The organism is Streptomyces sp. DS1-CR2, assembly GCF_055760475.1.
Genome location: NZ_CM147085.1, coordinates 1,516,311 through 1,572,731 on the forward strand (window position 1 = coordinate 1,516,311; position 56,421 = coordinate 1,572,731).

Annotated in this window: 53 protein-coding genes and 1 pseudogene (1 of these 54 cut by a window edge); 29 read left to right on the top strand and 25 right to left on the bottom strand. The window is 69.8% G+C overall.

Annotated elements, in window-relative coordinates:
* Nucleotides 1-379: 379 nt before the first annotated feature.
* Entirely contained in the window at nt 380-1,639 is a 1,260-nt protein-coding gene (locus ACY0PA_RS07590; RefSeq protein WP_473083939.1) for an RNA-guided endonuclease InsQ/TnpB family protein, read from the bottom strand.
* Nucleotides 1,636-2,064, bottom strand: a complete 429-nt coding sequence (tnpA, locus tag ACY0PA_RS07595) for an IS200/IS605 family transposase (RefSeq protein WP_473086262.1) — start codon at nt 2,062-2,064, stop codon at nt 1,636-1,638. The genes ACY0PA_RS07590 and tnpA overlap by 4 nt, the downstream gene beginning before the upstream one ends.
* A 230-nt stretch (nt 2,065-2,294) precedes the next feature.
* Here tnpA and ACY0PA_RS07600 point away from each other — a divergent pair, with 230 nt between their 5' ends.
* Together ACY0PA_RS07600 and ACY0PA_RS07605 are read left to right on the top strand one after the other, a co-directional pair.
* On the top strand, nt 2,295-3,179 hold the full coding sequence (locus ACY0PA_RS07600) for an LLM class F420-dependent oxidoreductase (protein WP_473083940.1): 885 nt from the start codon (nt 2,295-2,297) through the stop codon (nt 3,177-3,179).
* 246 nt (nt 3,180-3,425) lie between these two features.
* The gene (locus ACY0PA_RS07605; protein ID WP_473086263.1) at nt 3,426-3,920 is read left to right on the top strand and encodes a dihydrofolate reductase family protein; all 495 of its coding nucleotides are present in this window, start codon (nt 3,426-3,428) and stop codon (nt 3,918-3,920) included.
* Nucleotides 3,921-3,997: 77 nt separating this feature from the next.
* Here ACY0PA_RS07605 and ACY0PA_RS07610 read toward each other — a convergent pair whose 3' ends face one another.
* Complete coding sequence (locus ACY0PA_RS07610; RefSeq protein WP_473083941.1) at nt 3,998-6,220, bottom strand: NADP-dependent isocitrate dehydrogenase; 2,223 nt, start codon at nt 6,218-6,220, stop codon at nt 3,998-4,000.
* A gap of 220 nt (nt 6,221-6,440) precedes the next feature.
* Here ACY0PA_RS07610 and ACY0PA_RS07615 point away from each other — a divergent pair, with 220 nt between their 5' ends.
* From ACY0PA_RS07615 to ACY0PA_RS07630, 4 genes are all read left to right on the top strand, one after another.
* Nucleotides 6,441-6,923, top strand: a complete 483-nt coding sequence (locus tag ACY0PA_RS07615) for an Lrp/AsnC family transcriptional regulator (RefSeq protein ID WP_473083942.1) — start codon at nt 6,441-6,443, stop codon at nt 6,921-6,923.
* A gap of 25 nt (nt 6,924-6,948) precedes the next feature.
* On the top strand, nt 6,949-7,647 hold the full coding sequence (locus ACY0PA_RS07620; protein WP_473083943.1) for an HAD family hydrolase: 699 nt from the start codon (nt 6,949-6,951) through the stop codon (nt 7,645-7,647).
* Nucleotides 7,648-7,716: 69 nt separating this feature from the next.
* On the top strand, nt 7,717-8,340 hold the full coding sequence (locus ACY0PA_RS07625) for a helix-turn-helix transcriptional regulator (protein WP_329576145.1): 624 nt from the start codon (nt 7,717-7,719) through the stop codon (nt 8,338-8,340).
* 90 nt (nt 8,341-8,430) lie between these two features.
* The gene (locus ACY0PA_RS07630; RefSeq protein WP_473083944.1) at nt 8,431-9,408 is read left to right on the top strand and encodes a threo-3-hydroxy-L-aspartate ammonia-lyase; all 978 of its coding nucleotides are present in this window, start codon (nt 8,431-8,433) and stop codon (nt 9,406-9,408) included.
* Between the two features lie 76 nt (nt 9,409-9,484).
* Here ACY0PA_RS07630 and ACY0PA_RS07635 read toward each other — a convergent pair whose 3' ends face one another.
* Nucleotides 9,485-10,129, bottom strand: coding sequence for a hypothetical protein (locus ACY0PA_RS07635; RefSeq protein WP_473083945.1), 645 nt, complete (start codon nt 10,127-10,129; stop codon nt 9,485-9,487).
* Nucleotides 10,130-10,165: 36 nt separating this feature from the next.
* Entirely contained in the window at nt 10,166-11,257 is a 1,092-nt protein-coding gene (locus ACY0PA_RS07640; RefSeq protein WP_473083946.1) for a baeRF3 domain-containing protein, read from the bottom strand.
* A gap of 184 nt (nt 11,258-11,441) precedes the next feature.
* Here ACY0PA_RS07640 and ACY0PA_RS07645 point away from each other — a divergent pair, with 184 nt between their 5' ends.
* Together ACY0PA_RS07645 and ACY0PA_RS07650 are read left to right on the top strand one after the other, a co-directional pair.
* On the top strand, nt 11,442-12,902 hold the full coding sequence (locus ACY0PA_RS07645; protein WP_473083947.1) for a basic amino acid/polyamine antiporter: 1,461 nt from the start codon (nt 11,442-11,444) through the stop codon (nt 12,900-12,902).
* Nucleotides 12,903-12,940: 38 nt separating this feature from the next.
* Nucleotides 12,941-14,203 (top strand): arginine deiminase, encoded by a 1,263-nt coding sequence (locus ACY0PA_RS07650; protein ID WP_473083948.1) that lies wholly within the window; start codon nt 12,941-12,943, stop codon nt 14,201-14,203.
* 38 nt (nt 14,204-14,241) lie between these two features.
* Here the strand turns inward: ACY0PA_RS07650 and ACY0PA_RS07655 are convergent, their stop codons facing one another.
* On the bottom strand, nt 14,242-14,655 hold the full coding sequence (locus tag ACY0PA_RS07655) for a Zn-ribbon domain-containing OB-fold protein (protein WP_473083949.1): 414 nt from the start codon (nt 14,653-14,655) through the stop codon (nt 14,242-14,244).
* Nucleotides 14,656-14,788: 133 nt separating this feature from the next.
* The gene (locus ACY0PA_RS07660) at nt 14,789-15,493 is read right to left on the bottom strand and encodes a TetR family transcriptional regulator (protein WP_473083950.1); all 705 of its coding nucleotides are present in this window, start codon (nt 15,491-15,493) and stop codon (nt 14,789-14,791) included.
* 109 nt (nt 15,494-15,602) lie between these two features.
* On the opposite strand from ACY0PA_RS07660, the gene ACY0PA_RS07665 reads away from it, so the two are divergent.
* Complete coding sequence (locus tag ACY0PA_RS07665; protein WP_473083879.1) at nt 15,603-16,388, top strand: electron transfer flavoprotein subunit beta/FixA family protein; 786 nt, start codon at nt 15,603-15,605, stop codon at nt 16,386-16,388.
* Nucleotides 16,389-16,449: 61 nt separating this feature from the next.
* Nucleotides 16,450-17,412 (top strand): electron transfer flavoprotein subunit alpha/FixB family protein, encoded by a 963-nt coding sequence (locus ACY0PA_RS07670; protein WP_473083951.1) that lies wholly within the window; start codon nt 16,450-16,452, stop codon nt 17,410-17,412.
* 68 nt (nt 17,413-17,480) lie between these two features.
* On the opposite strand, the gene ACY0PA_RS07675 is transcribed toward ACY0PA_RS07670, so the two are convergent.
* From ACY0PA_RS07675 to ACY0PA_RS07700, 6 genes are all read right to left on the bottom strand, one after another.
* Complete coding sequence (locus ACY0PA_RS07675; RefSeq protein WP_473083952.1) at nt 17,481-19,028, bottom strand: DEAD/DEAH box helicase; 1,548 nt, start codon at nt 19,026-19,028, stop codon at nt 17,481-17,483.
* Nucleotides 19,029-19,358: 330 nt separating this feature from the next.
* A complete protein-coding gene (locus ACY0PA_RS07680; RefSeq protein WP_100598391.1) occupies nt 19,359-19,562 on the bottom strand; it encodes a cold-shock protein in 204 nt (67 codons plus the stop codon).
* Nucleotides 19,563-19,977: 415 nt separating this feature from the next.
* Nucleotides 19,978-21,132: an XdhC family protein gene (locus tag ACY0PA_RS07685; RefSeq protein ID WP_473083953.1), complete on the bottom strand. Its 1,155-nt coding sequence runs from the start codon at nt 21,130-21,132 to the stop codon at nt 19,978-19,980.
* Nucleotides 21,125-23,263: a xanthine dehydrogenase family protein molybdopterin-binding subunit gene (locus ACY0PA_RS07690; protein WP_473083954.1), complete on the bottom strand. Its 2,139-nt coding sequence runs from the start codon at nt 23,261-23,263 to the stop codon at nt 21,125-21,127. Before ACY0PA_RS07690 ends, ACY0PA_RS07685 begins: the two co-directional genes overlap by 8 nt.
* On the bottom strand, nt 23,260-24,252 hold the full coding sequence (locus ACY0PA_RS07695) for an FAD binding domain-containing protein (protein ID WP_473083955.1): 993 nt from the start codon (nt 24,250-24,252) through the stop codon (nt 23,260-23,262). The genes ACY0PA_RS07690 and ACY0PA_RS07695 overlap by 4 nt, the downstream gene beginning before the upstream one ends.
* Nucleotides 24,249-24,788: a (2Fe-2S)-binding protein gene (locus ACY0PA_RS07700; protein ID WP_473083956.1), complete on the bottom strand. Its 540-nt coding sequence runs from the start codon at nt 24,786-24,788 to the stop codon at nt 24,249-24,251. The genes ACY0PA_RS07695 and ACY0PA_RS07700 overlap by 4 nt, the downstream gene beginning before the upstream one ends.
* Nucleotides 24,789-25,050: 262 nt before the next feature.
* On the opposite strand from ACY0PA_RS07700, the gene ACY0PA_RS07705 reads away from it, so the two are divergent.
* Complete coding sequence (locus tag ACY0PA_RS07705; protein WP_473083957.1) at nt 25,051-25,629, top strand: TetR/AcrR family transcriptional regulator; 579 nt, start codon at nt 25,051-25,053, stop codon at nt 25,627-25,629.
* 38 nt (nt 25,630-25,667) lie between these two features.
* Here the strand turns inward: ACY0PA_RS07705 and ACY0PA_RS07710 are convergent, their stop codons facing one another.
* The 4 genes from ACY0PA_RS07710 to ACY0PA_RS07725 form a co-directional block, all read right to left on the bottom strand.
* The gene (locus ACY0PA_RS07710) at nt 25,668-26,120 is read right to left on the bottom strand and encodes an STAS domain-containing protein (protein ID WP_473083958.1); all 453 of its coding nucleotides are present in this window, start codon (nt 26,118-26,120) and stop codon (nt 25,668-25,670) included.
* A 279-nt stretch (nt 26,121-26,399) separates the two neighbouring features.
* Complete coding sequence (locus tag ACY0PA_RS07715) at nt 26,400-27,050, bottom strand: DUF305 domain-containing protein (protein ID WP_473083959.1); 651 nt, start codon at nt 27,048-27,050, stop codon at nt 26,400-26,402.
* Between the two features lie 85 nt (nt 27,051-27,135).
* On the bottom strand, nt 27,136-27,597 hold the full coding sequence (locus tag ACY0PA_RS07720) for a DUF6153 family protein (protein WP_473083960.1): 462 nt from the start codon (nt 27,595-27,597) through the stop codon (nt 27,136-27,138).
* A 137-nt stretch (nt 27,598-27,734) separates the two neighbouring features.
* Complete coding sequence (locus ACY0PA_RS07725; RefSeq protein WP_473083961.1) at nt 27,735-28,292, bottom strand: NAD(P)H-dependent oxidoreductase; 558 nt, start codon at nt 28,290-28,292, stop codon at nt 27,735-27,737.
* A 125-nt stretch (nt 28,293-28,417) separates the two neighbouring features.
* Between ACY0PA_RS07725 and ACY0PA_RS07730 the strand changes: the two genes are divergently transcribed.
* Complete coding sequence (locus ACY0PA_RS07730) at nt 28,418-29,071, top strand: TetR/AcrR family transcriptional regulator (RefSeq protein ID WP_473083962.1); 654 nt, start codon at nt 28,418-28,420, stop codon at nt 29,069-29,071.
* Between the two features lie 54 nt (nt 29,072-29,125).
* On the opposite strand, the gene ACY0PA_RS07735 is transcribed toward ACY0PA_RS07730, so the two are convergent.
* Nucleotides 29,126-29,341 (bottom strand): hypothetical protein, encoded by a 216-nt coding sequence (locus ACY0PA_RS07735; protein WP_473083963.1) that lies wholly within the window; start codon nt 29,339-29,341, stop codon nt 29,126-29,128.
* A 487-nt stretch (nt 29,342-29,828) separates the two neighbouring features.
* On the opposite strand from ACY0PA_RS07735, the gene ACY0PA_RS07740 reads away from it, so the two are divergent.
* From ACY0PA_RS07740 to ACY0PA_RS07760, 5 genes are all read left to right on the top strand, one after another.
* On the top strand, nt 29,829-30,995 hold the full coding sequence (locus tag ACY0PA_RS07740) for an NADH:flavin oxidoreductase (protein ID WP_473083964.1): 1,167 nt from the start codon (nt 29,829-29,831) through the stop codon (nt 30,993-30,995).
* Nucleotides 30,996-31,247: 252 nt separating this feature from the next.
* Entirely contained in the window at nt 31,248-31,844 is a 597-nt protein-coding gene (locus tag ACY0PA_RS07745) for a hypothetical protein (protein ID WP_473083965.1), read from the top strand.
* Complete coding sequence (locus ACY0PA_RS07750) at nt 31,841-32,524, top strand: hypothetical protein (protein WP_473083966.1); 684 nt, start codon at nt 31,841-31,843, stop codon at nt 32,522-32,524. Before ACY0PA_RS07745 ends, ACY0PA_RS07750 begins: the two co-directional genes overlap by 4 nt.
* A complete protein-coding gene (locus ACY0PA_RS07755) occupies nt 32,524-37,287 on the top strand; it encodes a putative T7SS-secreted protein (protein ID WP_473083967.1) in 4,764 nt (1,587 codons plus the stop codon). The genes ACY0PA_RS07750 and ACY0PA_RS07755 overlap by 1 nt, the downstream gene beginning before the upstream one ends.
* Nucleotides 37,288-37,302: 15 nt before the next feature.
* Nucleotides 37,303-37,743: a hypothetical protein gene (locus ACY0PA_RS07760; RefSeq protein WP_473083968.1), complete on the top strand. Its 441-nt coding sequence runs from the start codon at nt 37,303-37,305 to the stop codon at nt 37,741-37,743.
* Between the two features lie 206 nt (nt 37,744-37,949).
* Here the strand turns inward: ACY0PA_RS07760 and ACY0PA_RS07765 are convergent, their stop codons facing one another.
* Nucleotides 37,950-38,726 carry a GntR family transcriptional regulator gene (locus tag ACY0PA_RS07765; RefSeq protein ID WP_473083969.1) on the bottom strand — a complete coding sequence of 259 codons (777 nt, stop codon included), beginning with the start codon at nt 38,724-38,726 and terminating at the stop codon, nt 37,950-37,952.
* 202 nt (nt 38,727-38,928) lie between these two features.
* Here ACY0PA_RS07765 and ACY0PA_RS07770 point away from each other — a divergent pair, with 202 nt between their 5' ends.
* The 6 genes from ACY0PA_RS07770 (at nt 38,929) to ACY0PA_RS07795 (ending at nt 44,965) form a co-directional block, all read left to right on the top strand.
* Nucleotides 38,929-40,284 (top strand): MFS transporter, encoded by a 1,356-nt coding sequence (locus ACY0PA_RS07770; protein ID WP_473083970.1) that lies wholly within the window; start codon nt 38,929-38,931, stop codon nt 40,282-40,284.
* Between the two features lie 36 nt (nt 40,285-40,320).
* Nucleotides 40,321-41,409 (top strand): alcohol dehydrogenase catalytic domain-containing protein, encoded by a 1,089-nt coding sequence (locus ACY0PA_RS07775; RefSeq protein WP_473083971.1) that lies wholly within the window; start codon nt 40,321-40,323, stop codon nt 41,407-41,409.
* Nucleotides 41,410-41,411: 2 nt separating this feature from the next.
* Complete coding sequence (locus ACY0PA_RS07780) at nt 41,412-42,911, top strand: mannitol dehydrogenase family protein (protein ID WP_473083972.1); 1,500 nt, start codon at nt 41,412-41,414, stop codon at nt 42,909-42,911.
* 82 nt (nt 42,912-42,993) lie between these two features.
* Nucleotides 42,994-44,208 (top strand): D-mannonate dehydratase ManD, encoded by a 1,215-nt coding sequence (gene manD / locus ACY0PA_RS07785; RefSeq protein ID WP_473083973.1) that lies wholly within the window; start codon nt 42,994-42,996, stop codon nt 44,206-44,208.
* Nucleotides 44,209-44,234: 26 nt separating this feature from the next.
* Nucleotides 44,235-44,630, top strand: coding sequence for a choice-of-anchor P family protein (locus ACY0PA_RS07790; protein WP_473083974.1), 396 nt, complete (start codon nt 44,235-44,237; stop codon nt 44,628-44,630).
* Complete coding sequence (locus ACY0PA_RS07795; protein ID WP_473083975.1) at nt 44,627-44,965, top strand: hypothetical protein; 339 nt, start codon at nt 44,627-44,629, stop codon at nt 44,963-44,965. Before ACY0PA_RS07790 ends, ACY0PA_RS07795 begins: the two co-directional genes overlap by 4 nt.
* Nucleotides 44,966-45,236: 271 nt before the next feature.
* On the opposite strand, the pseudogene ACY0PA_RS07800 reads toward ACY0PA_RS07795, so the two are convergent.
* Nucleotides 45,237-45,458: pseudogene (locus tag ACY0PA_RS07800) on the bottom strand (cupin domain-containing protein); the annotation flags it as partial.
* On the opposite strand from ACY0PA_RS07800, the gene ACY0PA_RS07805 reads away from it, so the two are divergent.
* Nucleotides 45,457-46,149, top strand: a complete 693-nt coding sequence (locus tag ACY0PA_RS07805) for a hypothetical protein (protein ID WP_473083976.1) — start codon at nt 45,457-45,459, stop codon at nt 46,147-46,149. The pseudogene ACY0PA_RS07800 and the gene ACY0PA_RS07805 overlap by 2 nt on opposite strands.
* Nucleotides 46,150-46,292: 143 nt before the next feature.
* On the opposite strand, the gene ACY0PA_RS07810 is transcribed toward ACY0PA_RS07805, so the two are convergent.
* The 3 genes from ACY0PA_RS07810 to ACY0PA_RS07820 form a co-directional block, all read right to left on the bottom strand.
* The gene (locus tag ACY0PA_RS07810; protein ID WP_473083977.1) at nt 46,293-46,550 is read right to left on the bottom strand and encodes a hypothetical protein; all 258 of its coding nucleotides are present in this window, start codon (nt 46,548-46,550) and stop codon (nt 46,293-46,295) included.
* A 789-nt stretch (nt 46,551-47,339) separates the two neighbouring features.
* Nucleotides 47,340-48,458: a fatty acid desaturase family protein gene (locus ACY0PA_RS07815; RefSeq protein ID WP_473083978.1), complete on the bottom strand. Its 1,119-nt coding sequence runs from the start codon at nt 48,456-48,458 to the stop codon at nt 47,340-47,342.
* Between the two features lie 7 nt (nt 48,459-48,465).
* A complete protein-coding gene (locus ACY0PA_RS07820; RefSeq protein WP_473083979.1) occupies nt 48,466-49,521 on the bottom strand; it encodes a ferredoxin reductase in 1,056 nt (351 codons plus the stop codon).
* A gap of 86 nt (nt 49,522-49,607) precedes the next feature.
* Between ACY0PA_RS07820 and ACY0PA_RS07825 the strand changes: the two genes are divergently transcribed.
* Together ACY0PA_RS07825 and ACY0PA_RS07830 are read left to right on the top strand one after the other, a co-directional pair.
* On the top strand, nt 49,608-50,747 hold the full coding sequence (locus ACY0PA_RS07825; protein ID WP_473083980.1) for a PucR-like N-terminal domain-containing protein: 1,140 nt from the start codon (nt 49,608-49,610) through the stop codon (nt 50,745-50,747).
* Between the two features lie 585 nt (nt 50,748-51,332).
* Complete coding sequence (locus ACY0PA_RS07830) at nt 51,333-51,671, top strand: thioredoxin family protein (protein WP_473083981.1); 339 nt, start codon at nt 51,333-51,335, stop codon at nt 51,669-51,671.
* Between the two features lie 1,028 nt (nt 51,672-52,699).
* Here the strand turns inward: ACY0PA_RS07830 and ACY0PA_RS07835 are convergent.
* On the bottom strand, nt 52,700-53,230 hold the full coding sequence (locus ACY0PA_RS07835) for a hypothetical protein (RefSeq protein WP_473083982.1): 531 nt from the start codon (nt 53,228-53,230) through the stop codon (nt 52,700-52,702).
* Nucleotides 53,231-54,037: 807 nt separating this feature from the next.
* Entirely contained in the window at nt 54,038-54,460 is a 423-nt protein-coding gene (locus ACY0PA_RS07840) for a YjbQ family protein (protein WP_473083983.1), read from the bottom strand.
* A gap of 122 nt (nt 54,461-54,582) precedes the next feature.
* Here ACY0PA_RS07840 and ACY0PA_RS07845 point away from each other — a divergent pair, with 122 nt between their 5' ends.
* The 3 genes from ACY0PA_RS07845 to ACY0PA_RS07855 all read left to right on the top strand — a co-directional run.
* The gene (locus ACY0PA_RS07845; protein ID WP_350495123.1) at nt 54,583-54,666 is read left to right on the top strand and encodes a putative leader peptide; all 84 of its coding nucleotides are present in this window, start codon (nt 54,583-54,585) and stop codon (nt 54,664-54,666) included.
* A gap of 147 nt (nt 54,667-54,813) precedes the next feature.
* Nucleotides 54,814-55,740: an ABC transporter permease gene (locus tag ACY0PA_RS07850; RefSeq protein ID WP_473083984.1), complete on the top strand. Its 927-nt coding sequence runs from the start codon at nt 54,814-54,816 to the stop codon at nt 55,738-55,740.
* A protein-coding gene (locus tag ACY0PA_RS07855) for an ABC transporter ATP-binding protein (RefSeq protein WP_473083985.1) crosses the window boundary here: on the top strand, nt 55,713-56,421 show its 5' portion. The gene runs 71 nt beyond the window's last position; the window shows 709 of its 780 coding nt (coding positions 1-709); it begins with the start codon at nt 55,713-55,715; the stop codon falls past the right edge of the window. The genes ACY0PA_RS07850 and ACY0PA_RS07855 overlap by 28 nt, the downstream gene beginning before the upstream one ends.

Genomic DNA, 56,421 nt, shown 5'->3' on the forward strand with positions numbered 1-56,421 from the left:
CACCTCTACAAGATCCAATTCCGCAACGCCGCTGGGAAGCAGACCGTCGAGTCCGGGGTTCGAGACCGATGTCGCGGCGATCACACGCTTGACAGATATCTACAACGCGAAGAGAGCCGCCCCCAGCCGCGCGAGCAAGGCGGTTCGTGTTCCGAAGTACGGGGCAATGCGGTTCGAGGAGTATGTGAAGGAGTGGCGGTAGAGCCAGCGTCATCTGGAGGGCTCCTCGCTGCGGCATCTGGACTCGCTGCTGGAGCACCACATCCTCCCGGCGCTGGGGAGCCGGCGGATGGAGGCGTTCGACCACAAGGTCGTGGACGGGTTCATCAAGACGGTGACTCCACCCACGACTAAAGTCGCGGGCTTCCTGCGTCGGTGGCTAAGCCTCCGCGCAGAGGGCCAGCCCGGCCCTGTGCTCGACGTTCAGTGCGCCCACGATGTCGGCGTTCTCTACGAACCCGCACTTGACGCACTCGAACTTCGCTTGGGTGACGCGGTTCTCCTTGGCGACGTGCCCGCATCCTCCGGCGGAGGGTGGGCAGGTGCGGGAGGTGTTGCGGGCGTCCACCGGGATCACTCGGCGACCGGCACTCTCAGCCTTGTTCGCCAGGATTGCGAGGAACAGCCCCCAACTCGCGTCGAGGATGCTCTTGTTCAGTCCGGCCTTCGCGGCGGCACCGTTCGGGAGGAACACACCGTCCTGGTCTGGGTCGGGCTTGGGTGCGGGCGTCTTGGTCATGCCCGCCGTGTTCAGCGCCTCGTGCCCGATCACATCGTTGTCACGGACCAGGTCGAGGGCGCGCTTGTGGTGGTGGTCGAGACGCTGCCGCCGGATCTTCGCGTGGATCTTCGCCACCCGCCGGGCGGCGGCCCGGTGCTTCTTCGTGCGGCGGCCGGTCTTCTTCGGGAAGGTTTCCAGGACGCGTTGAGCGGCTGCCAGCTCATCGGCGGACGCCCGCAGGAAGCGCGGGTTGGGAACGTGCTCGCCCTGCGACGTGGTCAGGAAGTGGGTGATGCCCATGTCGATACCGACGATCGCCCCGGTGGCCGGGAGCGGTTCGGCGGGGACCTGGTCGCAGGTGATGACCACGTACCACTTATGTCCCTCGCGCTTGACGCTGAGCGTCTTCACCCGGCCCCGTACGGGGCGGTGCTGGTGCACGCGGACATGCCCGACGCCTTGCAGCCGTACGCGGGTCTGGGTGTCGTCAGGGGTGGAATCCCACCGGCAGCCGTCGCCGTCCTTGGGGAACGTGACGGTGTCGAAGTGCCCGACGCCCTTGAAGCGCGGGTACCCGGCCTTCGGTGCCAGGTCCCTCGGCACCCCACGGGCAAGCGCGGCCTTGCGCTGGTGCGCCCGCTTGAAGAACGCGACGAACGCCACGTTCAACCGGCGCAAGGTGGACTGCTGGCTGGAGAACGACCAGCGTCCCTGACGCTCCGGGTCGAACGTGCGGATGTCCTTGAGCTGCGCCGACTGGTCCCCGTACTTGATCTTCGTCTGGGACGAGTGCGCGTAGGCGTCGCGGCGCTCCTGGAGCGCGCCGTTGTAGAGGCAACAGTGGGCGGCGAGCATCGCGCGCAACGACGCTTCCTGACCGGCCGTGGGGCGAAGAAGGAACTTGTACGCCCGTATCACGAGGCGTCCTCCTTCTCCTTCTTCGAGGGGCGCTCCCACTGGGTGTTGATGTATTTCTCCACCGTTGCCGCCGATACCGCGCCGGCCGAGGCTGCGAAGTACGACGACGACCACAGCGTGGGCATCCGCGACTTCAGGTGCGCGAACTCCGAGCGAAGGATGCGGGAGGTGAAGCCCTTGAACTGGTTCGCGACGTACGAGGCCGACGATTTGGGGTCGTGCTTGACGAACAGGTGCACGTGGTCGGGCATCACCTCAAGAGCGATGATCTCCCACCCGCGCTCGTCTGCCTTCTGCCGGATCAGCTCGTCCAGGCGTTCCGCGACCCTGCCGCCGAGGACCGGACGGCGGTACTTCGGGCACCACACCACGTGGAGCCCGAGGTCGTACACGCCGCCGGAGAATCGGCGAACCTTCCTGGTCACAGTCACACGATCAATATACAGGCGCCGCAGGTCTAGTGCGGCAGGAAAGGCGGTTCAGGTGGACAGTGCAGATCCGTGCACACAGTTGAGGTCAGAGCAGGGCTCAGAAGCCATTCCCCACCCCGCTAAAGCGGGGCGTCCCCTGGCTAGGTTCTGATGGAATACAAGATCGCCTACGAAGGTTGCGGCAGACGTCGGACATTGATCCACCTGGTAGCGGGAGACAGCTCATGAGCTTCAGGGACAGCAGCACGCAAGCATCCGCGATCGGCAGGTACGGCCTGTGGAACACCGGGCTGCGCGACCCAGACCCTTCTCGGGCGGCCGAACTCGCCGAAACCGCAGCGGAGTTGGAACAGCTCGGCTACGGCGCGCTCTGGCTCGGCGGCAGCAGCGGCATCGAACACGCCGCCCCGCTGATCGAGGCCACCTCGAAGATCACGGTCGCGACCGGCATCCTCAGCATCTGGCAGCACGAGGCGCAGGAGACCGCCGACCGCTGGGCCGCCCTGGAGGCCGCCCACCCCTGCCGGTTCCTGCTCGGCCTCGGCGTGAGCCACGCGAAGCTCACCGCGCAGTACAAGCGTCCGTTCGCCGCCATGGTCGACTACCTCGACGCGCTGGACGCCGCGGGGATCCCGGCCGACCGCCGCGTGCTGGCCGCGCTCGGCCCGCGCATGCTGGAGCTCTCCCGGGACCGCGCCGCCGGCGCCCACCCGTATCTGGTCACCCCGGAGCACACCGCGCAGGCCCGTGAGGCGCTCGGCCAGGGGCCGCTGCTCGCGCCGGAGTTCACCGTGGTCCTGGAGGCCGACCCGGACCGCGCCCGGGCGACCGCCCGCGAGACGCTTGCGCTCTATCTGCAGCTGGCCAACTACACCAACAGCTGGCTGCGTCTTGGCTTCACCGAGAACGACTTCGCGTACGGCGGCAGCGACCGGCTCGTCGACGCCCTCTTCGGCTGGGGTGACGAGCAGCGGGTGCGCGAGCAGATCGACGCCTTCCTGGACGCGGGCGCGGACCACGTCGCCATCCAGGTGCTGGCCCCGGGCGAGGACCGGGCCGGCCTGCCCCGCGAGCAGTGGCGGCGGCTGGCGGCGGCACTGGAGCTCTGAGGCCAGGGTCGTGAGATCCGCGCGCACAATCCTGTGCCTCCCAGGCCTGCCCCTGTCGCACGCCCAATGCGCCGCGCACCCTCATACGGTTGCGGAATGACCGGCGGCAGTGATCTGCCCGGCCACAACCACCGTGAGAAATGAGTGTGTTGAGATGCGAGACATCATTCTGGGCATGTCGGTCTCTCTCGACGTTACCTCGAGGGACCGGGCCGCGACATCAGCTGGCACCGGGTCGACGAGGAGCTGCACCGGTACTTCAACGCGGAGCTCGCCGAGATGAGCGCCTTCATGGACGGGCGGGTCACCCATGAGCTGATGGTGTCGGTCTGGCCGACCGCCGACGCCGACCCGGACTGCGGCGAGACGATGGCCGAGTTCGGCGGCATCTGGCGGAACATGCCCAAGATCGTGTTCTCCAGGACGCTGGAGAACACCGCGGAGAACACCGACTGGAACACGACGATCGTGCGGGACGTCGTCGTGGAGGACATCCTGGCGCTCAAGGCGCAGCCCGGCGGGGACATGTCACTCGGCGGGGCCGGTCTCGCTGCGACGTTCATGGAGCTCGACCTGGTCGACGAGTTCCGCGTATACGTCCATCCGGTACTGATCGGGGGCGGGAAGCCGCTGTTCCCGGCGGCGGGCCGCGCGGTCGCGCTCCGGCTCATGGAGACCCGGACGTTCGGGAACGGGGTCGTCATGCTGCGCTACCGGCGCGCGGCGGAGGCGGCCTCGTAAGTCACCCGTACCGCGGATACGGGACCGCCCCGGTCGGCTGATGCCGACCGGGGCGGAACACGTCAGACCGGGAGTGCTCAGGCGAGCGACGCGATGGCCTGGTTGAACGTGGCCGACGGGCGCATGATCGCCGCGGCCTTGGTGGCGTCGGGCTGGTAGTAGCCGCCGATGTCGGCCGGGTTGCCCTGGACCGCGATCAGCTCGTCGACGATCGTCTGCTCCTGCTCGCCGAGGGTCTTGGCGAGCGGCGCGAACGCCTCGGCGAGCTGGGCGTCGTCGGTCTGCTTGGCCAGCTCCTGCGCCCAGTACAGGGAGAGGTAGAAGTGGCTGCCGCGGTTGTCGATGCCGCCCAGCTTGCGGCTCGGCGACTTGTCCTCGTTGAGGAAGGTGCCGGTCGCGCGGTCGAGGGTCTCGCCCAGGACCTTGGCGCGGGCGTTGCCCGTGGTGGTCGCGAGGTGCTCGAAGGAGACGGCGAGGGCGAGGAACTCACCGAGGCTGTCCCAGCGCAGGTAGTTCTCCTTGACGAGCTGCTGGACGTGCTTCGGGGCGGAGCCGCCGGCGCCCGTCTCGAACAGACCGCCGCCGTTCATCAGCGGGACGACGGAGAGCATCTTCGCGCTCGTGCCCAGCTCGAGGATCGGGAAGAGGTCGGTCAGGTAGTCGCGCAGCACGTTGCCGGTGACGGAGATGGTGTCCTCGCCGCGGCGGATGCGCTCCAGGGAGAAAGCGGTCGCCTCGACCGGCGACATGATCTCGATCTGCAGACCGTCCGTGTCGTGGTCGGCCAGGTACGTCTTGACCTTCTCGATGAGCGTCGCATCGTGCGCGCGGCCCTCGTCGAGCCAGAACACGGCCGGGTTGCCGGTCGCGCGGGCGCGGGTGACGGCGAGCTTGACCCAGTCCTGGATCGGCAGGTCCTTGGTCTGGCAGGCGCGGAAGATGTCGCCCTCGGCGACCTCCTGCTCCAGGACCACGTTGCCCGCGGCGTCCACGAGGCGGACGGTGCCCGCGGCCTGGATCTCGAAGGTCTTGTCGTGGCTGCCGTACTCCTCGGCCTTCTGCGCCATGAGGCCGACGTTCGGCACCGAGCCCATGGTGGACGGGTCGAAGGCGCCGTTGGCGCGGCAGTCGTCGAGGACGACCTGGTAGACGCCGGAGTAGCTGCTGTCGGGCAGCACCGCGAGGGTGTCGGCCTCCTCGCCGTCCGGGCCCCACATGTGGCCGGAGGTGCGGATCATGGCCGGCATGGACGCGTCGACGATGACGTCGGACGGTACGTGCAGGTTGGTGATGCCCTTGTCGGAGTCGACCATGGCGAGGGCGGGGCCCTCGGCGATCTCGGCCTCGAAGGACGCCTTGATCTCGGCGCCCAGGTGGGGCACGGAGTCCAGGCCCTTGAGGATGGTGCCGAGGCCGTCGTTCGGGGACAGGCCGGCGGCGACGAGCGCCTCGCCGTACTTCGCGAACGTCTTCGGGAAGAAGGCGCGCACGACGTGGCCGAAGATGATCGGGTCGGAGACCTTCATCATCGTGGCCTTGAGGTGCACGGAGAACAGGACGTCCTCGGCCTTGGCCTTGGCGATCTGCGCCGTGAGGAACTCGCGCAGCGCGGCGACGCGCATGACGGAGGCGTCGACGACCTCGCCGGCGAGCACCGGGACGGACTCGCGCAGGACGGTGGTGGTGCCGTCGGCCGCCGCCAGCTCGATGCGCAGGGTGCCGGGCTCGGCGATGACTGCGGACTTCTCGGTGGAGCGGAAGTCGTTGACGCCCATGGTGGCGACGTTGGTCTTCGACTCCGGCGTCCACTTGCCCATGCGGTGGGGGTGCGCCTTGGCGTAGTTCTTGACCGACGCGGGGGCGCGGCGGTCGGAGTTGCCCTCACGCAGGACCGGGTTGACGGCGCTGCCCTTGACCTTGTCGTAACGGGCGCGGACGTCCTTGTCCTCGTCGGTCTGCGGGTCGTCCGGGTAGTCCGGCAGCGCGTAGCCCTGACCCTGCAGCTCGGCGATGGCCGCCTTCAGCTGCGGGATGGAGGCCGAGATGTTCGGCAGCTTGATGATGTTCGCGCCCGGCGTCTTGGCCAGCTCGCCGAGCTCGGCGAGCGCGTCGTCGATGCGCTGGCCCTCCGCGAGGCGCTCCGGGAAGCTGGCGATGATCCGCCCGGCCAGCGAGATGTCGCGGCTCTCCACACGGACGCCGGCGGTCGAGGCGTAGGCCTCGACCACGGGCAGGAACGAATACGTCGCGAGGGCCGGGGCCTCGTCGGTGTGCGTATAGATGATGGTCGAGTCAGTCACCGGGTGCTCCGCTCCACAGTCTGCGTCTCTCGTCTGCAACATTGCTCGACATCAAGATATCTCCTGACCGACCCCCTCTCGACAGGACCCCGCACCGGATCCCGCACCGGATCCTGAGCCGCTCCCCGGGTGCGCTCCACTGGCCCGTACAATCCCGGATCCACTGGACCATTGGTACAGTCGTCCGGCGATCACCGCCCCGCGAAGGAGGCCGCAGCCCATGACCGTGGACGAGTTGGACACCCGCATCCTGCGCCTCCTCCTGGAGCAGCCGCGTACGAGTGTGCGTGAGTACGCCCGCATTCTCGGCGTGGCCCGCGGCACGCTCCAGGCGCGGCTCGACCGGCTGGAGCGCGACGGGGTGATCACCGGCACCGGCCCGGCCCTCTCCCCCGCGGCCCTCGGCCACCCGGTCCTCGCGTTCGTCCACATCGAGGTCACGCAGGGCCATCTCGAAGACGTGGGCGACGCGCTCGCCGGCGTGCCGGAGATCATCGAGGCCTTCTCGATCACCGGCGGAGGAGACCTCCTGACCCGCGTCGCGGCTCGCGACAACGGCCATCTGGAGGACATCATCCAGCAGCTCAACCGGCTGCCCGGCGTGGTCCGCACCCGTACCGAGGTGGCGCTGCGCGAGCGGGTGCCGCACCGGATCCTGCCGCTCGTCGAGGCGATCGGCCGGGCCGCCGCCGAGCGCCGGTGACCGCCGCCTTGGCATCCTGGAGCGCATGAGCACCCTGGGCAGCACCGCGGTCGTCCTCGACCTCGACGGAACCCTCGTGGACAGCGAGCCGAACTACTTCGAGGCGAGCCGGCGCACCCTCGCCGAGCACGGCGTCCCGGACTTCACCTGGCAGGAACACGAGTCGTACGTCGGCATCAGCACCCAGGAGACCATCGAGATCCTGCGCCAGAAGTACGGCATCCAGACCACGCTCGACGCGCTGCTCACGGAGATGAACACCCGCTATCTGGCGCTCGCGCGCGTCGGCACGCCGGTCTATCCGCAGATGCGGAAGCTCGTGGAGCGGCTGCACGACGCGGGGGTCCCGATGGCCGTCGCGTCCGGATCGTCGCCCGAGGCCATCGACGCGATCCTGTCGGGTACGGGCCTGGCCGCACACTTGAGGATCTACGTCTCCGCGGACGAGGTCGCCCACGGCAAGCCCGCGCCCGACGTGTTCCTGGAGGCTGCGCGCAGGCTCGGCACGATGCCCGCGCACTGCACGGTGATGGAGGACGCGATTCCGGGAGCGGCGGCCGCGTATGCCGCCGGGATGCGCTGCATCGCGATCCCGTACGTGGCCGCGCAGGCCGACGATCCCGCGTTCGCCACGGCGGGGCTGCTGTTCCGGGGCGGCCAGCGGGAGTTCACGGCGGAGGCAGCGTACGACTGGCTGGCGAGGACGGCGACTGCGGGCATGTGACCGCCCGTGCGTCGTGGGCGGCACCTGAAGTCTCTGGACGAACAGTCCAGCTCTTTATAAACTGTCAGCATGTCCGAACCCGGTCACACCCATCTCATGGAGCAGCTCCAGCAGGTCGCCAAGGGGCTCGCGGCCACGTTCGCACCGTTCTGCGAGGTCGTCGTGCACGATCTCGACGACCCGGACCACGCGATCGTCGCCATCGAGAACAACCTGTCGGGCCGTTCCGTGGGCGACCCCGCCACCGAACTCGGGCTCGCACGTCTGGCCGACGACGCGTACCCACAGGTCGTGGCGAACTATCCGAACCGGTTCGCCGACGGCCGCCGGGTCAAGAGCACGTCGATCGGCATCAAGGACGAGCGGGGCCACTACGCCGGCGCGCTCTGCCTGAACATCGACATGACCGTCTTCGACGGCATCGGCACCGTGCTCGACCACTTCGGCCGCTCCGACGGCGCCGCCGCCCCCGCCGAGTCCCTCGACCCGGCGAACGGCGACGCCATCCGCGCCCGCATCGACGCGTTCGCCGCCGACCGCGCGACCACTCCGCGCGCCCTGCGGACGACCCAACGCCGGGAACTCGTACGGGAGTTGAAGGCCCAGGGCTTCATGGAAGTACGCCGGTCGGCAGGCATCGTCGCGGACCACCTGGGTGTGTCGAGGGCGACGGTGTACGCGGACGCCAAATAGGCGGATGCCGTATGCCCGAATGCCCAGACGCCCGATACCCGGATGCCCGGATGCCACATGATCAGCTGCCGATTGAGAGGAAGCCCCCCCATGGCCGACCTGACGCCGTCCGACCTGCCGACCTACGAGGACGTCGTGCGCGCGCACGAGCGCGTCGCCCCGCACGCCCACCGCACACCCGTGCTCACCTCGCGCCTCACCGACGCCGAACTCGGCGCCTCGCTCCACTTCAAGTGCGAGAACTTCCAGCGCATGGGCGCCTTCAAGTTCCGCGGCGCGTTCAACGCGCTGTCCAGGTTCTCGCCGGAGCAGCGCCGCGCCGGCGTCGTCGCCTACTCGTCCGGCAACCACGCACAGGCCGTGGCCTTGTCCGCCGCCATCCTGGAAATGCCCGCGACCATCGTCATGCCGCACGACGCCCCCGCGGCCAAGCTGGCCGCCACCAAGGGGTACGGCGCGGAGGTCGTGATGTACGACCGTTACACGGAGAACGTCGAGGAGATCGGGCACCGGGTCGCCGCCGAGCGGGGCCTGACGCTGATCCCGCCGTACGACCACCCGGACGTGATGGCGGGTCAGGGCACCGCGGCCAAGGAACTGTTCGAGGAGGTCGGTGAACTCGACGCGCTGTTCGTGCCGTTGGGCGGCGGCGGGCTGCTCTCCGGGTCGATCCTCGCCGCCCGCGCCCTGTCCCCGGGCTGCGCCGTCTACGGCGTCGAGCCCGAGGCGGGCGACGACGGCAGGCAGTCGCTGCGCGAGGGCCGCATCATCGACATCGACACCCCGCAGACCATCGCGGACGGCGCGCAGACGCGGCACCTGGGCAAGCACACCTTCGCCGTCATCAAGGACGGCGTCGACGACATCCTCACCGCCACGGACGACCAACTGGTCGAGTGCATGCGGATCTTCCACACCCGGATGAAGACCGTCGTCGAGCCGACGGGCTGCCTGGGCTTCGCCGCCGCGCGCGCCCTGGCCGGGCAGCTGCGCGGCCGCCGCGTCGGTGTGATCGTCAGCGGCGGCAACGTCGACGTCGCACGCTTCACCGAGCTGCTCCGGCCCTGAGACGCTTCTCGGTTGCACTGCGCACTCAGCAGCACCGCACCCTCAGCAGCTCTGCGCTCTGAGCAGCACTGCGCTCTCAGTACCTCTGCGCCTTGGTGATCTTCGCGGTCAGCTTCATCTCCGGGGGCTTGCGGCTGATGGCCAGGGGCTGGGCCCGCTCGTCGGGGTCGAGGTTCTCCGCGCCGACGTACCGGGTCTCGACGACCTTGCCGTCGGCGTCCTTGAAGTCGACCTGCACGGCGTAGGACGCCTTCTTGTCGGTGCGGTTGGTGATGTTGACGACGACGGCGAACACGCCGCCCGTCTGGGACCGCGGCTTCCCGGTGAGGGCGACATCGGCCATGGCGTTGCCCTGGCCCTCGACCTTCACGAGTTCGCTGGCGGCCGCGGCGTTGGCCCGTTCCACCTCGGCCGACACGGACGCCTCGAACTCGGAGGCCCGGGCCGACGCGGAGCTCGCCGCCGCCGAGGCCTCCGCCTTCGCGGAGGCGACGGCCGACTCGGCGGCCGACGCCATCGCGGAGGGCGGGGTGCCCGAGAAGGAAGCCGTATTGGGGGGTGTAGGGCGCGGGCTGACGCTCGACGAACTGCCGTTGCCGCTGTCCGTGCTGCACGACACGAGGGCCGCGGCGCTTGTCGTGGCAGCGAGCACGGCCAGGACGGCCGTCATGGACCGCCGACGGCGCGACGCTGGCTTCTTCCCGGAGGGACCGGCACTCATTCAGACGTCTCCTTGCATCTATCCGAAAGCTCTGGCTCAGTAGCGCATGATTCCGACGATTCCCGACTCGTCCGGGAGGGTTCCGTCAGGGACGAAGCGCACCTCGGCGCCCGTCTCCAGGGCCCGTTCGACGATCTCGTCGACGATGTCGTCGTGGGCGTCCAGGTCGCCGGGCTCGGCCGGGACCAGGTGGTCGCCGTCCTGCCGGACGGTGGTGCGGAAATGCTCTTCGACGACCAGTGCACGGACCCGCCCGGCGGCGACGTGCTCCCACACCTCGTCCACGCCCGCGGCGAACTCCTTCCAGTCCCGCGCACGCTCGATGTCCGCCATGGTGGCGGCCACACTCTGCTGCTCCTGAGCGGTGACGGCGGGCCGCACCGCCTCACGCACCGCCTCCGCACCGGCGTTCGCGAGTCCGCCGTGGGCCACGGGGACGGCGTGCTCGGTGGCGGTTCCGACCTCGTTCAGCAGGGTGACGGCCGCCTGCTCACCGGCGACGTACAGCCGCGCGGTGGGAGCGAGGGCTTCGTCGAGCGCCGTGTCGACCTGCCGGAGGAACTGGCGGGTCTGCTCGTCGCGGTAGGTGCTCGGCAGGTCCCCGACGCGCTCCTTGCGCTCGGCGTCAGGGTCGTCGAGGCTCCGGGTCAGCGGGAATCCTGCCGTGTGCTGCTCCACGAGGCGCCGCGCGTCACCCTTCCACAGAGCGGCACGGTCCGCCGAGACCGCGAGGACCCAGTAGGGCTGTTCGGCGCTGTACGCGGCGACGAGGTTGCGGGTCAGATACGTGTCGGCGAGCACGACCCGTTCGGGGACGGTGCGCGGCAGCGACCACACGTGGTGCTCGCCCGGCGAGGCGAAGATCGCCAGACCGTCCTCGGCGTGGTCGAGGTCGATCTCCGCGAGCGCCAGATCCAGCTGCTCGACGACGTCCTGGCGGCGCTCCGGGGTCACCGCGGGATCGGCCTCCAGCTCCTTGGCCGCCTCGGCAAGGAGATTGCGCAGCCGGATGGGGTCCTGCGCATTGTCCGGCTTCCGCCGGTGCGTGGGCACGAGGACCGACACCGCCGGATAGTGCCGGGGCCGGCGCAGCGACGCGAGCACGGCGGGGGTCAGTTCGGGCTGCATGGGGGCGCCTTCCCAAAGGCGTGAGGCTTCACAAGGCTTCCTCGATGCACGATATGCCCGAATTTCCGGTTCGGCGCGCGGCGCTACTCCCCTTGGCGCCCCCAACCCTCAATGGGGCATACCAGACATTTTGCGAATATGGTCGTCCTCTGTCGGTTCCAACGCCCCATGGCCAGAGGAAGACATGACCCAGGCAGAAGGCACCCTTCCCGCCGACCAGCCCGAGCAGTCGCCCACAGCCAAGCTGACCCTTCTCACGCTGACGACGATGGTCGTCGGATCCATGGTCGGCGCCGGCGTCTTCTCCCTGCCGAGCCGCTTCGCGCAGGAGACCGGCGTGGCCGGCGCCCTGATCGCGTGGGCCATCGCAGGCACCGGCATGCTGATGCTCGCCTTCGTCTTCCAGACGCTCGCCGTGCGCAGGCCCGATCTGGACGCCGGCGTGTACGCGTACGCCAAGGCCGGTTTCGGCGAATATCTGGGCTTCTTCTCGGCCTTCGGCTACTGGGCCAGCGCGTGCGTCGGCAATGTGACGTACTGGGTACTGATCATGTCGACCATCGGCGCGATCGCCCCCGCCCTGGGCGCCGGCGACACCGCCCTGGCGATCATCCTGTCCTCGGCAGGGCTGTGGGCGTTCTTCCTCCTGATCCGGCGGGGCGTCAAGGAAGCGGCCACGATCAACCGCGTCGTCACCGTCGCGAAGGTCGTGCCGATCCTCGTCTTCGTCGTGCTGGCCCTGTTCTTCCTCAAGCCGCACGTCTTCGCGGAGAACTTCGGCGGCGCCGACTATGCGGGTTCACTGTTCTCCCAGGTCAAAGGGACGATGCTGGCCACGGTCTTCGTGTTCCTCGGCGTCGAGGGCGCGAGCGTCTACTCCCGCCACGCCAAACGCCGCGAGGACGTCGGCCGCGCGACCGTCCTGGGTTTCCTGAGCGTCTTCGCCGTCTTCGCCTCCGTCACGATCGTGTCGTACGGCATCCTGCCGATGAGCGAGATCGCCGAGCTGCGCCAGCCGTCCATGGCGGGCGTCCTCGAGGAGGCGGTCGGCACCTGGGGCAAGGTGTTCGTCAGCGTCGGCCTGATCATCTCCGTGCTCGGCGCCTATCTCGCGTGGACGCTGATGGCGGCCGAGGTCCTCCTCGTCGCCGCCCGGGACAGTGACATGCCGCATTTTATGGCCCGCACGAACCACGCCGACGTGCCCGTGCCCGCACTGGTGATGACCACGACCCTCTCCCAGGTCGTCCTGGTCATCACCTCGTTCTCGGACGACGCGTTCAACTTCGCGCTCGATCTGACCAGCGCCCTGTCGCTGATCCCGTTCCTGCTGGCCGCCGCGTTCGCCGTGAAGATCGCGCTGCGGCCGGACGAACTGATCGTCGGGGCCCGCGACTCGCGCGGCGAACTCGTCGTGGCGGTCATCGCGACGGTCTACACGGCGTTCCTTCTCTACGCGGCCGGGGTGAAGTTCGTCCTGGTGTCCTTCATCATCTACGCGCCCGCCACCGTCCTCTTCGTGATGGCCCGCCGCGAACAGGGCAGACGCCTGTTCTCCCCCACCGAACTCGTCATCCTCGCGGTGTCCGTGACCGGAGCGGTCCTCGGTGTCATCGCCCTGGCGGCCGGCTGGATCAGCCTCTGACCGGCCCGCGTCGCACCGACTCCCTGGAAAGGCACATCGTGACCAGCAACGACACCACGGCCGAGCCGGCGCTCGGCGTCCACTCCGAGGTCGGCACGCTGCGCAAGGTCCTGGTCTGCGCGCCCGGCCTCGCCCACCGCAGGCTCACCCCGACCAACTCCGACGACCTCCTCTTCGACGACGTGATGTGGGTGGAGAACGCCCAGCGCGACCACGCCGACTTCGTCAACAAGCTGCGCGGGCGCGGCGTCGACGTCGTGGAACTGCACGAGCTCCTGGCCGAGACCATGCTGATCCCCGAGGCGAAGGCCTGGCTCCTGGACCGCAAGATCGTCGCGAACGAGGTCGGTCTCGGCCTCATGGACGACACCCGGGCCTTCCTCGACGAGCTCAGCCCGCACCGTCTCACCGAGTATCTGATCGGCGGGCTTGCCACCACCGACCTGCCCGACGAGTTCCGCTCCGACTACGTCGCCCTGGTCCGCGAGTCGACGGGCGTACGCGAGTACCTCATGCCACCCCTGCCCAACACCCTCTACACCCGCGACACGACGTGCTGGCTGTACGAGGGCGTCACCCTCAACCCGCTGTACTGGCCCGCACGCCACGACGAGACCCTGCTGATGAAGGCGATCTACGCGTTCCACCCCGACTTCATGGGCTCCACCGTGTGGTGGGGAGACCCCGAACGGGACTGGGGCCAGGCCACGTTCGAGGGCGGCGACATCATGCCGGTGGGCAACGGGGTCGTCCTGATGGGCATGAGCGAGCGCACCTCACGGCAGGCGATCACTCAGGTGGCGTCCGCACTCTTCAGGAACGGCGCTGCGGAGCAGGTCATCGTCGCCGGTATGCCGAAGCTGCGCTCCGCCATGCACCTGGACACCGTCTTCACCTTCGCCGACCGCGACATCGTCACGCTCTACCCGGCCATCGTCGACGCCGTCCATACCTTCACGCTGCGCCCCGGCAGCGATCCGTCCGGCCTCCACATCACCGACGAGGGCTCGCGCCCGTTCGCCGACGTCGTGGCGAAGGCGCTCGGCCTCGGCGCACTGCGTGTGATCGAGACGGGCGGCGACGTCTACGCCTCCGAGCGCCAGCAGTGGGACAGCGGCAACAACGCCGTCGCGGTCGAGCCGGGCGTCGTCATCACGTACGACCGCAACACCCAGACGAACACGCTGCTGCGCAAGGCGGGCGTCGAGGTCATCACCATCGTCGGCGCGGAACTCGGCCGCGGCCGAGGCGGCGGACACTGCATGACGTGCCCGCTGATCCGGGACCCCGTCGACTTCTGACCGGCGCCGTCCTGACAGCGGGAACGAAAGCGGCAGGGTCACTGCCAGTCGGTGCGTCCGCCCGTGTCGCACAGCTCGAAGACCACTTCCCCGGCGTCGGGGTCGCTGCCGGCCACGGGGCGCACGCGCGCCCCGATCCACACCAGGTTCGGGGCGGCGCCGACGACGCGGCACCGGAACACGAAGCCTTCGGGGAAGCGGACGAGGGACTCGTTGCGCGCCGTCCCCGTGTACCGGTTCACGACGCTGGACTGCACGACGACGCCAAGACCGTCGCTGTGTTCGGGCTGCAGATCGCTCGACGCGCACACCGGACACAGGAGCCGCCGGAAGGAGGCGGTGCCGCACCAGCGACAGCGCTGGATCGTCAGGCCGGTCCCCTCGTGCCGGGTCGGCGCGGTACGGGACACCTCGTGCCCGATCGGCGCGGTGTGGGTTGCTGTCTCGGACACGGCTCGGCCCCCTGCGCTCGGCTCTGATGCGCCGCACCATCGCGTCGGCGCCTCCGCACCGTATGGCACTGAGTTCCCGACTGTAAAGGTACTGAGTGCCAAATCCAGCCGGATCCGTCCGAGGACCGTGCCCTCAGCCCTGCCCCAAGGCCGACTCGATCCGCTGCACGACCTGCCACATCGGGGCACCCTTCGGGGCGACCATCACAACGACCTCATCCTCGGCGGCGGGCCGCGCCGCGCCGTCGCCCGCGCCACTCCACACAGCGCGCACCATCCCGAGAGCGTGGTCCACGGCCGCGTACGGGTCTCCCTCACCACCCGAACGGAGCCATGTTCGGAGCCCGTTGTTGTGGGCGGCGACGACGGACGCCGCGATCACCTCGGCCCGCAGCGCGCCGTCCCGCTCCCCCTCGAAGCACGCCCGCAGATAGCCCGCGAGGGTGCGCTCGTAGCGCCGCACCACCGACAGTTCGTACGTCCGAAGTCCCGGCACCTCGCGCGTGAGGCGGTAACGCTGCACGGAGAACTCGGGGTTGGCCGCGTACATGCGCAGCACGAGGCGCGCCCCGTCGGCGACGGTGCCCACCGGGTCCCGGCCGTCGGCCTCCTCGAGGAACGCGGTCATGTCGGCGAGGCAGCGCTCGTGATCCGGGAAGACCGCGTCCTCCTTGGACGGGAAGTACCGGAAGAACGACCTGCGCCCGACGCCCGCCCGGGCGACGATGTCGTCGACCGTGGTCTGTTCGAAACCCCGGTCGAGGAAGAGCTGGAATGCCGCCTCGGCGAGCACCTCGCGCATCGGCGCCTTCTTGGCCGGTCTGGTCGCCTCAGTCATGCCGGGAACGTAACACCGAAGCGGCCTGTCTGGCACCACGTACCTTGCCAGAGGGTACTGAGTGCCATAGTGTCGCTTTGAGGAACCACACCAGGGTAGGAGAGCCGGCGTGAGCTTGAGGATCGTTGTCACCGTGAAGTATGTGCCGGATGCGACGGGGGACCGGCATTTCGCTGATGATCTGACGGTGGACCGTGATGATGTGGACGGGCTGCTGTCGGAGCTGGACGAGTACGCGGTCGAGCAGGCGTTGCAGATCGCGGACGAGGCGGACGATGCGGAGATCACCGTGTTGACGGTGGGTCCCGAGGACGCGAAGGACGCGTTGCGCAAGGCGTTGTCGATGGGCGCGGACAAGGCGATCCATGTCGAGGACGACGATCTGCACGGCACGGACATCGTGGGGACGTCGCTGGTGCTGGCGAAGGCGATCGAGAAGGCCGGCTTCGATCTGGTGGTGTCGGGGATGGCGTCGACGGACGGCACGGCGGGTGTGGTGCCGGCGCTGCTGGCGGAGCGCCTGGGTGTGCCGCAGGTGACGCTGCTGTCGCAGGTGTCGGTCGAGGGCGGTGTGGTGACGGGCCGTCGTGACGGTGACACGGCCTCCGAGCAGGTTCAGGCTTCGCTGCCGGCGGTGGTGTCGGTGACCGACCAGTCGGGCGAGGCCAGGTATCCGTCGTTCAAGGGGATCATGGCGGCGAAGAAGAAGCCGGTCACCTCCTGGGACCTCTCGGATCTGGACGTGGAGGCCGACGAGGTGGGTCTGGCGGGTGCGTTCACGGTGGTGGACGCGGCGGCGGAGCGTCCGGCGCGCAGCGCGGGCACGATCGTCAAGGACGAGGGCGAGGGCGGCAAGCAGCTCGCCGAGTTCCTCGCGGGCCAGAAGTTCATCTAGAGCCCGCGCCCGTTGCTGTCCCCCTGTCCTCATCTTTCGCACGCAGGAGAGAAGAAGTCCCATGGCTGAAGTTCTGGTCTACGTCGATCACGTGGACGGTGCCGTCCGCAAGCCCACCCTTGAACTGCTGACCCTGGCCCGCCGCCTGGGTGAGCCCGTCGCGCTGGCGATCGGTGCGGGCGCCGCCGGCACCGCCGCCACGCTGGCCGAGCACGGCGCGACCCGCGTCCTGACGCACGAGGCGTCCGAGTACGCCGACTACCTCGTCGTGCCGAAGGTGGATGCGCTGCAGGCCGCCTGCACCGCCGTCGCCCCGGCCGCCGTGCTGGTGCCGTCCTCGGCGGAGGGCAAGGAGATCGCCGCGCGGCTCGCGGTGCGGATCGGCTCCGGTGTCATCACCGACGCCACCGACCTCGAGGCCGGCGAGAGCGGTCCCATCGCCACCCAGTCCGCGTTCGCCGCCTCGTTCACCACCAAGTCCCGCGTGGCCAAGGGCACCCCGGTCATCACCGTCAAGCCCAACAGTGCCCCGGTCGAGCCCGCCCCGGCGGCCGGCACCGTCCATGCGCTGGACGTGACGTTCTCCGCCCAGGCCACCGGTACCAAGGTCACCGCGCGCACGCCGCGCGAGTCGACCGGGCGCCCGGACCTGACCGAGGCCGCGATCGTGGTCTCCGGCGGACGCGGCGTCAACGGCGCCGAGAACTTCGCGATCATCGAGGCCCTCGCCGACTCCCTCGGCGCGGCCGTCGGCGCCTCCCGGGCCGCGGTCGACGCGGGCTGGTACCCGCACTCCAACCAGGTCGGCCAGACCGGCAAGAGCGTGTCCCCGCAGCTGTACATCGCCAACGGCATCTCCGGCGCGATCCAGCACCGGGCCGGCATGCAGACCTCCAAGACCATCGTCGCGGTCAACAAGGACGCCGAAGCACCCATCTTCGACCTCGTCGACTACGGCGTCGTCGGCGACCTCTTCGACGTCGTCCCCCAGCTCACCGAGAACGTCACCTCCCGCAAGGGCTGACAGCAGCACGAAGGCCGGAGGCCCGGGACCGATATCGGTCCCGGGCCTACGGCCTTCGTGCGTATGCCTCAGCCGGCGCGGCGGACCCGCGCGGCCTTGCGGGCGTCGGCGAGCTGGCGGGCCTCGGAGGTACGGCGCGAGTCACCACCGGCGCGGCCCGGGCGTGAGCCCATGCCGCGGAACGGGGCACCGCCGCGCTTGGGCCGCTCCGTGGCCGGCGCGGGGCCGGCGATCGGGACGCCGGAGGGCGCCTGAGCACCGGTGATACGGCTCAACTCGGCCTCGCCGGACCGGACTTGGGTGATCTGCGGCCGGATACCGGCGTCGCGCATCAGCCGGCTCATGTCGCGGCGCTGGTTGGGCAGGACGAGAGTGACGACGCTGCCGGACTCCCCGGCACGGGCCGTACGGCCGCCGCGGTGCAGATAGTCCTTGTGGTCGCTCGGCGGGTCGACGTTGACCACGAGGTCGAGGTTGTCGACGTGGATGCCGCGCGCCGCGACGTTCGTGGCGACGAGCGCCGTGACCGTACCGGCCTTGAACTGGGCCAGGGTGCGGGTGCGCTGCGGCTGGGACTTCCCGCCGTGCAGGGCGGCGGCCCGCACGCCGCTGCCGAGCAGGTGCTTGGTGAACTGGTCGACGGCGTGCTTGGTGTCGAGGAACATGATGACCCGCCCGTCGCGGGCCGCGATCTCGGTGGCGGCGGCGAACTTGTCGGCGCCGTGCACATGCAGTTCGTGGTGTTCCATCGTGGTGACGGCGCCCGCCGACGGGTCGACGGAGTGGACGACCGGGTCGTGCAGGTAGCGGCGCACCAACAGGTCGACGTTGCGGTCGAGGGTGGCCGAGAACAGCATCCGCTGGCCCTCGGGGTGCACCAGGTCGAGCAGCTCGGTGACCTGCGGCATGAAGCCCATGTCGGCCATCTGGTCGGCCTCGTCCAGGACAGTGATCTTCACCCGGTCCAGGCGGCAGTCCTTGCGCTCGATGAGGTCCTTGAGGCGTCCGGGCGTCGCGACGACGACCTCGGCGCCACCGCGCAGGGCACTGGCCTGACGGCCGATGGACATGCCGCCGACGACGGTGGCCATCCGCAGCTTCAGCGACCGGGCGTACGGGGTGAGCGCCTCGGTGACCTGCTGGGCGAGCTCCCGCGTGGGGACGAGGATGAGGCCGAAGGGCTGCTTGGCGTCGGCGCGCCGGCCCGCGAGGCGCGCGAGGAGCGCGAGCCCGAAGGCGAGGGTCTTGCCGGAGCCGGTGCGGCCGCGGCCCAGGACGTCCCGGCCCGCGATCGAGTTCGGCAGCGTGGCCGCCTGGATCGGGAACGGCACGGTCACGCCGAGACCGGTGAGCGTCTTGAGGATCTCGGCCGGCAGGTCGAGCTCTCCGAAGGTCTCCACGGCGGGGAGGGCGGGCGTGACGGTGACGGGCAGGGCGAACTCACCCTGCGGTGCGGCGGACCTGCGCCCGTAGCCACCGGAGCTCTTGCCTCCGGTGCGTCCCTGGCCCTGGCCCTGGCCCTGGCCCTGGGGTCGAAAACGGGCGCCCCGGTCACCGCCGGCGGAGCCCCTGCGGGGGTTGGAGTAGCGGTCGTTCGTGCGAGCTGAACGGTTCATGGCGAACCTTCCTCGATATGGCACGTATCGAGGAATTCCCGGCGTATGAGTGCCGGACGAATTGCAAGAACGAGCCGAATAGCAGACTGAAAATCAGCCGGCGCGCCGGTACGGAGAATGGCGACGCCTGACGTAGGAATACTGGGATTCCGCTGCGGCAGGCGGCTCTCGGACAGGCCGGATCAATGGGGTGCGGGGGTCTTGGCGCCCCGCCGGGGTGGTGTGCCACCCGGTGGTCGTGCCTACCCGGGCGGGATGCCCCGCAAACAGCAACGAGCTGGTGCCCGTACCACTGGGGTACGGGCACCAGCTGCGCTCAACGCTTCAGCGTCAGGCGGGAACGATGTTCTCCGCCTGCGGGCCCTTCTGGCCCTGCGTGACATCGAAGTTCACCTTCTGGCCTTCCTGAAGCTCACGGAAGCCCTGGGTGGCGATGTTCGAGTAGTGGGCGAAGACGTCGGGGCCGCCACCCTCCTGCTCGATGAAGCCGAAGCCCTTTTCCGAGTTGAACCACTTCACGGTGCCAGTAGCCATATGCAAATTCTCCTTCGGGGCAGTGCCCGTGATCCGCACTGTGCGAACCTCGGCGTCGCCGCAATGATTGCCCCGCCCGGAAAAATGCATCCGGAAATAGAAAAGCGCCCGGCAACGTGAAGTCACCTAAGGCACTTGAAGTATCTATGGGAACCACAACTGCAACTGAGATCAAGACTAGCACGAAACGAGCTTCGGGGCACGGTGAGCCAGGATATTTCGCGCGTCGCCGCGAACCTTCACCCCAGGTTGAGCAAATCCCGGCGCCCCGGGCCCCGGATATTCACTTCGCCGGCTGTCGGACAGGCACGGATAGTCCGTGTAGCCCGTCTCCCCGCTCCTGGGGGCTAGGAAGCGCCGGGGACGAGGTCCACGGCCGCGTTCCGGGCGCGGGGTGCGCGACGGCCGTCGACGGTCACCTCTCCCCCGTCGCCAACAGGCGCCGCTCCCCCGCCTCGCCGTCATGATGGATCGGTGTGCGCGAGGTGGTCAGGGGTGCGCCCGTGCCGCCCTGCCTCGACGCGATGATCTCCGCGGCGATGGACAGGGCCGTCTCCTCGGGTGTGCGGGCGCCGAGGTCCAGACCGATCGGCGAGTGCAGGCGCGACAACTCCTCGTCGCTCAGGCCGACTTCGCGCAGGCGGCGGTCGCGGTCCTCGTGGGTGCGGCGTGAGCCCATCGCTCCGACGAACGCGACGGGCAGCCGTAGCGCGATCTCCAGGAGCGGGATGTCGAACTTCGCGTCGTGGGTGAGCACGCACAGGACCGTGCGTTCGTCGGTTGTGGTGCGCCGCAGGTAGCGGTCCGGCCAGTCGACCACGATGTCGTCCGCCTCGGGGAAGCGGGCCCGCGTGGCGAAGACGGGGCGGGCGTCGCACAACGTCACGTGATAGCCGAGGAACTTGCCCGCACGGACCATCGCCGCCGCGAAGTCGACGGCGCCGAACACGATCATCCGGGGCGGCGGCACGCTCGACTCGACGAACAGCGTCAGGTCGGCGTCGCAGTGGGAGCCGTCGGCCGAGAGGTCGAACGTACCGGTGCGGCCCGCCGCGAGCAGGGCCCGCGCCTCGGCCGCCACGGTCCGCTCAAGGCCGGAGCCTCCGTCGAGCCCTCCCTCGTACGAGCCGTCCGCCCTCACGAGCAGCGCTCCGCCCCGCAGTTCGTCCGGTCCGCGGGCCACCCGGACGAGCGCGGCCGTCTCGCCCCGGGCCGCGGCCGCGAGCGCCGCCGCGAACACGGGCCTGTCCGGCGCGTCGGCGCGCACCGGCGTGACGAGGACCTCGATGACCCCGCCGCAGGTGAGCCCCACGGCGAAGGCGTCCTCGTCGCTGTAGCCGAACCGCTCCAGGACGGACCCGCCGTCCTGGAGCACCTGCACACACAGTTCGTAGACCGCCGCTTCGACGCAGCCGCCGGAGACCGAGCCGATGACGGTGCCCTCACTGTCTACGGCGAGGGCGGCGCCGGGCGGGCGGGGTGCGCTGCCGCTCACCGAGACGACGGTGGCGACGGCGAAGTCCCGGCCCTGCCCGGCCCACCGGTTCAGCTCGTCGGCGATGTCAAGCATCGCCGTCACCCGCGGCAGGGGCCCCGGCCGACAGGACGCGGTCGGGCCGGATCGGCAGCTGCCGGTGGCGGACGCCGGTCGCGTGCCAGACCGCGTTGGCGACGGCGGCCGCCGCACCCACGATGCCGATCTCGCCGATGCCCTTGATCCCGACGGGGTCGTCCGCGTCCGGATCGTCGACCCAGTCCGCCTCGATCAGGGGTACGTCGGCGTTGGCGGCGAAGTGGTAGCCCGCGAGGTCGGCGCCGACGTGACCGCCCGTGGCCTGGTCCCTGATCGCCTCTTCGTGCAGTGCCATGGACAGTCCCCAGATCATCCCGCCGATGAACTGGCTGCGCGCGGTCAGCGGGTTGACGATCCTGCCGGCCGCGAAAACGCCGAGCATGCGCCGTACGCGTACCTCGCCGGTGGTGACGTCGACGGCGACCTCGGCGAACTGGGCGCCGAAGGAGTGCCGTTCCTTCTGGGTGAGGGAGCCGACGGCGGCGCTGGTGTCGGATCGCACGGTGATGCCCTGCGGGGGAATGTCGCCGCCGAGGGCCAACTGCTCCCGCAGGTCTCGCCCGGCGGCCGTGACAGCCCAGCCCCAGGAGCGGGTGCCCATCGAGCCGCCCGAGATCGCCGCCGGGCCGAAGTCGCTGTCGCCGATGCGCACATGGACGCGCTCCCGGGCCACATCGAGGGCCTCCGCTGCGAGCAGGGTCAGCGCGGTCCGCGCCCCCGTCCCGACGTCCGACGCGCCGATCCGCACCGTGAAGGTGCCGTCGGCCTCAGCGGTCACGGCCGCCGTGGACGGTGCCACGATCACCGGGAAGGTGGCCGCCGCCGTGCCGGTGCCGAGCAGCCAGCGCCCTTCGCGCCGCACGCCGGGACGTGGGTCCCGGTCCGCCCAGCCGAACCTGCGGGCCCCCTCGTCGAAGCAGGCCAGCAAGTTGCGGGAGCCGAACGGCAGCCCGGAGACCGGGCCCACGTCCGGCTCGTTACGGGCACGCAGCGCGATCGGGTCCATGCCGCATCGTTCGGCGAGTTCGTCGAGCGCGGACTCCAGGGCGAACGAGCCCGGAGCCTCGCCCGGCGCGCGCATGTAGGTCGGCGTCGGCACGTCCAGGCGCACCACCCGGTTGACGCTGCGGTGAGCGTCGGCGGCGTACATCGGACGTCCGAAACCGGCGCTGGCCTCGACGAATTCGTGGACCGTCGACGTGAGGCTGTGCGCCTGATGGTCGAGAGCACGCAACCGCCCGTCGGCGTCGGCGCCGAGCCTGACGCGCTGGGCCGTGGGGCTGCGGTAGCCGGCCAGCGAGAACATCTGACGTCGGGTCATGACGACCCTGACCGGGCGGTCGAGTACGGTCGCCGCCATCACGGCGAGGATCTGGTGCACGCGCACACCCTTGGACCCGAAGGCACCGCCGATGTGCTCGGACCGCACCCGCACCGAGGCCGGGTCGAGCGAGAACAGTTTCGCCAGCTCCTGCGCCACCCACATGCTGCCCTGGTTGGAGTCGACGACCTCGAGGCGTCCGCCGTCCCAGCGCGCCATCGCCGCGTGCGGTTCCATCGTGCTGTGGTGCTCTTCCGGGGTGGTGTACTCCTCGTCCACGACATGGACGGCCGCGGCGAGTTCGGCCGCGAGGTCGCCCTTCTCCGCCAGCATGCCGTCGCCGTCCGGTGTGTAGATGCCGGCGTGTCCGGCGGAGAACGCGACGTCGTGCGGCTCCTCGTCGTACCGCACCACCAGCGCCTCGGCGGCCTCCCTGGCCTGCTCCGTGGTCTCGGCGACGACCAGCGCCACCGGCCAGCCCACGAACGGCACCCGGTCGTGCTGGAAGACCTCGACGATCGGGTCGGGCCGCCCCAGCATGCCGACGTAGTTCCCGTCGACGCGCGGCGCGTTGCCGTGGTGCAGCACGGCCAGCACCCCGGGCATCTTGCGGACGGGGTCCGACTCGATCGAGCGGATGCGGCCGCGGGCGACGGTGGACAACACCAGCCAGCCGTGGGCGAGTTCGGCGGCGGGGACGTCCCCCGCGTACCGGGCCGCCCCGGTGACCTTCTCCAGCCCCTCCACCCGGGTGTACGAGGCGCCGGCGGTGCCCGTCACCGGGGCGGCCGTGGTCGTCGTGGTCATCGGGCGGCCTCCTCGGCGAGCTCGGTCAGCACGGCCACGACGAGATTGCGCATCAGCGTCACCTTGTATCCATTGTGGGGCAGCGTCTCGGCGGCCGCGAGTTCGGCGTCCGCGGCGGCGGCGAAGGCCTCGGCGGTCGCGGGGCCGCCGGTCAGGGCGCGTTCGGCCTCGTGAGCGCGCCAGGGCCGGGACGCGACCGCCCCGAAGGCGAGGCGCACTTCGTGGACCGTTCCGTCCCGGACGTCGAGCGCCGCGGCGAGGGAGCCGATCGCGAACGCGTAGGACGCGCGCTCGCGGACCTTGCGGTAGCGGGACAGGGCGGCGACGGGCGCCGGGGGCAGGATGACGGCGGTGATCAGCGCGCCGGGCGGCAGAGCGGTCTCCACGTGCGGGGTCTCCCCCACGGGCGCATAGAACTCCGCCAGCGCCAGCTCGCCCGGGCCGTCGACCGTTTCGTACGAGACGACTGCGTCGAGCGCGGCGAGCGCCACTCCCATGTCCGAGGGGTGGACCGCCACGCACTGCGCGGAGGCGCCGAGGATCGCGGCGTTGTGGTGCTCACCCTCGATCGCGGGGCAACCGCTGCCGGGCGTGCGCTTGTTGCAGGGTTTGGCCAGGTCGGTGAAGTAGCCGCAGCGCGTGCGCTGGAGCAGATTGCCGCCGACGGTGGCCATGTTGCGCAGCTGACCCGAGGCGCCGGCGAGGACGGCCTGCGCCAGCATCGGGTAGCGGCGCCGTACTTCGGGATGGGCGGCGAGGTCGCTGTTGGTGACCGTCGCGCCGATGCGCAGGCCGCCTTGTGGCGTCAACTCGATCTCGCCGAGCGGCAGTTCGCGTACGTCGACGAGCCGGGCGGGCCTCTCGACGCCGGTCTTCATCAGGTCGACGAGGTTGGTGCCGCCGCCCAGACAGCGCGCGTCGGGGTCGGCGTCGAGCAGGGCGACCGCGGCGGGCACGTCAAAGACGCGCTCGTAACCGAACTCCTTCATGCGACAGCCTCCGTTCCTGCGGCGCGGGCGACGGCGTTGACGATCGACACGTAGGCGCCGCAGCGGCACAGGTTGCCGCTCATCCGCTCCCGGATCTCGTCGGCGGTCAGTGCCGGAACGCCCGCCTCCGGCCGTATGTCGGCGGTCACGGCGCTCGGCCAGCCCGCCGCGTGCTCCTCGATGACCGCGAGGGCCGAACAGATCTGGCCAGGCGTGCAGTAACCGCACTGGTACCCGTCGAGATCGAGGAACGCCTGCTGCACCGGGTGCAGTCCGTCGGCGTCGGCCACGCCCTCGATGGTGGTGATCTCACGCCCCTCGGCCGCCACCGCGAGCTGCAGGCAGGAGACGGCGCGGCGGCCGTCGAGGAGGACGGTGCAGGCGCCGCACTGGCCCTGGTCGCAGCCCTTCTTCGTGCCCGGCAGATCGAGGCGCTCGCGCAGTGCGTCGAGCAGGGTGGTGCGGTGGTCGACGGGCAGCGTGTACTTCTCGCCATTGATGTTCAGCGTGATGACGCTGGACGTCGATGGGGCCATGATCAGCCTTCTTTCGCTCATGGGGTGAGAGGGCTGTACGTAGAGGGAGAACTTCGGGATTCCGCGCCTGTCGGGCGCTCTGCGGCCGAAAAGCCGCTTGCGGTGGTCACCGTCTCTCCACTCGAGCCGGATCTGCCGCTATGGTGGAGCTAACCGGACGACTGTCCACTACGCCGACGCTAGCGGACGACTGTCCGCTTAGCAAGGGCATACCGGTTCTTGGCACTGGGGTACGGATTCGCGATTCCCGGAAGGGGGACCCGTGCAGCCGAAGAAGGAAGCGCCGCTCCGCTCGGACGCGCAACGCAATCGCGACCGCATCCTGGAAGTGGCGCTGACCGAGCTGACACGGTCGGCGGCCGCCCCGCTGAGCACGATCGCGAAGAAGGCATGCGTCGGCCAGGGCACGTTCTACCGCAACTTCCCCAACCGTGAGTCCCTCGTGCTCGAGGTCTACCGCTACGAGATGCAGCAGGTCGCCGACACCGCGTCCCATCTGCTCGCCACCCGCGCGCCCGACGAGGCCCTGCGCGCGTGGATGGACCGCCTCGCCCAGTACGCCATGGCGAAGGCCGGTCTGGCGGACGCGCTGCGCCAGGCCACCACGCGCGGCAGCCTCGCCTCCCTCGGGCACGGCCCGCTGACGTCGGCCATGTCGCTCCTGCTCACGGCGAACGAGGAGGCGGGCACGATCCGCCCCGGGGTGACACCGGAGGACTTCGCACTCGCCATCGCCGGGCTCTGGCAGATCGACCCGCACGGCGACTGGCAGTCGCGCGCCGGGCGGCTGCTCGACCTCGTCATGGACGGCCTGCGCGCCGGTGCGCCGGGAGCCGCCTGAGGCGGGCGAGTCGCGCGCAGCCTCGGGCCGACGGCCGGTCAGAGTGTGGGCGGCCGGGGCCGCGGGGGCCTGGGCGGCCCGTCGTCCAGCGCGTCGGGGCTCGTTACGGGTGGCCAGACCGGCCGGTGCGTGGGAGGCAGCGACAACAGGGCCTGGCCGACGGACCGTTGGGCGGGGAGGAGATCGACACTGCCTGTCTGGGTGAGCAGTTCGGTCAGCCGGCGCCCCGCCCCCGCGAGCAGGAGCCTGCCGCCGCGGCGGTCCAGGAGCCACCGCATGGCCAGCAGACAGTAGAGACCGCGTGAGTCACAGAAGGAGAGCGCCGTGACGTCGAGGACGAGGTACGGGTGACCCGCGTCGACGCAGGCGCCCAGCGTGCCCAGGAAGAGTCCCTCAGCGCTCTGGTCGAGTTCGCCGCTGACCCGCAGCACCGCGCAGCCGTCGCAGCTCGCCAGCTCGGTGATCATCAATCGATGGCTCTGCGTGGACATCACACCTCCATCCGGCCGACGTACGAAGGCCCTTGGCGTCGAGCCTCGCACACACCGGCGCCGGTTCCCGAACCGGACAAGTGCCCCGGGGCCGGCACGATCAGGCCGTGCCGGGCCCCGGTTCACGGCCGGCGCGGGTGCCGGGCGGCCGTTGCGGTGAGGGCCTCCCACCATGCCCCCGATCGCGCGTGACGTCACGGGTCCGGCGGGGAGCAGCGTGGGCGTACACCCCGTCGGCGTGTGGCCGACGGGGTGTACGGCGCACCCGCGCGGGTTTCTTCAGCTCTTGCCGAGCATCTTGTTCATCTGCTCGATCTCGGCGGTCTGCGCGGTCACCACGTCTGCGGCGAGGCGCGTCGCGGGGCCGTACTTGCCGTCGGACTTCTCGGTCCTGCCCATCGCGACGGCGCCCTCATGATGCTTGACCATCATCGCGAGGAACTTCTTGTCGAAGTCGTCGCCGGACGCCTTCTTGAGCTCGTCCATGTCACCGGCGCTCATCATGCCGGGCATGGACGAGGACATGTCGTGGCCCATGCCCGACATGTCGGCGGGGACATCCTCACCCCATGCGGTGAGCCAGCCGGACATCTCCTCGACCTCGGGGTCCTGGGCCCCCTTGATCTTGGCGGCGAGGCTCTTCACGTCCTTCGACGCGGCACGGCCCTCGGCCAGTTGGGCCATCTCCACGGCCTGCCGGTGGTGCTGGATCATCTCCTTGGCGAAGGAGACGTCGGCGCTGTTGCGGCTGTCCGCGTTGCTGTGGCCATCGGCCTGGGCCGACGCGGCCGGACGGGAACCGGACTCCTTCGCCCCCATGTCGTGTCCCCCGGCAGGCTTGTCGCTGCCGCATGCGGCGAGGACCAGGGCGGCCGTCCCTGCGGTGGCGACGGCAAGGGCGCGGCGGACGAACGTGCGGTGTGCGGTCATGCTGAACTCCTGATGCTGATCTCGGTGAAGGGCTCGCGCGAGCGCGGCGCCGCCCCTTGGGGCATGCGGAACCGCGCGGGCCGTTCTAGATCCGCAGGAGTTGGAGTTCGGAGAGCGACGGAGGGGCACGGCCGCCGTCGGGGCCACTGCCGGCCGAGGACGTACGGGCCTCGGGGCGGGCGGGGCCGGCGATCACGTCGGGGAGCAGCGCGGGGGCGACTGCAGGGGGGCCGGCGACGGAGGCGGACGCGCAGACCGAGTCGGCGTGCGCCATGTGCCCTTCGCAGCCACCGTCTCCGTGGTCGCACATGCCGGAAGCCGAAGCCTTGACGCCTTGCCGCTCGGGCCTGGCATGGTCAACCGCGTCAGCGGCGCCGCCCGCACCCATCGCGGGCGCGGCCGCCGGGTGCATCCCGCCGTGCGCGCCTGCCGGTACGGGTCCCAGGCCGTGCATGCCGAGCAGGCCAAGGAGCACGGCGCCGACGAGCAGCCCGAGGAGCCGCAGCGTCAACTGCGGTCGCGTGGGCTGTCCTGGGCGGGTGGTCACCGCTGCATCGTAGGCACAGGGGATCGGCGTGCGCGCTCCGGGGCCGCCACGGATCTGCCGTTCGTGGCCCGCCCCGGTTCACCCGGCACCCCCGCACGGACTCCCCGTAAACGCTCCCCGCACTTGTGCCGGGAGCCTCAGGCAGCGGCGGGGGTGGCCTGGCTCAGGCGGCCGACGACCTCGGTCAGCGCGGTCGCGACCTCGGAGTCGTCGGCGGGGTGGGTCTCGGCGAAGCGCGTGAGGGAGCCGGGGATGGACAGCTTCACGTCCTCCAGGACCGCGGCACCGGCGATGCCCGCGGCCTTGCGCACGTCGTCCTGCGCCCACACGCCGCCGTACTGGCCGAACGCGGTGCCGACGACGGCGACGGGCTTGCCGGAGATCGCGCCGGCGCCGTACGGGCGGGACAGCCAGTCGATGGCGTTCTTCAGGACGGCCGGCATGGTGCCGTTGTACTCGGGCGAGAAGAGGAGGAAGGCGTCGGCCTGACCGGCCGCCTCGCGCAGGCGCGCGGCACCGGCCGGGACGCTTCCCTCGACGTCGATGTCCTCGTTGTAGAACGGCACGTCGGCGAGGCCGTCGAAGAGCTGGATGTCGGCGCCGGCGGGCGCGTGCTTGGCGGCGGCCTCGGCGAGCTGACGGTTGTGGGAACCGGCGCGGAGGCTGCCGACGAGGGCGAGGATGCGAACAGACATGGCATAACTCCAGATAAGGGCGAACGGATCTCGTGCACGGTTCAACCGGACCGAAGTCCGTTTAAAGTTGTACCACCTATCCGGACCGCGGTCCACTTGTCGCTTCCCGGCGCTACTCTGAAGCCATGACCGGCCCTATCCCTCCCCTCGTCACGACGTCCGGCGTCCCGGGCAGACCGACCGACCTCGCCCTGACAACGGCCGGCGAGCGGCCGGCGCTGCGCGCGGACGCGGCGCGCAACCGCACACGCCTGCTGGAGGCCGCGTCGCGCCTGCTGTCCGGGTGCGGGGCGGCGAACCTGACCATGGAGGCGGTGGCGACGGCGGCCGGGGTCGGCAAGGGGACGGTCTTCCGGCGCTTCGGCGACCGCACCGGGCTGCTCATCGCCCTCCTGGACCACCGGGAGCAGCAGCTTCAGGCGGCGTTCCTGTCGGGCCCGCCGCCACTGGGCCCGGACGCGCCCGCTCTGGAGCGCCTGCACGCCTTCGGACCCGCCCTCATCCGCCACGAGCGGGACCACCATGAGCTGATCCTCGCCGCGCGCACCGACCCCCTGCGCAACTACGCGGTCCCGGCGAACCGGCTGCGCCACACGCACGTCATGCTGCTGCTGCGCCAGGCAGGCATGGAGGGCGACACCGATCTCCTCGCGCACACGCTGCTGGCGGCCGCGGACACCGCGCTCGTCCACCATCTGACCGTCGAGCGGGGCATGCCGCTGGACCGCGTGGAGGCGGGATGGCACGACCTGCTCGACCGGCTCGCACAAAAGTCCTGACCGGCTTGCGCAAACACCATGACCGGCTCGCTCAAGCGCCGGACGGGTGACGCGTCACGGAGCCTTCTCCGGCCCGTCCGGGCCCCAGTTTTCGGGCCCCGCACCGTGCCAGTCGATCAGTTCCGGGTCGTCGACGGTCGTGTCCGTCTCGGGAAGGCCCGCGGCGCGCAGGAATTCCAGGACGTCGAGCAGGTTGTAGGCGGTCCCCACGTCCTTGCCGCGAATCGTCACCCGCCGGCCGCCGTCAGGCAGAGGGGGGTGCACGGTCACGGGCGCACCTTCGGACATACCTCCAGAATGGTCCCGTCAGCCCGATAACGCACCCCCAACCGAACTGATATCCGAAAATCAGGCCCCTCCTACGAACGGGGCTCGCCGAGCAGTGGGAAGGCGCGGACCTGACAGCCACGTCCACCGGGTTGACCACGTCGGCGTGCACCTTGGCGAGAACCTCACCGGAGAGCGGCTCCGGCCGTTCGGTCTCGACGACCTCAGGAACCTCGGGACCACCGAAGGACTTCTGAAGTCCTTCTGCAGGACTGCACGCGCGGTAACTCTCCCTGTTTCAGCTGGAGTTGAGGACACCGACCCCGGATCCGGCCCGGGGGGCCACGAGCAGCAACTCGCCTCGACATCCCTCAACACCGGCGCCGGCCACCCATAGGCCCCAAGCCGTGGCATGGATCACATGAGGACGAGGCCGGCCTGCGGAATGCCCTGGAGGCCGGAACGGTTGGCACACGCGGATTGCATGCTTATGCACATACCGTCTGGTACCTATGAGGAGCACTCTGTGACTGACGCCGCGTCGCCCGTTTCCCGCGCTGCCGAGATCCTGTCGCGCCCGATCGCGCTGAACGGCCTGAAAGTCCCCAACCGCATCACGATGGCGCCCATGACGCGCATGTTCTCGCCGAACGGTGTACCGGGCGAGGACGTTCGGTCCTACTACTCGCGCCGCGCCGCCGCGGGCGTGGGCCTGATCGTCACCGAGGGGACCTACGTCGGCCACGACTCGGCCGGCGAGAGCGACCGGGTGCCGCGCTTCCACGGCGAGGAGCAGCTGGCCGGTTGGGCGAAGGTCGCCGAGGACGTGCACGCGGCGGGCGGCACGATCGTGCCACAGCTCTGGCACATCGGCATGGTGCGCCAGCCGGGCAAGCCGCCCTTCGCCGAGGCACCGGCCGTCGGCCCCTCGGGCCTTCGCATCGACGGCACCGAGGGCACGGGCAAGGCGATGACCCAGGGCGACCTGGACGACGTCATCGGCGCGTTCGCGCAGGCCGCCAAGGACGCCGAGCGCATCGGCTTCGACGGCGTGGAGGTGCACGGCGCCCACGGCTACCTGCTCGACCAGTTCCTCTGGGCCGGCACCAACCGCCGTACCGACGGCTACGGCGGCGACGCCGTGGCCCGCACGAAGTTCGCCGCCGAGATCGTCGCCGCCATCCGCGAGAACGTCTCCCCCGGATTCCCGGTGATCTTCCGCTACTCGCAGTGGAAGCAGGAGGCCTACGAGGCGCGGCTCGCCGAGACCCCTCAGGAGCTCGAGGCGATCCTCAACCCGCTCACCGCGGCCGGCGTCGACGCGTTCCACGCCTCCACCCGCCGCTACTGGAACCCGGAGTTCGACGGCTCGGACCTGAACCTGGCGGGCTGGACCAAGAAGCTCACCGGCAAGCCCACCATCACGGTCGGCTCCGTCGGCCTCGACGGCGACTTCATCCGCGCCTTCATGGGCGAGGGCTCCGCGGTCAAGGGCATCGACGACCTCCTCGACCGCCTGGAGCGCGACGAGTTCGACATGGTCGCCGTCGGCCGCGCCCTGCTCCAGGACCCGGAGTGGGCGGCGAAGGTGCTGGAGGGCCGTTTCGACGAGCTGAAGCCGTATGACGCGGAAACGGCGCTCAAGACCCTGAGCTAGGGCCTGCCCAGTCCCGCGGCCGTCCTCCACGGCGCCCTCACACGAGCAAGGACAAATCGGCCTGGCGCCCCGGTTTGTCCTTGCTCGCGTCAGCGGGACTCCATTGGGACAACCCGTCGCCCTGCTGACTCGGCGTCACGTGCTCGGACCGCTCAGCGACCGTGCCCGCTCGGGCCGGTCGGAGGATGCTGTGACAGGGGTGTGACGCAGATGCGTTGCGGCAAGCGACGTGCGCTTGTGATGATGCACGGTATGTCTGAGTACGGGGGCGCGGTGGACGAACCGCCGCAGACACCAAGGTCACGTCTCGCCGACTACGCGGAGATGAGCGGCGCGCCTGCCGCCGAAGCGCCGGTGACGCCCTCACCCCCGCCTTCGCCCCCGCAGCCGGATCCGCAACAGGTCGTCCGGAGCGCAGAGCCCGTCGTCGCGGATCCGGTGGCCGACGATCCCGAAGTGGAGGCACGCAGGCGGGCGTTCGCCGCGTTGCTGGGCGAGTTCCGGCGGACGGCGGTACTGGTCCCGCTCGGCGACGAGGGCGGCCCGGACGGCGAACCGGGACTGCTGACCGCGGACTTCAACGGTATCCGCTTCATCCTCGCCTTCTCCGACGAGCAGGCACTGGCCCGGTATGCGCAGGCCCGGGGCGAGTTCGCACGCGAGTGGACTTACCGGACGGTTCTGGGCGCAAAGCTGCTGGACGTGGCAGTACCCGCGGCCGGAGTGCCGTGCGGGGTAGCACTTGACTGTGCGGACGGGCCGGACGGCATGGTGTTTCCGCCGGTGCGGGGCATCGTACCGGACGAGGCGGCGGTCGACCGTGACGAGGGCGAGAGGGGCAGCTCATGACCGGCGACGGAGGCGGTGGCGGCGCGGGCGGCGGCCAGGACCTCAAGACAGGCGGCCTGGATCTGATCGCCAAGGGCCTGACCGAGGCTCTGGCCGAGCTGAAGGAGCTCGGCATGGTCGGTGAGGCCGGGGCCGGGCGCGGCTTCGGAGACATCGCCCTGTCCGGCCTGGAGTTGGGGCACGAAGGGCTGACCGGGGAGTTCAAGTCGTTCTGCGAGCGCTGGGAGTGGGGCGTGCGCTCGCTGGTGAACGAGGGCAACGGATTCGCGGTGAAGACGGGCCTGTCCGCCGGCACCTATTACGAGACCGAGCAGTACGTCGAGGGATCGTTCAAGGTCGTCGCGAACTCCGCGATCGGCAACCCGTACGCCACCGAGGAAGAGGTCACCCAGAAGGGCTGGAAGGACATCGCCACGTCGGGCGCGTACGGCGGCGTGGACTACAGCAAGGAGTCCTTCGACCAGGCACTCGCCAACAGCGGCCAGGGCTGGAAGGACGCGGGCCGAGACGTCATGACGTCGCACACGCTGGGCCCCGCGGGCCTCAACCCGGAGAACCTGCACAACGCTGCCGGGGTCTCCGACGACGAGTACGACCAGATGCTCGACGACACCTTCGGCCCGTCCCCCGAGGAGCGGGCCAAGGCCGCCGGACAGCAGCAGGGCGGGGGCGAGGGCTGATGGGGCTCGGCGACATCGTCGACGGCGTCAAGGGCGGTATCAACAAAGGGCTTTCGGTCGGTGAGGATCTCATCGACGAGGGCAAGAAGAAGGTCGGCGAGGGCGTCGACTACGCGACGAACAAGATCGGCGACGGTCTCGACTACGTGGGCCTGCGCGGGGCGGCCGACGCGGTGGAGGACTGGGGCGACGACATCGCCTCGGATCTCGGTGCCACGCCCGGCGAGCAGCAGCTCGGACAGACCGAGGAGGCCAACGAGCTCGTCCACGGCAACCCGGACAAGATCCGCGAGTCCTCGAAGCATCTCAAGGACTTCCACACCGCGTTCGACCATGTCTCGCAGGGGATGAAGAAGGTCGACTCGTCCGGGTGGGCGGGCGAGGGCGGTGACGCGTTCCGCAAGAAGTTCGGCGTGCACCCCACCAAGTGGGCCCAGGCCTCCGACGCCTGCGACAAGGCTTCCGGCGCGCTGGACGCGTACGCCGATACGGTCAAGTGGGCGCAGGGCAAGGCCAAGGAAGCCGTCGAGCTGTACAAGAAGGGGCAGCAGGCGTCGAAGGACGCGGCCGACGCGTACAACAAGAAGGTCGACGCCTATAACGCCAAGATCAAGGCGAACGAGGACCCCGGCGCGAAGCCAGAGCCGTTCCAGGATCCCGGCAAGGCCGACATCAAAAAGGCCCACGAGACGCTCACCGAGGCGCGCAAGCAGCGCAACACCGCGGCCTCCGACGCCCAGGGCAAGGTCAAGGCGGCCCTCGCGCACGCTCCCGCCGAGCCGCCGCCGCTCGACCGCCTCGGCAACGACCTCGTCGACGGCTACCAGGCGTACAACACCGAACTCACCCACGTCGTCGGCGGCGCCCTCAAAGGCACTGCGGGCCTGCTCAACTTCGCCCGCGGCCTGAACCCCACCGACCCCTACAACCTCACGCACCCGGCCGCGTACATGCAGAACGTCTCCATGACGCTCTCCGGCCTCGTCTCCACCGCCGCCCACCCCGAACGCATCGTCACCGCCGCCGTCGACGGCTTCAAGAAGGACCCCTCCGAGTTCGTGGGGCGCCTCCTTCCTGAGCTCATCGGCACCAAGGGCGCCGGACTCGCCCGCGGGGGCCTGCGCCTGGGGCTCAAGAAGGGAATGGAAGAAGGCGCGGAGACAGGCGTACGGCGCGCCACGCGCGATGCCGAGCGCCACGCGGAGCCCGACGGGCAGAAGAAATGCAATGGCACCGACCCGGTCGACCTCGCCACGGGGCTCATGTATCTGCCCCAGACCGATGTCGAGCTGCCGGGAGCGCTGCCGCTCGCCTTCACGCGTCGCGCCGAGTCCGGGTACGAGCTCGGCCGTTGGTTCGGGCCTTCCTGGTCGTCGACGCTGGACCAGCGCCTGGAGATCGACGCGCAAGGGGTGGTCTTCGTCACCGAGGAGGGTCTCCTGCTCGTGTATCCCCATCCCGCTCCCGGGGTGCCCGTACTGCCCTCGCATGGCCCCCGCCGCCCACTGAACCGGGTCGACAGCGGTTACACGGTCAGCGATCCGGGCACCGGGCGCGTCTGGCACTTCGCCGACCGGGGCGAGCGATCGGCAGTGATCGAGCAGATCGATGACCGCAACGGCAACTGGATCACCTTTGAGTACAACTCCGAGGGCACGCCGCTGACCATCACCTCCAGCGGAGGCCACCAGCTGGTGTGCACCGTTTCCGACGGACGGGTCCGTGCTCTGGCGCTGGCCGACGCCGCCGGCGACCGCGGGAATCTGGAGATCAAGAGGTACGGCTACTCGGACGAGGGCCATCTCACCGAGGTCGTCAACTCCTCCGGGCTCCCGCTGCGCTTCAGCTACGACGAGCGCGGCCGCATCACCTCCTGGACCGACACCAACGACGGCTCGTACACCTATGAGTACGACGACCGGGACCGTTGCGTAGCCGAAGGCGGAGCGGAAGGCCATATGGCTCTTCGCCTGGCCTATTCAGAGCCTGACCCGCGCACGGGGCACCGCGTCACCACGACGACGACCGGCGAGGGCCACACGCGGCGATTCCTCGTCGATGCCTCGCACCGTGTGATCGCCGAGACGGACCCGCTCGGAGCCACCACCCACTACCGACGTGACCGCTTCGACCGGCTCTTGTCCCGCACCGATCCACTCGGAAACATCACCACGTTCCGGTACGACGAAGCGGGCAACCTCATCCACGTGGTGCGCGCCGACGGGCGCGAGGCCCGCGCCGAGTACAACCAGCTCGGCCTGCCGGTAAAGGTGACCGGTCCCGACGGCACGACGTGGCGCCAGTCCTATGACGAGCGCGGCAACCGCCTGACTGCCACGACCCCTGCCGGTGGGACGACGCACTTCACCTACGACGTGGCGGGCCGCCTCACCTCCGTGGTCGACCCGCTCGGCGCCACCACGACCATTCGCTGTGATCGCGCAGGCCTTCCGGTCGAGGTCACGGATCCGCTGGGTTCGACCACCACGTACGAACGTGATGCCTTCGGTCGGCCTGTTGCCGTCAGGGACCCGCTCGGGGCGACGACCCGCCTGGAATGGAACACCGAGGGCCGGCTCGCCAGCCGTACCGCTCCCGACGGCAGCACCGAGACGTGGTCGTACGACGGGGAGGGCAACTGCACCGCCCACACCGACGCCGTCGGCAACGTGACGCGAAGCACCTACACGCACTTCGACCTGGCGGCCACGCGCACGACGCCGGACGGAGCGCAGTACACGTTCACGCACGACTCGGAACTGCGCCTCACAAAGGTCACCAACCCGCAGGGTTTCACTTGGAGTTATGAGTACGACAGCGCCGGGTGGCTGGTCCGGCAGACCGACTTCGACGGACGTAGCGTCCAGTACGAGCACGACGCCGCCGGGCGCATGACAGCCCGGACCAACGCCCTTGGCCATACGGTGCGTTACGTCTACGACGAGCTCGGCAGGGTCGTGCGGAAGGAAACCTCCGCGGGAGCCACCACCTTCGCCTACGATCTCACCGGCCGGCTCGCCCGGTCCGACGGGCCGGACAGCTCGATCGCCATCCTGCGGGACCGCTTCGGGCGCGTGCGTTCCGAGACGGTCGACGGTCGCGTACTGAGCTATTCCTACGACGAGTTGGGGAGGCGGACCGGGCGGATCACACCCAGCGGCGCCGAGTCCGCCTGGTCCTACGACGTGGCAGGGCGCAGCGTACAGCTGACGACCGCGGGGCGTGATGTGGGCTTCGCGTACGACTCCGCCGGCCACGAGATCGGTCGCCGCGTCGGGACCTCCCTCGCACTGACCAACTCTTTCGACGAGCTCGGCCGCCTCACCACCCAGTCTGTCATCGCGTCGGGCGAGGGCCGATGCGTCCAGCGCCGCGCGTACACCTACCGCGCGGACGGCCACCTGCTGGGCGTCGAGGACCTCGTGTCCGGCACCCGGCGGTTCGAGCTGGACGTGATCGGCCGCGTGACCGGCGTCGAGGGCAACGGCTGGTCGGAGTCGTACGCCTACGATCTCGCAGGTAATCTGACCGCCGCCTCCTGGCCGGACGAGCATCCGGGCCATGCGGCCACCGGCGCGCGCTCGTACTCAGGAACCCGACTCACCCGGGCAGGACGTGTTCACTACGAGCACGACGCGCTGGGCCGTGTCACCGTGCGCCGCAAGCGCCGCCTCTCGGGCTCGACAGAGGTCTGGCGCTACGAGTGGGACCCCGAGGACCGACTCGTCTCCACGGTCACCCCTGATGGCAGGCAGTGGCGGTACACGTACGACGCGTTGGGGCGACGCAGCGCGAAGACCTGTCTGGCACCCGACGGCGAGACCGCCATCGAGCGCACCGTGTTCACGTGGGACGGCACGAACCTTTGCGAGCAGGTGACGATGTCGCCGGAGCTGCCCCGACCGGTCGCCCTCACCTGGGACCACGCCGGCCAACGGCCCATCACCCAGACCGAGCGGGTGCTGGCACCCGGGTCACCGGGCGAGGGGCGCGCGATGACCCGGCAGGAGGTCGACTCACGGTTCTTCGCCATCGTCACCGACCTCGTCGGCACTCCCACGGAGCTCATGGACGAGTCCGGGGACATCGCGTGGCGCCGGCGCAGCACCGTGTGGGGCACGACGGCCTGGGCGAGTGACAGCAGCACGTATACGCCGCTCCGTTTCCCCGGCCAGTACTTCGACCCGGAATCCGGCCTGCACTACAACTACTTCCGCCATTACGACCCCGAGACGGCACGCTATGTCTCACCCGATCCGCTCGGCCTGACTCCCGCACCCAACCCGTCCGCTTATGTGGACAACCCGCATACCTGGTCGGACCCGCTCGGGCTCGCGCCGGAGTGTCCACCCAAGGGCGAGCATTCCAACCCCTTCGAGCGCCGGGAGGACGCCGAGAGGGCGGCCTTCGAGGTGGCCGGCGTCCCCTACGGGGCCGCCCCGGACGCGGAATGGGTGGTCATGGGGGACAAGACTCTCAAGCACATGCCCGGGCACGTCTACTCGAAGGACCCCACCCACTGGGGCAACTTCCGGCAGTTCGAGACCCCGGACGGCTCCAGAGTGGTCGTCGAGCACACTCACGATCCGGCGGGACCCCACTTCCACGCCGGGGCACCCAAGGGCTTCACCGAGGCGGACCGGAGCCGAGACCTCGTCAACTTCGGCTGGGACAACACGCGAGAGGGCTACAGCACGATGGAACGCTATCGCGCGTTGGACAAACCGGGTGGAGACCACCACTTCTTCCACAAGAACAACTGACCGACAGGGACCACAGTGAACAACGAGGACATCACGGATCGCTTCCGTCAAGCCGGGCTGGATGTCGGGGGTTTCCTTGACGACGGGACGAGCCCGACGGTCACCGAAGCCTTCCGGGTGACGGCGCACATCGACACCGTGCCGTGGGCCCGGGTGCCGAAGCGGGACGACGATGCCCTGCGCCGGGCGCAGGACCTGTGGCTGTCGACGGCCCGCCGACGGGGCATTGTCACACCCGACGGCGCCTTCCTCACGGCCGCCGGCATGAGCCAGGGCTGGCTCCGCGTCTCCCTCACCGCCGGCACCGACCTCTCCCGGCTCGCGGATCCCTCCGGCGGCATCGAGTTCCTCACCCGCTCACCGGACGGGTCCCGGCTCTGCGCGATCTCCACCGAGGGCGGGGAACACTGGGTCATCGACGAGGCATACCCGCGGGCGGACGACGAGGACGACTGACGCGCCTCCCACGACCGAGGCGTCGGCCTTCCACCCCCGTCCTGAAACACCAGGTCAAGGGCCTGATTCTCATTGAGGATCAGGCCCTTTTGTCTCGGGTCACCGATTGCGAGCGATCTGTCACGTATCCCGGCCGTAAACGGGAGCCGCCGGATCTGCTGCTCGGCCCTCGACCGGCACACGAGCCGCCCCCGGGGTGAGTGACGTCAGGCGCGCAGCCCGGGGTGGACTCGCGGGCGGGGCGGGGCGCCCGGCTGCTCATGCGGATCCGCGAACAGCTCCGGATGGCTCGCCCGGATCGTTCCGATGTCGTCGAAGACGCCCTGAAGGTGTCCGCGCAGCGCGTCCTCGGCGCGCGCCCCGTCCCGCCGTTCCAGGGCGTCGACCACCGTGGTGTGCTCGTCGATCAGCGTCTCGATCCGGTGCGGCAGCGGCAGACTCAGCCGGCGGGCCCGGTCGAGGTGCGCCTTGGCGGTCGCCACCGTGCGCCACAGCGTGCGGTGGCCGCTCGCCTCCATCAGGCGGCGGTGGAAGGCCTCGTCCTGCTCGAAGAACACGTCCGCGTCCCCCGCCTTCAGCGCGGCCCGCTGTGCGTCGAGGATGGCGCGCAGCGCCGTGAAGTCCTGCGCGCCGGACTTCTTCACCGCCTCGCGCAGCGCCGCCAGTTCGAGCGCCTCCCGCATGAACTGGGCTTCCAGGACGGCGTCGACGCTGATCCGCGAGACGAACGTACCGAGCTTGGGGAAGACGTCGACCAGCGACTCCTCGCCCAGCAGGATCAGCGCCTCGCGTACCGGGGTGCGGCTGACGTCCAGCTCCCCGGCCAGCTCGTTCTCCGACAGGGGCGCGCCCGGCAGGAGCGCGAGGGAGGTGATCCGCGCCCGCAGCAGGGCGTGCACCCGAGTCCGGACCGACTCGCGCGGACGCGGTGCCTCCGCCTCGGTCCGTCGCGTCTGTCCCGTTTCCCGCCGCTGAGCTGCCATGACGCTCACTTTCTCACCTCAGCTGCGAGGATACTTACATACAAGGCTTGTATGTAAGTGCGGACAGGGGTAGAAAATGACGCGGAGGTCAACGGAACCCCTGGCCGCGCCGTGTCCCTGTCCCCGCTGTGGACACTCCTGTGCCCGGTCTCGCGAACCGCCTACCGTCACATCCGCACGTCCCCTCGACCGGAGGTCAACGATGACCACCCGCTCCGTCACCGAGAGTGAGGCGTCGGCTGCCCCGCCCGGCACCTCACTCCCCGCCCGCCCGCGCGGCCGGGGAAACAACGTCCGCTGGGGCATAGCCGTCCTGTGCTTCGGCGGCCTCGCGGTCAACTACCTGGACCGCTCCACGCTCAGCGTCGCGCTGCCGTCCATGTCGCACGACCTGCACATCGGTCCCGAGACGCAGGGCTTCATCCTCAGTGCCTTCTTCATCACGTACGCGCTGTGCCAACTGCCCGCCGGGGCGCTCCTGGACAAATACGGCGTGAAGCGGGTCTTCGCGATCGGCGCCATCTGGTGGTCGCTCGCCACCGTCGGGATGGGCCTGGTCCGCGGCGTCGGCTCGCTCGTCGGCGCCCGGATGCTGCTCGGCGCCGGTGAGGCCGCCGGCTATCCCGCACCCGCGAAGGCCGTCTCCCGCTGGTTCCCCCGTCACGAACGAACCCTCGCCAACAGCGTCTGGGACAACGGCGCGCGCGTCGGCACCGCCATCGCACTGCCGCTGGTGACGATGCTGGTCTCCGTGTTCCACTGGCGGGTCGCGTTCATCGCCTGCGGCCTGCTCGGCTTCCTGTGGATCATCGGCTGGTGGCGGCTCTACCACGAGCCCGCCGACCACCCGAAGCTGACCGCCGAGGAGCGCGCCTACATCGAGGCGGGCGGCGCTCACACCGACGAGACACCCGCGCAGGAGGCGGACGCGCCCAAGGTGCGCTGGCGGGACCTGTTCCGCTACCGGACGGTCTGGGGCATGATGCTCGGCTTCTTCTGCCTCAACTACGTCATCTACTTCTTCATCACCTGGTTCCCCAGCTACCTCGTCGACGAGCGCGGCTTCGACCTCCTCAAGCTGGGCTTCTTCGGTACGGTCCCGGGTCTGGTCGCCATCTTCGGGTCGCTGCTCGGCGGCTTCACCGCCGACCGGCTGCTCCGCAAGGGCTGGTCCACCACCAAGGTCCGCAAGACCTGCCTGGTCTCCGGCACGCTGTGCTCGTCCGTGATCGCGCTCGCCGTCGTCGTGCCGACCGCGTCCGGCGCCCTCGCGCTGCTCTCCCTCAGCTACGCCTCGCTGACCTTCTCCACCGCGTCCGTCGCGTCGCTGCCCGCCGACGTGGCGCCGACCGCCGGGCATGTCGCCTCGCTTGCCGGTATCCAGAACTTCGCCTCGAACGTGGCGGGGATCCTCGGCCCGATCGTCACCGGATTCCTGCTGGCGTCCTCCGGAGGCTCGTACCTGGTGCCGCTCCTGGTGTCCGGCGCCCTGTCCGTCGTCGGCGCCCTCACCTACGCGTTCGTCATCAAGCGCGTCGAACCGCTGCCGGTGCGCTAGCCCGCTCCATCCCCGTACGAGAGAAAGGGACGCCCCGTGGCCAAGTCGGTCGAGTCGGCCCAGTCGGTCGAGCCCGTCGAGTCCATGCATCGCGCCGCCGTGCTGCACGGTCCCAAGGACGTGCGCGTCGAGGACCGCCCGGTGCCCGAGCCCGGTCCGGGCCAGGTCCTGGTCGCCGTCCGTGCCGTCGGACTCTGCGGGTCCGACCTGCACTACTACGCCCACGGCGAGAACGGCCCGAACGTCCTGCGGCAGCCGACCGTCCTCGGCCACGAGCCGGCCGGCGTGGTCGTCGGCCACGGCGCGGGCGCCGACGATCTGCCCCACGGCACGGCCGTGGCGATCGAGCCCGCGCACCCGTGCGGCACGTGCGCGCTGTGCCGGGCCGGGCGCTACAACCTCTGCCCGAAGGGCACCTGTTTCGGTTCACCGCCGACCGACGGCGCGCTCGCCGAGTACGTGTGCGTGCCGCGGGACTTCGTGCATCCGCTGCCCGCGTCGACGGACGTCCGGCTCGGCGCGCTGATCGAGCCGCTCGCCGTCGCCGTGCACGCGGTGCGCCGCGCCGCGCTCGCCCCCGGTCACCGTGTGCTGGTCACGGGGGCGGGGCCGATCGGTGTGCTGGTCGCGCAGGTCGCGGCGGCCGTCGGCGCCGGGTCCGTGACGGTGTCCGATGTGGCAGCCGAGCGGCGGGAGTTCGCGGCGCGGCTCGGCCTGCACACGGTGGACGCCGCCGGCCTCGCGCCCGATCCGGAGCGGTCCCACGCGCTCGCCTCGCCGGACGGCTACGACGCCGTGTTCGACTGCTCCGGCGTGGGGCCCGCCCTGGTGTCGGGGATCCGCGCGCTGCGTCCCGGCGGCACCGCTGTGGTGGTCGGCAATCCGGGCCGGCCGCTGACCGAGCTGCCGCTGGCGTGGATGCAGCGTCAGGAACTGTCCCTTGTGACGTCGTTCCGGTACGGGGCAGGGGACTTCGCGGCGGCGGCCGCGTTGGCGGGCCGTGTCCAGCTGGCTGAACTGGTCACCTCCGCCTTCCCGTTGGAGCGGGCGGCCGAGGCGCTCGAGGTCGCGCTGACCGACCCGTCGCAGATGAAGGTCCTGGTCGAGCCGGCGCGGGAGGTCTGACGATGACCTTGCGCATCCGGCCCCGCCTGTCCCGTACCGCGCTCCCCGTGGCAGGCCTGAAGCTGCCTCCGCCCACCCCCGAACCTGGCATCGTCCACCTCGGCATGGGCAACTTCCACCGCGCCCACCAGGCTGTCCACACGGCCGACGCCCTGCGCCACAGCCCCGGCCCCTGGGGCATCACCGGTGTCTCGACGAGCGCGGCCCGAGGTCCGCGCCCTGTACTGACCGGCATGGCGGAACAGGACCAGCTCTACACGGTCCTCACCCTGCGCCGCGACGCGGGCGTCGCCGCGACCGTGCCCGGGGTGCACCATCCGGGCCTCGTCGCCGACGGACAAGGCACCGAGGTCGTCGCCGCGATCGGCAGCCCCACCACACGCATCGTCTCCCTCACGGTGACCGAGAAGGGGTACACCTTCGGCGCCGACGGCCGCCTCGACCTCGACGACCCGCTGGTCCGCGCCGACCTCGCGGGCGGCACGCCCCGCACCACCCTCGGCCTGATCGTGCGCGGGCTCCAGCACCGGGCCCGCACCGACGGGGCGCCGGTCGCCGTGCTCAGCTGCGACAACCTCATGGACAACGGGCACCGACTGCGCGCCCTCATCGACGAGTTCGTCGCCGCGCTGCCCGCCGCGGAACGCCCCGAGCTGCAGACCTACGTCGCGAGCTCGCTCACCACGCCGAACACCATGGTCGACCGGATCGCGCCCGCCACCACCGACGAGCACCGTGACCTGGTCGCCCGCGCCTTCGGCGTCCGCGACTCGGTGCCGGTGCCCGCCGAGCCGTACCGGCTGTGGGTCATGGAGGACGACTTCCGCGCCGGACGCCCGGCGTGGGAGCACGCGGGCGCACTGTTCACGGACGATGTCGCCCCGTACGAACTGATGAAACTGCGGCTCCTCAACGGCGCCCACTCGCTCCTCGCCTACCTCGGCCTGCTGCGCGGACACCGCTGCATCGACCAGGCGGTGACGGACGAACTCCTCGGCGGTGCCGTGGAGTTCGCGATGCGCGAGGAGATCCTGCCGACGATCCCGGAGCCCGAGGGAATGCCGGGCAAGGCCTACGTCACCGAACTCCTCGACCGGTTCGCCAATCCGGCGCTCGGCCACCGCACCGCGCAGGTCGGATCCGACGGTTCCCTGAAGATCCCGGTCCGCTGGGCGGGGGTGCTCGCCGAGTCGCTGGTGGCGGGGCGCGTCCCCCGCGTCCTCGCTCTCGGCCTCGCCGCGTACGTGCGCGTCATCACGGCCGACGCCGCATACGACGAGCGTGCGCTCGGCACGGTCCACGACGGTGCCCGCTCGCGCCTGGCCGAGCTCGCGGCCCGTGCGAGCGGTCCCGCCGACGCGGCCCGCCTGCTGCTCCGCGAAGGCGGCCTGCTGCCGCCGGAGGTCGCCCAGCACCCCGAACTCGGCGATGCGGTCGGCGAGTTCGCGCACACGCTGGCCGTGCACGGCATGAAGGCCGCCCTGCGTTCCGCGCGCACCTGATCCAGGTACCGGCCGCCGGACCCGTGCGCCGGCCGGTACCTCCCCCTGCCCCGCGCTCCCCCATCGAGAAGAACGGCACCCTATGGCCACCATCACCTCGGCCGAGGTCTTCGTCACCTGCCCCGGCCGCAACTACGTCACCCTGAAGATCACCACCTCGGACGGTGTCACCGGCATCGGCGACGCCACCCTCAACGGCCGCGAGCTGTCCGTCGCCTCCTACCTGCGCGACCACGTCTGCCCCACCCTGATCGGCAAGGACCCGGCCCGCATCGAGCAGCTGTGGCAGTACCTGTACAAGGGCGCCTACTGGCGGCGCGGCCCGGTCACCATGACGGCCATAGCCGCCGTCGACGTCGCTCTGTGGGACATCAAGGGCAAGGTCGCGGGCCTGCCCGTGTACCAGCTGCTGGGCGGCGCGGCCCGCGACGGCGTCACCGTATACGGCCACGCCAGCGGCAACACGGTCCCCGAACTCCTCGACGACGTACAGCGTTTCCTCGACAAGGGCTTCCGCGCGGTGCGCGCACAGGCGGCGGTGCCCGGTCTGGAGCGGGTGTACGGCATGCGCAAGGGCGACGGCGACACCTACGAGCCGGCCGACGGGGCGCTGCCCACCGAGGAAGTCTGGGACACCGGCGCCTACCTGGACTTCGTGCCGACCTACATGTCCGCCGTCCGCGAGCGGTTCGGCTACGGCTTCCACCTGCTGCACGACGTGCACCACCGGCTCACCCCCATCGAGGCGGGCCGCCTGGGCAAGTCCCTCGAGCCCTACCGCCTGTTCTGGATCGAGGACCCCACCCCGGCCGAGGACCAGGAGGCCTTCCGCCTCATCCGGCAGCACACCACGACACCGCTCGCGGTCGGCGAGATCTTCAACTCGATCTGGGACTGCCAGCACCTGATCACCAACCGCCTCGTCGACTACATCCGCACCTCCGTCTCGCACGCCGGCGGCATCACGCACCTGCGCAAGATCTTCTCGCTCGCCGAGCTGTACGGGGTCCGCTCCGGCTCGCACGGCGCGGGCGACCTCTCCCCCGCGTCGCTCGCGGCCGCGCTCCACGTCGACCTGTCGATCCCGAACTTCGGCATGCAGGAGTACATGGCCCATCTCCCGGGCTACGAGGAGGTGTTCGAGACGTCCTGGACGTTCGAGGACGGCCTGATGCACCCCGGCGACCGCCCCGGCATCGGCGTCGAGTTCGACGAGAAGGCCGCCGAGCGCTTCCCGTACGAGCGCAAGTACCTGCCGGTGAACAGGCTGCGGGACGGATCCGTGCACGACTGGTGAGGCGAGGGCCAGGGCAGCTGCCCGCCGTGGCGCCTCGGCGGCCTACGAGCCGGGACAGACGCTCGACGGGAGTCACGTCGGACGGGGCAGGCCGAAGTACTCCGCAGGCCCGCATCGGGCTGCCCGGTGTGCCGGTCGTCGAGGTGTCCGGGCTCACCACGACGTCCAGCAGCGAGTGCGGCGGAACCACGGGCAGCACCACGCTCACCCTGAAGATCGCGGGAGTTCCCGTTACGGTGTCGGGTAATCCGAATACGGAGATCCCGCTCGTCGTAGGTGGCCGGCTCATCGTGAACGAACAGCTCCCCTCGACCGGCTCCGATGCCGGTCTCAAGGTCAACGGCGTCCGCCTCGTCCATCCCGCCGGCGGTGGTCAGGTAGTCCTGGCCTCGACCTACAGCCACGATGCACAACTGCGGTGACTGACGAGCACGCCGACTGGGGCGGGCCGCAGGAGTACACGGACGTGTTCCTGCGGTCCGCCCGCCGGGCTGTGCTGGATCTCTGCGACCGGCGGGGCGGCGAGTTCGAGTCACTCACCGGCGAATCCGTGTCCGATGCCGCGGACACCGTGGTCGTCGCCGCCACCGCGGTGGTGCTCTTCCGTGGCCGTCGCTGCGTCTTCCGCCGCGGGATCTGGCCGCCGAACCACCCCGCCACCACGCAAGCGGCCCTCTACGCAACCGTCCTGGAGGAACGCCTGCTGACCCGGGTCCAGCCCCGGCTCGGCGAATACGCGTCGCCGGTCGATCTCTGAGAACACGCACTCACGAGTGTCGGCTCAATCCGCAGCCACTCCGCTCGGACCGGCCGTCGTGGCGCGAGCGCGCAACAGCCGATCGAGTACGGCGACCGGCGAGCGCGGGTGCAGGCTCCGACGGACGTCCAGACAGCCGTCGGCGTAGCCGCGAACTACGCACGGCCGCTCCCCCTCTTCCCTCTGGACACCGGGTCGGTCCCGGTACTGAGGAACCAGCACCGGGACTGATTTGCTATGTGGGGCCGTTGGGGAGCCGTCTGGCTGCCCCCTACCGATTGCGGCTGCGGGGGCCGTTGTACTGCTGGTCGGTGACGGGCTCGGCCCACACCGTCTCGGGGACGTCGTCGCCGGTGCCTTCCCACATGGCGATGTGCTCCATGAACCGGTCGGGTGCGGCGCCGTGCCAGTGCTCCTCGCCCGGCGGGCAGGAGACGGTCTCGCCGGGGTGGGCCTCGAGGAGCGTGCCGTCGCGGGTGCCGCTCCGAGCCGTGCGCGACGAACACATCGGCCAGCGAGCATGGGGCACTCTGTACCGCTGGGCGGGCACCCAGGAGTTCGCCGGTTCGGTCGTCGCGATCTGCCAACGCGTCCTAAGCGACCAGGCGGCAAGCGCCTCGATGGCCAAGATGGCCATGGTTCGACTGCGCCGCGTTGTTCACACTTCGCCTGCGGACGACACCAGGAACGCTGTTCTGGAGGTGTTCACCGAACTGTCCGGACGGCCTGACGGCATCGAACGACTGGCTGAGGAGGTACAGGCTTGGCAGGAGGCAAAGGCAAGCAGCCGAGCCGGTGCCCTTGCTTTCCTGGCCCTGATGTCGACCCCTCAGGAACCGCTCCCTCACCTGCTGACGCATGGCGAAAGCCTAGGCATCGATGTGGACCGCGCCCTCGGGGACCTTCTCGGCGACATGAGCACCGCGCCGGACGTCATCCCCCGTCTCTCGTCGTGGATCGCGGCGTCTGCCACCGATGAGAGCGCCTACGACGAGGTGGTCGCCCGACTCGTTCCCGTACTGCGCGGACATCGGATGTTCCAGGCATTCATGGACCTGATGCAGGCGCTCAAGGACGTTCGTACAGCCACTGGGGAAAACGCCGGGGCGGATTGCTACGAGCATCTCGTGGACAAGCGGCTCCGTCCCTTGATCAGCATCGAGGAAACGGAGGACCGGGCGTGAGGTGGTTTTGGCGCCCGGCCACGCGAACCACTCGCTGCCCAGTTCCACGGCAGCTACCGAGCGCCACCGAAGGAGTGTCGTTCGAGGCCACGTTCACCATCGCCTGGAGGCCGACCTGGCGCACTCGGCCGAACCTCGAGGAGTTAGTACGGGAACGCACCGTCACCGATGCTGCGAACGTCCTGGTACGCCAACCGGCCACCGACGTGCAGACTGCGCAGGACACAGTGAACGCCATGCTGGGCGAGCCGCGCCGTTTCCACACGGCCCACTACCGCCTCATGCGCGTCCGCGCCGACCTGCGTTTGACGGCAGCTTCCCACCAGATCCTGACGCAACGACAGGAAGACGAGGAACGGGTGCGCCGACTGCGCTTCCTCAGGGAGGAACTGTACGAACACCCCTCCCTTCTGCTCTTGGATCGCATCGAGCGAAGCACTGTTCCCCTAGAACCCAGGCAGGTAGCAGACTGGCAACGCGTGGCCCGATCAGTGGCCGCATCTGAGGAATGGTGGCGCCCACTCCTGGAGCAATGGGAACTCGTAGGACGCGGTTTCACTGGCGCCGAGATGCAGAACCGAGCACTCCTAGTGCTGCACGACGCCCTCGCCGCTCTCACCCAAGAGGCAGAGCCAGCAGAGGGAACCTCGTTGGCCGGACAGCCTCACCTGCGCAGCACAGGGTGAGCGAAGTGAAACTGACGCTGTGGCGGCTGATTCTCGACCCCGTCACCAGCTGGCGTGCACGCCGCCTGCAACGCGCGCACCCTGGTACGCCGTTCGATGCGGCCTGGCGCAGTTCGCGCATGCTGTCGGCGCCAGACGAGATGGTCTATCGGTTGCACGGCCACACTGCGGCCCCATACGTGTGCAGTGACAGACCAACAGAGGAGAGGTGACAGACCCACAGCTCTTTGAGAGGTTCCTGGTGAAGCGGTGCTTGCCCCAGAGACCCAAGCTGACCGGAGCTGGTCAACTGGAATCGACCGCGCTGGTCCACAAGCTGACCCATTCGGCGAAGATCGACTCAGCGCGGTGAGCGAGATCAGCTCCCGTCAGCAACTCGAGAGACCACAGCCAGTCCGGCTCACGTCGAACTGGGGAGGAGAGGTCCGGCAGTTCGGCACGGTGTGGTCGGAAGCCCCAGCGGCGCCGCCGGTACGGCCGAAAGATCTGAATCAATACCGGGAATCAGGCCGCGACGAGCTCCTGCTCGCGGTCCGGCGTCTTGACCTTGGGCTTCTTGTTCGGCAGCGAGAGGCGGAAGACCTTGTGCCACGCGGAGAACACCTGCTTGGGCAGCGGCCCGGTGACGTACTCCAGCTCGTACTTCTCGAACAGCGCGCGCACCTTCACCGCGACCTCGGCGTACCGGTTGCTCGGCAGGTCCGGGAACAGGTGGTGCTCGATCTGGTGCGAGAGGTTGCCAGTCATGAAGTGCATGGCCTTGCTGCCGCTGATGTTCGCCGAGCCCATCATCTGGCGCAGGTACCACTGGCCGCGCGTCTCGCCCTTGATCGACCGGCGCTCGAAGACCTGCACGCCCTCGGGGAAGTGCCCGCACATGATCACCGAGTGGGTCCAGATGTTGCGGACCAGGTTCGCGGTGAACGTGGCGGCGAGCGTGGGGAGGAACGACGGGCCCGACAGCAGCGGGTGGATCACGTAGTCCTTGAGCACCTGCTTGCGGATCTTGCGGCCCACGGCCTTGGCCCGCGCGCGGAACTCCGGGTCCTTGCGGCGGCGCTTGTGCAGGTTCTTGCCGAGCTCCAGGTCGTACGCTGCGATGCCGTACTCGAAGAAGCAGGCGTTGAGGAAGTTCCACAGCGGCTGGCCGAGGTGGAAGCGGTGCCACTTCTGGTCCTCGTCGACGCGCATGATGCCGTAGCCGAGGTCGTTGTCCTTGCCGATCACGTTGGTGTACGTGTGGTGCAGCTCGTTGTGCGAGTGCTTCCACTGCTGGGACGGCGAGACGTGATCCCACTCCCAGGTGGTGGAGTGGATCTTCGGGTCTCGCATCCAGTCCCACTGGCCGTGCAGGATGTTGTGGCCGATCTCCATGTTGTCCATGATCTTCGCCACGGACAGCCCGGCGGTGCCGATCAGCCACGCGGGCGGGAAGATCGAGAACAGCAGCACGCCCCTGCTGACCAGCTCGAGCTTGCGCTGCGCCGAGATGACCTTACGGATGTAGGCGGCGTCTTTCTCGCCGCGGCCGGCGATCACCTCGTCGCGGATCGCGTCCAGCTCGCGGCCGAGCTCCTCGATCTGCTCCGCGGTCAGGTGGGCCGTGGGGTCGATGGCGGTCAAGGTGTTCCTACCGTTCGATGTCGCAGGGGCCCGCCGCGGCGGACACGCAGGTCTGGATGAGGACGCCCGGCTCGGCCTCGGTGATCTCGCCGGTGCGCAGGTCGCGGACGGCGCCCGCCTTGAGCGGCGTGACGCAGCCGAAGCAGATGCCCATGCGGCACCCGGACGGCATGAGCACGCCGGCCTCCTCGCCGACGTCCAGCAACGGCGTGGCGCCGTCCGCGTCGACGGTCCTGCCGGTGGTGCTGAACGTGACCTCACCGCCGTCGCCGGCGGCGACGATGCTGGGGCGGAAGCGTTCGGTGTGCAGGCGCTCTTGGACGCCGTGTTCGCTCCAGTGCTTTTCGGCGGCGTCGAGCAGGCCCGCGGGCCCGCAGGCCCAGGTCTCGCGCTCGGCCCAGTCGGGCACGAGTTCGTCGAGACGGGCGATGTCGAGCATGCCGTCTGTGTCGGTGTGCACCTCGGTGAGCCGCAGCTTCTTGTCCGCGACCAGGTCGTGCAGTTCGTTGCGGAAGATCACGTCTTGCGGCTGTGGCGCGCAGTGGACCATGACGACGTCGTCGAACTCGGTGTCGCGCAGCATGCCCATCACGGGCGTGATGCCGCTGCCGGCCGTCAGGTAGAGCACCTTGGCGGGCTTGGCCTGCGGCAGCACGAAGTCACCGGTCGGCTGGTCGAGCTGGATCAGCGTGCCCGGTTTCGCCCTGCGGACCAGGTGGTTGCTGACCTTGCCGTCCGGGATCGCCTTCACGGTGATCGTGACGCGGCCGTCCTGGCGGTCTGTCGGCGAGGTGACCGAGTAGGCACGCCACAGGCGCACCCCGTCGACGTCGACCCCGATCCGCACGTACTGACCGGCTGTGTGGCCGCGCCAGCCCCGTCCCGGCCTGATCACGATGGTCGCGGCGTCACCCGTCTCGGGGTGCACGGCCTCAATGCGCCCACGCAGGTCAGCGCCCGCACGCAGCGGGCTGACCAGGTCGAGGTAGTCCGACGGCAGCAGCGGCGTCGTGACCATCTCCAGCAGTTTCCACGCCCTGCTGCGGAGGGCTGTACTCGTCATGACTCCAGCTTGCTGCGCCTCAGGGCGTAAAGTCCTGACCACAGGACGTAAATCTGGTCGGCTGAATTGTTCGTAGGGAACAAAACATGAGCCATGCAGTCCGGAGGGCCAGCGAACTGGCCTTGGATGAGACGACGGTCACCGCACTTCGGGCCGCGCTGAGGGCCACCGCCGACGAGGTCGTCCAGGCGATCATCGACGAGGTCCCTCCCTACGCCAACGCCCTTTCGGGCAGCATGGGCGGCACCATCCGCCGAGCCGTCCGCACCGCCCTGGGGCACTACCTGGACCTCGCGAGCGGGAACGCCACGGGCGGCGACGCCGGTGACGCGGCCTACGAGCTGGGACGCGGCGAGGTGCGCGACGGCCGTTCGATGGACGCCCTGCTCAGCGCCTACCGCGTCGGCGCCCGCGTGGCCTGGCGATGCCTGGCAGCGGGTGCCGTACCCGCAGGTCTGCCCGCCGCCGAGGTCGCCAAGTTCGCCGAGCTGACCTTCGCCTACATCGACGAGCTCTCCGCCGCGAGCGCCGCGGGCCACGCCGACGAACTGGCCGCCCGGGGCAGGGCCCACGAGCGCCACCTGGAACACCTGGCCCGCGACCTCCTCGCCGACGCGAGCCCGGATGTGCTGCTTGTCTCTGCTCAACGGGCCGGGTGGCAGCCTCCGGTTTCGCTGACCGCGGTCCTGCTGCCCGCCGCCCAGGCCCGGCCTGCCTACCGCGCGCTCGACCCGAGCACCCTCGTCCTCGACGATCTGCCGGACGCCACCGGTGTGCTGCTCGTCCCCGACGCCGACCGATCACATCTCTTGCGGCAGCTGACCGACCGCACCGCCGTGGTCGGCCCGGCCCGGCCATGGGCTCGTGCGTCCGCCTCGTACGCACGGGCCGCACGCGCGCGCTCCCTCTCCTCCGATATCCGCGACACCGAGGACCACCTGCCCGAGCTGGTGCTGAGCGCCGACGCGGACGCGTTCGCAGACCTGCGTGCCCGAGCCCTCGCACCGTTGCGGACCTTGCCTGTCGCGACCGCACGGCGGCTGGAGGAGACGTTGCGGGCGTGGCTGCTGCACCAGGGCAGGCGGGACGAGGTGGCGGCGGCGTTGTTCGTCCATCCCCAGACAGTCCGGTACCGGATGTCGCAGCTGCGGGAGCTGTTTCCGGATCTCGCATCGCCAGACCGGGTCCTTGAACTGACGCTGGCGGTCGGTCTTCGGGTCAGCTGACGCGTACTTCGACCGTCCACGACCGCGTCCGCGAGCGGTCCAGGATTCGTACCTCGTTCTCGGTGCCATCAGCTGGCTCATGCGGCCCGGGGAAGAGCGGTATGAGCCAGCTGAGACCCGGGGGTTGATGTGAAGACCAGACAAGGCCTCGGGAAGCCCGTCGGGGGCGCTGTCTCTGAGAAGCGCGGTGGCGGATACGGCTCGACTGTCCGGTGGACGATGCGCACCGGCCTGCTCGTCGACGCGCTCATCGAGCATCTGGTCGGCGATCTATGCGGCTATGCCCTGGAAACGGCTTTCATGTCGTCGTGGAGGGCGCTGTCCTGGCACGAACTGACCCACGGGCGCGCGGCGGGCTGCAGCTGGGTGACCGGCGGGGCGGCCAGGTCGGGTCACCAGGGGCGGGGGCCAGGTCGGGTCACCAGGGGCGGGGGGCCGGGCCGCTCGCGCCGGGGACCCCGTGGTTCTGCGACGGCCCCGAGCCTCCCTTCCGGCAGGTCAACCGGACGACCGACCGGGCCGGCCTGGCACACCGCGCGAGGGATGATGGGGATGGAATGACGGAACGTGAGGTCAGGAGCTTCCATGGCGAATCGGGTTCACCGACCCCGTGAGGACGCGGAGTTCAATTTCATCCTCGGGATGAGCGCAGTTCCGGTCCTCGCATACTTCACCGGGACATGGCCCAAGGCAATCGAGCCCTGCCGGGTGATGGACCTCGTCGTGGGTGGCATCGCCGACGACTACACGGGCCGCCTGACGGCCGTCCGCGCCGACATCACGCGTTGTCCGGCCGCAACCGAGCGATACGGGATCACCGGAGCCCCGTCCTACGTCCTGCTGAAGGAGGGAGAGGCGGTGGCGCACGGCACGGGGCCTATGACCATCGCCGAGGTACGGAAGTTCCTGGACGACCACCTCTGAGCGGCCGCTGCGGCACGTGGCCGCGACGCCCGTCACGTCTCGTCCATGGGAGCTGCGCCGCCTGAGACACCTTGGGGCTGAGACACCCCCACAGGCCACATAACGCCATCGAGTGCCGTTCCCACCGGTGCCGCGGCCCACTGACCCAGCTGCAGCGGCTTCTCATCCACGAGCTTCAGCAAGAGCGCAATCTCGTCACCGGTCGGTGCAACCGGAGGAGCACAGAGTTCACGGAGCTGCCCATTGCGCTGGTGTGTTCTCCGTATTCCTCGTCGGGGTCGTCCGGCTCCCAGCGCCCGAGTTCGATCTCCCACGAAGAGTCATCGTCGCCGGGTTTCGGCGCTTGTACCATCAGGTAGAAGCCGTCAGAGTCGTACGGCTCTGCAAAGAGCTGACAGCTCGCGTCGTCCAGTGACGCCATTCATCGCGGTCAACCCCGACTGGCCCTTCGCCCACCGCATCGGGAGCGTCATCGAGGACCGTCCCGCGTTCGGGTACGGGGCTGTGTACATCGCCGAAGACGGCCAGCAGGAAGTTCTGTCTCCCAGCATCCGAACGCAACTTAGCTGGTCCATGGCGTGAATCGCCCTTCCTCCGGGGACTACAAGTGCCGCTCGACGATCTCGTTGAGCGGCACTTTGCTCGTGTTTGTGCAGGGCCCATGCCGCCAAGCGTGCGAGGGGCTCTCATCTGCTCCGATCTTCACGCGCTGGGTCTCTGCCTATGACCACTCTCCTCTCCGGCCCGGCGCCGCCCTCCTCAGTTGGACGCCTATGGCGCCGAGCGAGATGAACTTGGCCGACCGCCTGGGTCTGCCCTCGACGGAGGTCCTCCTCGCGATCTCACCGAACCTGACGGTGACTGGATCCCGGTCGTCCGCCCCACACTGCTGAAGGTCATCGAGCCGCGCGCCGCACTGCCCGTGGCCAGGGCACGCCTCACCTGGCCAATCACCTTGGCCGGGACCTGATTTCGTTCTCCAAGTCGAACGGCCGAGAAGGCTACAACAAACACGTGCTGCCCGTGATTCAAGGGAGTTCGGTTCCCAGTGCCACTCTCGCGGCGTGCTGGAATGCACGGTCCGGCTCTCGTTTCGCCTCCGCCGCTCGTTTGAATCGCTCGTCGTGTGCTGGCAGGTGGCCGTTCCCTTCGTGGAGTGCGGCGGTGAACCATCGCATCACCTCCATGTCGAGGTCATACATCGCGCTCCGCAGCATGTCGGCTGCGTCGGCCACGGCTTGGGGGCCAGCGACGGTCACCGCAGCGGCGGCCGTGCTGAACTTCGTCCATGCGTCATGAGCGTCGGCGAAAGCCGAACGCCAGTCCTCGGGCGTGCTGTGCTCGTTCCAGGCGCAGTCGGAGAACTTCCAGCAAGCTGCGGACAGTTGCTTCGCGCTTGCGATGCAGGAGTTGTAGGTCTCCCTGCGCATCTCGTCGCGCCACCGCTCGCGTTCGGCTTCCCGTTGGTTGCGCTGCTGGCGCCCTTGGCCCAGCACAGAGAGCCAGGTTCCGCCCAGGCCGCCCATCGAACCTATCGCCGCACCCACGATCGCGGCCACGCTTGCTTCCATGTGCGGGCATTAGAGCGCATCGCTCCTCAACCAGCCAGAGGGCCTTATGGCCTCGTGCCGGGGAGGCTACACGGAGCGCGGTTCGGTGAAGTACGTACCGGCGAGGGCTCCGGCGTAGCCCATGGCCTGGGCGGCCGCCTCAAGGCTCGGGTGGTCGCGACCGCCGACGTCGATCATGGACTCGTAGTCCGCGCGGGTCAGTTCGGGCTCGACCCACTCGTGGGCGCAGCGAGCGGATGCGGATCGTGCTGCGATCGCAGATGACCATCCAGTCGCGGCGTGCACCGCAGTTCGAGCACATCACGGGGATACCCGTGATGCGGATCTCCTCCGGGTGAGTGGTGGCGCGCAGGCGGATGACGCCGTCGCCGAGCTGCGTCTCCTGCTGCAGCCGGAGCAGGGGGTCGTCGGTGCCGGCAGTGGCTGACGGAAAGGTTCTGGGCGTCTGGATGTTTTCGGTGAGCATGGACGACTTCGTCCTCCGCGCAACCACGGTCCGAGTTTCGGTCGCGTCATCGGGTCGGTCGCTCCCGAGACCTCCCAGTCATCGGCCCACCCGATGATGTGAGCCCCGACCGACGCAGCAGCTACGAGGACGCCCTCACGCTGCCGCTCGGGGGACGAAGTCGCGGCCTTCATACGGGACAGCCGGCGCACACCAAGCAAGCACTTGCCGCATCCGTCATAAGGCCGTTCGACGCCATCCAGGTTCGTGTCGTGCATCGCCTCTCCTCGTCGCTCGCAGCGTAAGGAGATTCGACGGTCCCTCCCAGGACGATCTTGCTCCGCCCCAGGTCACCCCAGGAAGCTCAACCGCACCTGACGGTCCGCGTTGTCCTTGTTCGTGTCCACCAGGCACACCGACTGCCACGTACCCAGTTCCAGGGTGCCGGCGATCACTGGAAGGGTGGCGTGGGGTGGGACCAGGGCCGGGAGCACGTGGTCGCGGCCGTGGCCTGGGGAGCCGTGGCGGTGTTGCCAGCGGTCGTCGGCGGGGAGCAGTGAGTGGAGGGCGGTGAGGAGGTCGTCGTCGCTGCCCGCGCCCGTCTCGATGACGGCCACACCCGCCGTCGCGTGCGGCACGAAGATGTTGAGCAGGCCGTCGCGGCCCGCGGCGACCTCGCTCAGGAAGGTCTCGCAGTCGTGGGTCAGGTCGACGACCCGCTCCGCGGAGCCGGTGGATACGTTCAGGATGCGCGTGGCGAAGGCGTCTGACATGCCTCCCATCCTCACTCACCCGGCGCCATGAACGCCCGACCCGCGCCCGTCACCTGATACAGCGCGTCCATCCATCGAGACGGCATTGACCATGCGTCGACAAGGTGGCTACTTTCTGCGGCATGTTGCGTTCAGTTCTGCTCACCACGCGCGGTCACATCGACCTGCTGCGGGTGGCCTCCGCCGCGTGTCGCCGCGGCTGCTGACGCCCTTCCCCCGCATCTCCGGCTACGCCACGTAGTCCCGTACGCCCCTGCCCCGACCCCGCGTGACCTCACGCGGGGGCGCTGACGCATACGCGTACCCCTTTCACCTTCACCGCTGTCCTCCCCTGCCCTCTGCGTGGAGCACTCATGAGCATCAGCCATGCCCCGCCGGACCCGGACGTCGTCGCCAAGTCGCCTGCCCCGGATGCCGTCCCCGCCGATTCCGATGCCCCCTCCCATGCCCCATCCCAGGCCGATTCCGTCGGCCGTCCCGAGCTCGTCCGTCTCGCTGCGTCCTCCACTCGCCGCACTCGGGTCCCGCGCTGGCTGCGTCGCACCTCCGGGCCGGTCCTGCTGCTCATCCTGTGGCAACTCCTCAGCGGTACAGGCGTGTTGACTGCGGATGTCCTTGCCTCGCCCGGCACCATTGCCCGCGTCGCCGGCGATCTCGTCTCCGACGGGTCGCTGCCGAACGCCATGGGCGTCTCGCTCCAACGCGTCGCGTTCGGCCTGCTGTTCGGCGTCGTCGTCGGTACCGGGCTCGCCCTCGTCTCGGGCCTGTTCCGGGTCGGTGAGGATCTCGTCGACGCCAGCGTGCAGATGCTGCGGACCGTGCCGTTCGTCGGGCTGATCCCGCTGTTCATCATCTGGTTCGGGATCGGCGAAGCACCGAAGATCGCGATCATCACGCTGGGCGTCTCGTTTCCGCTGTATCTGAACGTGTACGCCGGAATCCGCGGCGTGGACGCGCAGTTGATCGAGGCCGGCGAGTCGCTGGGGCTCTCCCGCTGGGGTCTCGTACGCCATGTGGTCCTGCCGGGCGCGCTGCCCGGCGCCATGACCGGGCTGCGGTACTCGCTGGGCATCGCATGGCTCGCCCTCGTCTTCGCCGAGCAGATCAACGCCGATGCCGGCATCGGCTTCCTGATGGTGCAGGCCCGTGACTTCCTGCGGACCGACGTCATCGTCGTCTGCCTGATCGTCTACGCGTTCCTGGGCCTGCTCGCCGACTTCGTCGTCCGTACCCTCGAAAGGCTGCTGCTGAAATGGCGACCGACGTTCACCGGCCGGTGACCACCACCAAGTCCCCGTCCGCACAGTCCGGTTCGGCCGTACGCGTGGAAGGGCTCACCCGCTCCTTCGACGGGCGGGCCGTCATCGACCGCCTCGATCTCGACGTGAAGCCCGGCGAGTTCGTGGCCCTGCTCGGCCGCAGCGGCTGCGGCAAGTCGACCCTGCTGCGTATCCTCGCCGGTCTCGACCGCGACATCGAGGGCACCGTACTCGTGCCGCGCCGCAAGGCCGTCGCGTTCCAGGCTCCGCGTCTCATGCCGTGGAAGCGGGTGTGGCGCAATGTGCTGCTCGGGCTGCCGGGCAAGCCCCAACGGGACGTCGCCGAGCAAGCGTTGGAGGAGGTCGGGCTCGGGCATCGTACGAGCGCGTGGCCCAAGACGCTCTCCGGCGGCGAGGCCCAGCGCGCGTCGCTGGCCCGCGCTCTGGTGCGCGAGCCCGATCTGCTGCTGCTCGACGAGCCGTTCGGCGCCCTCGACGCGCTCACCCGCATCAAGGCGCAGCGCCTCGTCGACGAACTGTGGCAGCGGCGCGGCTGCGCTGTCCTCCTGGTCACGCACGACGTCGAGGAGGCCGTCCTGCTCGCCGACCGCGTGCTCGTGATGGACGAAGGCGTCATCGCGTACGAGACCGAGATCGATCTGGAGCGTCCGCGCGGGATATCCGACCCGCGCTTCGGCGAAC

Bases quoted from the DNA above. Each gene is read 5' to 3' on its own strand.
- ACY0PA_RS07640 (WP_473083946.1), bottom strand. From the start codon at position 11,257: ATGCAGCCCGAACTGACCCCCGCCGTGCTCGCGTCGCTGCGCCGGCCC.
- ACY0PA_RS07820 (WP_473083979.1), bottom strand. From the start codon at position 49,521: ATGACGAGTACAGCCCTCCGCAGCAGGGCGTGGAAACTGCTGGAGATG.
- ACY0PA_RS07600 (WP_473083940.1), top strand. From the start codon at position 2,295: ATGAGCTTCAGGGACAGCAGCACGCAAGCATCCGCGATCGGCAGGTAC.
- ACY0PA_RS07710 (WP_473083958.1), bottom strand. From the start codon at position 26,120: ATGTCCACGCAGAGCCATCGATTGATGATCACCGAGCTGGCGAGCTGC.
- ACY0PA_RS07770 (WP_473083970.1), top strand. From the start codon at position 38,929: ATGACCACCCGCTCCGTCACCGAGAGTGAGGCGTCGGCTGCCCCGCCC.
- ACY0PA_RS07780 (WP_473083972.1), top strand. From the start codon at position 41,412: ATGACCTTGCGCATCCGGCCCCGCCTGTCCCGTACCGCGCTCCCCGTG.
- ACY0PA_RS07750 (WP_473083966.1), top strand. From the start codon at position 31,841: ATGACCGGCGACGGAGGCGGTGGCGGCGCGGGCGGCGGCCAGGACCTC.
- ACY0PA_RS07725 (WP_473083961.1), bottom strand. From the start codon at position 28,292: ATGTCTGTTCGCATCCTCGCCCTCGTCGGCAGCCTCCGCGCCGGTTCC.
- ACY0PA_RS07730 (WP_473083962.1), top strand. From the start codon at position 28,418: ATGACCGGCCCTATCCCTCCCCTCGTCACGACGTCCGGCGTCCCGGGC.
- ACY0PA_RS07825 (WP_473083980.1), top strand. From the start codon at position 49,608: ATGAGCCATGCAGTCCGGAGGGCCAGCGAACTGGCCTTGGATGAGACG.
- ACY0PA_RS07630 (WP_473083944.1), top strand. From the start codon at position 8,431: ATGGCCGACCTGACGCCGTCCGACCTGCCGACCTACGAGGACGTCGTG.
- ACY0PA_RS07845 (WP_350495123.1), top strand. From the start codon at position 54,583: ATGTTGCGTTCAGTTCTGCTCACCACGCGCGGTCACATCGACCTGCTG.
- ACY0PA_RS07680 (WP_100598391.1), bottom strand. From the start codon at position 19,562: ATGGCTACTGGCACCGTGAAGTGGTTCAACTCGGAAAAGGGCTTCGGC.
- manD (WP_473083973.1), top strand. From the start codon at position 42,994: ATGGCCACCATCACCTCGGCCGAGGTCTTCGTCACCTGCCCCGGCCGC.
- ACY0PA_RS07850 (WP_473083984.1), top strand. From the start codon at position 54,814: ATGAGCATCAGCCATGCCCCGCCGGACCCGGACGTCGTCGCCAAGTCG.
- ACY0PA_RS07615 (WP_473083942.1), top strand. From the start codon at position 6,441: ATGACCGTGGACGAGTTGGACACCCGCATCCTGCGCCTCCTCCTGGAG.
- ACY0PA_RS07675 (WP_473083952.1), bottom strand. From the start codon at position 19,028: ATGAACCGTTCAGCTCGCACGAACGACCGCTACTCCAACCCCCGCAGG.
- ACY0PA_RS07765 (WP_473083969.1), bottom strand. From the start codon at position 38,726: ATGGCAGCTCAGCGGCGGGAAACGGGACAGACGCGACGGACCGAGGCG.
- ACY0PA_RS07840 (WP_473083983.1), bottom strand. From the start codon at position 54,460: ATGTCAGACGCCTTCGCCACGCGCATCCTGAACGTATCCACCGGCTCC.
- ACY0PA_RS07700 (WP_473083956.1), bottom strand. From the start codon at position 24,788: ATGGCCCCATCGACGTCCAGCGTCATCACGCTGAACATCAATGGCGAG.
- ACY0PA_RS07635 (WP_473083945.1), bottom strand. From the start codon at position 10,129: ATGAGTGCCGGTCCCTCCGGGAAGAAGCCAGCGTCGCGCCGTCGGCGG.
- ACY0PA_RS07740 (WP_473083964.1), top strand. From the start codon at position 29,829: ATGCACATACCGTCTGGTACCTATGAGGAGCACTCTGTGACTGACGCC.
- ACY0PA_RS07625 (WP_329576145.1), top strand. From the start codon at position 7,717: ATGTCCGAACCCGGTCACACCCATCTCATGGAGCAGCTCCAGCAGGTC.
- ACY0PA_RS07690 (WP_473083954.1), bottom strand. From the start codon at position 23,263: ATGACCACGACGACCACGGCCGCCCCGGTGACGGGCACCGCCGGCGCC.
- ACY0PA_RS07755 (WP_473083967.1), top strand. From the start codon at position 32,524: ATGGGGCTCGGCGACATCGTCGACGGCGTCAAGGGCGGTATCAACAAA.
- ACY0PA_RS07830 (WP_473083981.1), top strand. From the start codon at position 51,333: ATGGCGAATCGGGTTCACCGACCCCGTGAGGACGCGGAGTTCAATTTC.
- ACY0PA_RS07620 (WP_473083943.1), top strand. From the start codon at position 6,949: ATGAGCACCCTGGGCAGCACCGCGGTCGTCCTCGACCTCGACGGAACC.
- ACY0PA_RS07715 (WP_473083959.1), bottom strand. From the start codon at position 27,050: ATGACCGCACACCGCACGTTCGTCCGCCGCGCCCTTGCCGTCGCCACC.
- ACY0PA_RS07685 (WP_473083953.1), bottom strand. From the start codon at position 21,132: ATGCTTGACATCGCCGACGAGCTGAACCGGTGGGCCGGGCAGGGCCGG.
- ACY0PA_RS07670 (WP_473083951.1), top strand. From the start codon at position 16,450: ATGGCTGAAGTTCTGGTCTACGTCGATCACGTGGACGGTGCCGTCCGC.
- ACY0PA_RS07745 (WP_473083965.1), top strand. From the start codon at position 31,248: ATGTCTGAGTACGGGGGCGCGGTGGACGAACCGCCGCAGACACCAAGG.
- ACY0PA_RS07660 (WP_473083950.1), bottom strand. From the start codon at position 15,493: ATGACTGAGGCGACCAGACCGGCCAAGAAGGCGCCGATGCGCGAGGTG.
- ACY0PA_RS07695 (WP_473083955.1), bottom strand. From the start codon at position 24,252: ATGAAGGAGTTCGGTTACGAGCGCGTCTTTGACGTGCCCGCCGCGGTC.
- ACY0PA_RS07645 (WP_473083947.1), top strand. From the start codon at position 11,442: ATGACCCAGGCAGAAGGCACCCTTCCCGCCGACCAGCCCGAGCAGTCG.